Source organism: Microbacterium sp. K24 (assembly GCF_004794465.1).
Classification (GTDB): Bacteria; Actinomycetota; Actinomycetes; order Actinomycetales; family Microbacteriaceae; genus Microbacterium.
Window position 1 is genome coordinate 113,183 of the sequence record NZ_SSDJ01000138.1, and the last position, 56,927, is coordinate 170,109.

The 56,927-nt window shown below is 69.0% G+C and carries 54 protein-coding genes and 1 tRNA gene (2 of these 55 running past the window's edge); 12 read left to right on the forward strand and 43 right to left on the reverse strand.

The genetic code is table 11. The features are described 5' to 3' along the window. On the reverse strand, window positions 1-1,032 hold the 5' portion of the coding sequence (locus tag DW306_RS15155; RefSeq protein WP_136056421.1) for an MFS transporter. Its footprint begins 189 nt before the window's first position; 1,032 of the gene's 1,221 nt are visible here — the first part of the coding sequence; its start codon is at window positions 1,030-1,032; its stop codon lies off the left edge, out of view. Then, entirely contained in the window at window positions 1,029-2,402 is a 1,374-nt protein-coding gene (locus tag DW306_RS15160; RefSeq protein ID WP_136056422.1) for a GH1 family beta-glucosidase, read from the reverse strand. The genes DW306_RS15155 and DW306_RS15160 overlap by 4 nt, the downstream gene beginning before the upstream one ends. Window positions 2,403-2,623: 221 nt before the next feature. On the opposite strand from DW306_RS15160, the gene rpsT reads away from it, so the two are divergent. After that, entirely contained in the window at window positions 2,624-2,884 is a 261-nt protein-coding gene (gene rpsT / locus DW306_RS15165; RefSeq protein ID WP_136056423.1) for a 30S ribosomal protein S20, read from the forward strand. 79 nt (window positions 2,885-2,963) lie between these two features. Here rpsT and holA read toward each other — a convergent pair whose 3' ends face one another. The 5 genes from holA to DW306_RS15190 all read right to left on the reverse strand — a co-directional run bounded on the left by holA (window position 2,964) and on the right by DW306_RS15190 (window position 10,975). Then, a complete protein-coding gene (gene holA / locus DW306_RS15170) occupies window positions 2,964-4,001 on the reverse strand; it encodes a DNA polymerase III subunit delta (protein ID WP_136056424.1) in 1,038 nt (345 codons plus the stop codon). 37 nt (window positions 4,002-4,038) lie between these two features. After that, window positions 4,039-6,351 (reverse strand): ComEC/Rec2 family competence protein, encoded by a 2,313-nt coding sequence (locus DW306_RS15175; protein WP_136056425.1) that lies wholly within the window; start codon window positions 6,349-6,351, stop codon window positions 4,039-4,041. Beyond that, window positions 6,348-6,947, reverse strand: a complete 600-nt coding sequence (locus DW306_RS15180) for a ComEA family DNA-binding protein (RefSeq protein ID WP_136056426.1) — start codon at window positions 6,945-6,947, stop codon at window positions 6,348-6,350. The genes DW306_RS15175 and DW306_RS15180 overlap by 4 nt, the downstream gene beginning before the upstream one ends. 97 nt (window positions 6,948-7,044) lie before the next feature. Beyond that, window positions 7,045-9,621 (reverse strand): leucine--tRNA ligase, encoded by a 2,577-nt coding sequence (leuS, locus tag DW306_RS15185; RefSeq protein WP_136056427.1) that lies wholly within the window; start codon window positions 9,619-9,621, stop codon window positions 7,045-7,047. Between the two features lie 34 nt (window positions 9,622-9,655). Continuing rightward, window positions 9,656-10,975 carry an anthranilate synthase component I family protein gene (locus DW306_RS15190; protein WP_136056428.1) on the reverse strand — a complete coding sequence of 440 codons (1,320 nt, stop codon included), beginning with the start codon at window positions 10,973-10,975 and terminating at the stop codon, window positions 9,656-9,658. 42 nt (window positions 10,976-11,017) lie between these two features. On the opposite strand from DW306_RS15190, the gene DW306_RS15195 reads away from it, so the two are divergent. Genes DW306_RS15195 through DW306_RS15205 form a run of 3 tightly spaced genes read left to right on the forward strand, consistent with a single transcriptional unit; the run spans window position 11,018 to window position 13,584 of the window. Next, entirely contained in the window at window positions 11,018-11,689 is a 672-nt protein-coding gene (locus tag DW306_RS15195; protein WP_136056429.1) for a DedA family protein, read from the forward strand. A gap of 4 nt (window positions 11,690-11,693) precedes the next feature. Next, window positions 11,694-12,719 (forward strand): phosphatase domain-containing protein, encoded by a 1,026-nt coding sequence (locus tag DW306_RS15200; protein ID WP_136056430.1) that lies wholly within the window; start codon window positions 11,694-11,696, stop codon window positions 12,717-12,719. A gap of 1 nt (window position 12,720) precedes the next feature. After that, complete coding sequence (locus DW306_RS15205; protein WP_136056431.1) at window positions 12,721-13,584, forward strand: 3-methyladenine DNA glycosylase; 864 nt, start codon at window positions 12,721-12,723, stop codon at window positions 13,582-13,584. Window positions 13,585-13,603: 19 nt separating this feature from the next. On the opposite strand, the gene DW306_RS15210 is transcribed toward DW306_RS15205, so the two are convergent. The 5 genes from DW306_RS15210 to DW306_RS15230 all read right to left on the reverse strand — a co-directional run bounded on the left by DW306_RS15210 (window position 13,604) and on the right by DW306_RS15230 (window position 17,979). After that, window positions 13,604-14,806: a glycoside hydrolase family 3 N-terminal domain-containing protein gene (locus DW306_RS15210; protein WP_168429345.1), complete on the reverse strand. Its 1,203-nt coding sequence runs from the start codon at window positions 14,804-14,806 to the stop codon at window positions 13,604-13,606. A 38-nt stretch (window positions 14,807-14,844) separates the two neighbouring features. Further along, window positions 14,845-15,501, reverse strand: coding sequence for an SDR family oxidoreductase (locus tag DW306_RS15215; protein WP_136056432.1), 657 nt, complete (start codon window positions 15,499-15,501; stop codon window positions 14,845-14,847). Between the two features lie 29 nt (window positions 15,502-15,530). Next, window positions 15,531-16,058: a hypothetical protein gene (locus tag DW306_RS15220; RefSeq protein WP_136056433.1), complete on the reverse strand. Its 528-nt coding sequence runs from the start codon at window positions 16,056-16,058 to the stop codon at window positions 15,531-15,533. Then, complete coding sequence (locus DW306_RS15225; protein WP_136056434.1) at window positions 16,055-16,846, reverse strand: hypothetical protein; 792 nt, start codon at window positions 16,844-16,846, stop codon at window positions 16,055-16,057. The genes DW306_RS15220 and DW306_RS15225 overlap by 4 nt, the downstream gene beginning before the upstream one ends. A gap of 62 nt (window positions 16,847-16,908) precedes the next feature. Beyond that, on the reverse strand, window positions 16,909-17,979 hold the full coding sequence (locus DW306_RS15230; RefSeq protein WP_136056435.1) for an NAD(P)-binding domain-containing protein: 1,071 nt from the start codon (window positions 17,977-17,979) through the stop codon (window positions 16,909-16,911). A 137-nt stretch (window positions 17,980-18,116) separates the two neighbouring features. On the opposite strand from DW306_RS15230, the gene DW306_RS15235 reads away from it, so the two are divergent. Beyond that, a tRNA-Ala gene (locus DW306_RS15235) sits at window positions 18,117-18,189 on the forward strand. A 134-nt stretch (window positions 18,190-18,323) separates the two neighbouring features. After that, entirely contained in the window at window positions 18,324-18,503 is a 180-nt protein-coding gene (locus tag DW306_RS15240; RefSeq protein WP_136056436.1) for a hypothetical protein, read from the forward strand. Between the two features lie 77 nt (window positions 18,504-18,580). Here DW306_RS15240 and DW306_RS15245 read toward each other — a convergent pair whose 3' ends face one another. The 8 genes from DW306_RS15245 to DW306_RS15280 form a co-directional block, all read right to left on the reverse strand. Next, window positions 18,581-18,865 (reverse strand): hypothetical protein, encoded by a 285-nt coding sequence (locus tag DW306_RS15245; protein ID WP_136056437.1) that lies wholly within the window; start codon window positions 18,863-18,865, stop codon window positions 18,581-18,583. Between the two features lie 104 nt (window positions 18,866-18,969). After that, on the reverse strand, window positions 18,970-20,004 hold the full coding sequence (locus DW306_RS15250) for an AsnC family transcriptional regulator (protein ID WP_136056438.1): 1,035 nt from the start codon (window positions 20,002-20,004) through the stop codon (window positions 18,970-18,972). Beyond that, the gene (locus DW306_RS15255) at window positions 20,001-20,903 is read right to left on the reverse strand and encodes an alpha/beta hydrolase (protein ID WP_136056439.1); all 903 of its coding nucleotides are present in this window, start codon (window positions 20,901-20,903) and stop codon (window positions 20,001-20,003) included. Before DW306_RS15255 ends, DW306_RS15250 begins: the two co-directional genes overlap by 4 nt. 28 nt (window positions 20,904-20,931) lie before the next feature. Then, window positions 20,932-22,110, reverse strand: coding sequence for a Xaa-Pro peptidase family protein (locus tag DW306_RS15260; protein ID WP_136056440.1), 1,179 nt, complete (start codon window positions 22,108-22,110; stop codon window positions 20,932-20,934). 7 nt (window positions 22,111-22,117) lie between these two features. Beyond that, window positions 22,118-23,017: an ABC transporter permease gene (locus DW306_RS15265; protein WP_136056441.1), complete on the reverse strand. Its 900-nt coding sequence runs from the start codon at window positions 23,015-23,017 to the stop codon at window positions 22,118-22,120. Beyond that, the gene (locus DW306_RS15270; RefSeq protein WP_136056442.1) at window positions 23,014-23,976 is read right to left on the reverse strand and encodes an ABC transporter permease; all 963 of its coding nucleotides are present in this window, start codon (window positions 23,974-23,976) and stop codon (window positions 23,014-23,016) included. The genes DW306_RS15265 and DW306_RS15270 overlap by 4 nt, the downstream gene beginning before the upstream one ends. Window positions 23,977-24,007: 31 nt before the next feature. Beyond that, entirely contained in the window at window positions 24,008-25,627 is a 1,620-nt protein-coding gene (locus DW306_RS15275; protein ID WP_136056443.1) for an ABC transporter substrate-binding protein, read from the reverse strand. Next, window positions 25,627-26,835 (reverse strand): membrane dipeptidase, encoded by a 1,209-nt coding sequence (locus DW306_RS15280; protein WP_136056444.1) that lies wholly within the window; start codon window positions 26,833-26,835, stop codon window positions 25,627-25,629. The genes DW306_RS15275 and DW306_RS15280 overlap by 1 nt, the downstream gene beginning before the upstream one ends. A gap of 158 nt (window positions 26,836-26,993) precedes the next feature. Between DW306_RS15280 and DW306_RS15285 the strand changes: the two genes are divergently transcribed. Then, window positions 26,994-28,661 (forward strand): ABC transporter ATP-binding protein, encoded by a 1,668-nt coding sequence (locus DW306_RS15285; protein ID WP_240747217.1) that lies wholly within the window; start codon window positions 26,994-26,996, stop codon window positions 28,659-28,661. A 25-nt stretch (window positions 28,662-28,686) separates the two neighbouring features. On the opposite strand, the gene DW306_RS15290 is transcribed toward DW306_RS15285, so the two are convergent. The 10 genes from DW306_RS15290 to rplU all read right to left on the reverse strand — a co-directional run bounded on the left by DW306_RS15290 (window position 28,687) and on the right by rplU (window position 36,145). After that, window positions 28,687-29,376 (reverse strand): SDR family oxidoreductase, encoded by a 690-nt coding sequence (locus DW306_RS15290; RefSeq protein ID WP_136056445.1) that lies wholly within the window; start codon window positions 29,374-29,376, stop codon window positions 28,687-28,689. Between the two features lies 1 nt (window position 29,377). Continuing rightward, on the reverse strand, window positions 29,378-29,764 hold the full coding sequence (gene rsfS, locus DW306_RS15295) for a ribosome silencing factor (RefSeq protein WP_136056446.1): 387 nt from the start codon (window positions 29,762-29,764) through the stop codon (window positions 29,378-29,380). Continuing rightward, window positions 29,764-31,002, reverse strand: coding sequence for a hypothetical protein (locus DW306_RS15300; protein WP_136056447.1), 1,239 nt, complete (start codon window positions 31,000-31,002; stop codon window positions 29,764-29,766). The genes rsfS and DW306_RS15300 overlap by 1 nt, the downstream gene beginning before the upstream one ends. Beyond that, complete coding sequence (nadD, locus tag DW306_RS15305) at window positions 30,999-31,604, reverse strand: nicotinate-nucleotide adenylyltransferase (protein WP_136056448.1); 606 nt, start codon at window positions 31,602-31,604, stop codon at window positions 30,999-31,001. The genes DW306_RS15300 and nadD overlap by 4 nt, the downstream gene beginning before the upstream one ends. Window positions 31,605-31,611: 7 nt before the next feature. Next, on the reverse strand, window positions 31,612-31,836 hold the full coding sequence (locus DW306_RS15310) for a hypothetical protein (protein ID WP_136056449.1): 225 nt from the start codon (window positions 31,834-31,836) through the stop codon (window positions 31,612-31,614). A 65-nt stretch (window positions 31,837-31,901) separates the two neighbouring features. Next, window positions 31,902-33,155, reverse strand: coding sequence for a glutamate-5-semialdehyde dehydrogenase (locus DW306_RS15315; protein WP_136056450.1), 1,254 nt, complete (start codon window positions 33,153-33,155; stop codon window positions 31,902-31,904). A 9-nt stretch (window positions 33,156-33,164) separates the two neighbouring features. Continuing rightward, a complete protein-coding gene (proB, locus tag DW306_RS15320) occupies window positions 33,165-33,950 on the reverse strand; it encodes a glutamate 5-kinase (protein ID WP_136056451.1) in 786 nt (261 codons plus the stop codon). Then, a complete protein-coding gene (obgE, locus tag DW306_RS15325) occupies window positions 33,947-35,446 on the reverse strand; it encodes a GTPase ObgE (protein ID WP_136056452.1) in 1,500 nt (499 codons plus the stop codon). Before obgE ends, proB begins: the two co-directional genes overlap by 4 nt. Window positions 35,447-35,560: 114 nt before the next feature. Further along, entirely contained in the window at window positions 35,561-35,818 is a 258-nt protein-coding gene (gene rpmA, locus DW306_RS15330) for a 50S ribosomal protein L27 (protein ID WP_028501603.1), read from the reverse strand. 18 nt (window positions 35,819-35,836) lie between these two features. Beyond that, on the reverse strand, window positions 35,837-36,145 hold the full coding sequence (gene rplU, locus DW306_RS15335) for a 50S ribosomal protein L21 (protein ID WP_168429346.1): 309 nt from the start codon (window positions 36,143-36,145) through the stop codon (window positions 35,837-35,839). 214 nt (window positions 36,146-36,359) lie between these two features. On the opposite strand from rplU, the gene DW306_RS15340 reads away from it, so the two are divergent. Beyond that, window positions 36,360-36,629, forward strand: coding sequence for a DUF4031 domain-containing protein (locus tag DW306_RS15340; RefSeq protein WP_136056453.1), 270 nt, complete (start codon window positions 36,360-36,362; stop codon window positions 36,627-36,629). Here the strand turns inward: DW306_RS15340 and DW306_RS15345 are convergent. Then, on the reverse strand, window positions 36,591-39,221 hold the full coding sequence (locus DW306_RS15345; RefSeq protein ID WP_240747218.1) for an Rne/Rng family ribonuclease: 2,631 nt from the start codon (window positions 39,219-39,221) through the stop codon (window positions 36,591-36,593). The genes DW306_RS15340 and DW306_RS15345 overlap by 39 nt on opposite strands. Before the next feature lie 280 nt (window positions 39,222-39,501). Between DW306_RS15345 and DW306_RS15350 the strand changes: the two genes are divergently transcribed. Further along, window positions 39,502-40,113, forward strand: coding sequence for a vitamin K epoxide reductase family protein (locus DW306_RS15350; protein ID WP_136056454.1), 612 nt, complete (start codon window positions 39,502-39,504; stop codon window positions 40,111-40,113). Window positions 40,114-40,177: 64 nt separating this feature from the next. Here the strand turns inward: DW306_RS15350 and ndk are convergent, their stop codons facing one another. The 5 genes from ndk to DW306_RS15375 form a co-directional block, all read right to left on the reverse strand. After that, complete coding sequence (gene ndk / locus DW306_RS15355; protein ID WP_067120383.1) at window positions 40,178-40,594, reverse strand: nucleoside-diphosphate kinase; 417 nt, start codon at window positions 40,592-40,594, stop codon at window positions 40,178-40,180. Between the two features lies 1 nt (window position 40,595). Next, the gene (locus DW306_RS15360; protein WP_136056455.1) at window positions 40,596-41,018 is read right to left on the reverse strand and encodes a DUF4233 domain-containing protein; all 423 of its coding nucleotides are present in this window, start codon (window positions 41,016-41,018) and stop codon (window positions 40,596-40,598) included. Further along, the gene (locus tag DW306_RS15365; RefSeq protein WP_136056456.1) at window positions 41,006-42,358 is read right to left on the reverse strand and encodes a folylpolyglutamate synthase/dihydrofolate synthase family protein; all 1,353 of its coding nucleotides are present in this window, start codon (window positions 42,356-42,358) and stop codon (window positions 41,006-41,008) included. The genes DW306_RS15360 and DW306_RS15365 overlap by 13 nt, the downstream gene beginning before the upstream one ends. Then, entirely contained in the window at window positions 42,355-45,735 is a 3,381-nt protein-coding gene (gene ileS / locus DW306_RS15370; protein WP_136056457.1) for an isoleucine--tRNA ligase, read from the reverse strand. The genes DW306_RS15365 and ileS overlap by 4 nt, the downstream gene beginning before the upstream one ends. Before the next feature lie 330 nt (window positions 45,736-46,065). Continuing rightward, window positions 46,066-46,905 (reverse strand): DUF559 domain-containing protein, encoded by an 840-nt coding sequence (locus DW306_RS15375; RefSeq protein WP_136056458.1) that lies wholly within the window; start codon window positions 46,903-46,905, stop codon window positions 46,066-46,068. Window positions 46,906-47,158: 253 nt separating this feature from the next. Here DW306_RS15375 and DW306_RS15380 point away from each other — a divergent pair, with 253 nt between their 5' ends. Then, window positions 47,159-47,809: a pentapeptide repeat-containing protein gene (locus tag DW306_RS15380; RefSeq protein WP_136056459.1), complete on the forward strand. Its 651-nt coding sequence runs from the start codon at window positions 47,159-47,161 to the stop codon at window positions 47,807-47,809. Here the strand turns inward: DW306_RS15380 and DW306_RS15385 are convergent. The 4 genes from DW306_RS15385 to DW306_RS15400 form a co-directional block, all read right to left on the reverse strand. Then, the gene (locus tag DW306_RS15385; protein WP_136056460.1) at window positions 47,799-49,307 is read right to left on the reverse strand and encodes an ABC transporter ATP-binding protein; all 1,509 of its coding nucleotides are present in this window, start codon (window positions 49,305-49,307) and stop codon (window positions 47,799-47,801) included. The two genes, DW306_RS15380 and DW306_RS15385, sit on opposite strands and share 11 nt — an antisense overlap. Continuing rightward, window positions 49,304-50,116: an ABC transporter permease gene (locus tag DW306_RS15390; protein WP_136056461.1), complete on the reverse strand. Its 813-nt coding sequence runs from the start codon at window positions 50,114-50,116 to the stop codon at window positions 49,304-49,306. Before DW306_RS15390 ends, DW306_RS15385 begins: the two co-directional genes overlap by 4 nt. Next, on the reverse strand, window positions 50,113-51,057 hold the full coding sequence (locus DW306_RS15395) for an ABC transporter permease (RefSeq protein WP_205814190.1): 945 nt from the start codon (window positions 51,055-51,057) through the stop codon (window positions 50,113-50,115). The genes DW306_RS15390 and DW306_RS15395 overlap by 4 nt, the downstream gene beginning before the upstream one ends. 87 nt (window positions 51,058-51,144) lie before the next feature. Continuing rightward, complete coding sequence (locus DW306_RS15400) at window positions 51,145-52,761, reverse strand: ABC transporter substrate-binding protein (protein ID WP_136056463.1); 1,617 nt, start codon at window positions 52,759-52,761, stop codon at window positions 51,145-51,147. A 170-nt stretch (window positions 52,762-52,931) separates the two neighbouring features. On the opposite strand from DW306_RS15400, the gene valS reads away from it, so the two are divergent. Together valS and DW306_RS15410 are read left to right on the forward strand one after the other, a co-directional pair. Beyond that, the gene (gene valS / locus DW306_RS15405) at window positions 52,932-55,523 is read left to right on the forward strand and encodes a valine--tRNA ligase (RefSeq protein ID WP_136056464.1); all 2,592 of its coding nucleotides are present in this window, start codon (window positions 52,932-52,934) and stop codon (window positions 55,521-55,523) included. Further along, window positions 55,523-55,738 carry a hypothetical protein gene (locus DW306_RS15410; RefSeq protein WP_136056465.1) on the forward strand — a complete coding sequence of 72 codons (216 nt, stop codon included), beginning with the start codon at window positions 55,523-55,525 and terminating at the stop codon, window positions 55,736-55,738. The genes valS and DW306_RS15410 overlap by 1 nt, the downstream gene beginning before the upstream one ends. A 26-nt stretch (window positions 55,739-55,764) precedes the next feature. Here DW306_RS15410 and DW306_RS15415 read toward each other — a convergent pair whose 3' ends face one another. The 3 genes from DW306_RS15415 to DW306_RS15425 form a co-directional block, all read right to left on the reverse strand. Continuing rightward, complete coding sequence (locus DW306_RS15415) at window positions 55,765-55,983, reverse strand: hypothetical protein (RefSeq protein ID WP_136056466.1); 219 nt, start codon at window positions 55,981-55,983, stop codon at window positions 55,765-55,767. Then, entirely contained in the window at window positions 55,980-56,591 is a 612-nt protein-coding gene (locus DW306_RS15420) for a helix-turn-helix domain-containing protein (protein ID WP_136056467.1), read from the reverse strand. The genes DW306_RS15415 and DW306_RS15420 overlap by 4 nt, the downstream gene beginning before the upstream one ends. Before the next feature lie 84 nt (window positions 56,592-56,675). Next, window positions 56,676-56,927 carry the 3' end of a glycine C-acetyltransferase gene (locus DW306_RS15425; RefSeq protein WP_136056468.1) on the reverse strand. It continues 927 nt past the right edge of the window, so only the last 252 of its 1,179 coding nucleotides appear in the window; its start codon lies off the right edge, out of view — the gene reads right to left on this strand; its stop codon occupies window positions 56,676-56,678.

Below are 56,927 nucleotides of genomic sequence, written 5' to 3' on the forward strand. Positions count from 1 at the left end.
CTCATCCGGGAGCAGATCCGCCGCGAACGCGAGGCCCACGGTCGAGAAGGCCCCGTATCCGAGACCCATGAGAGCGGCGGCCACCATCGTCATCTCGAATGTCGGCACGAGGGCGATCGCCACTCCGGATGCCGCCTGCACGACGGTCGCGGCGACCGTGAGCGTACGCCGGTTCCCGGTGCGATCCGAGACGATGCCCGTGAACACGGAAGCGATCACCACGAACACCGTGTAGACGATGATGAGCAGCAGCAGGTTGTCCTGCGCGACCGCATTCTCCTGCCCGAGGCCATGCAGCAGGAAGAACAGCAACAGCGCGGTGCCGAGGGCGTTGCCGATGTTCGTGACCAGACGGCCGGACAGCATCCAGGCGAAGTCGCGATCGCGCAGCGAGGCGAGGGTCTTGCGTCCCTCCCCCTTCGGACGCATCTCTGCCGTTCCGGGCGGATCCGGCAGGAGCAGTGCAGCGGCGGTTCCGATCACGGCGATGATGCCGGCCAACAGCATGTATCCGTCCTGGATTCCGAGTCCCAGGAGCACGACGAGACCGACGCCGAAGACGATGCCCACGGCCTGACTCGAGCCGACGGCAGCGGCGGCGGCACCGCGTTGCGTCGTCGGCAGCTGATCCGCGATCAGTGCGGTGAACGCTGCCGACGAGACTGCCACGCCGATGGAGACGCCGACCCACCCGGCTCCGACCGCCCAGGGGCCGCTCGCGAAGCCGGTGAGGACGAGACAGATCGCGGTGAGCCAGACACCCCCGAGCGCCCAGGGACGTCGACGATGCCTTCCCGCCGCCGCGCGATCCGAGAGGGCTCCGGCCGCAGGCCCCGCGACGATCCCGGCGAGTCCGCCGATGCCGAGCACGAGGCCGGAAGAGACGACTCCGCGAATCCAGTCGTCCTCGGGGGTGTCGAGCTGCAGCGGCAGGAGCAGCTGCACGGGGGTGAGCTGCACGGTCCAGATGGCGAGCCACGCCAGCGTGAACAGCGACATCCATCGGGCACCGGCCCTGGTCACCGTGTTCATCGTGCACCCTCCTTCGGCCCGACAGCAGTTCGGGTGGTCGCGATGAGGTCGCGGTACCAGTCGTACGAGGCCTTGGGCGTGCGTTCACCCGTCTCGAAGTCGACGTGGACGAGTCCGAAGCGCTGCGTGTAGCCATCGGCCCACTCCCAGTTGTCGAGCAGCGACCACACCGTGTACTCCTCCACCGGAACACCCGCGGCGATTGCTTCTGCGACCGCGGCGATGTGGCCCGCGAGGTAGGCGATCCGGTCGGCGTCCTCGACGCGCCCCGCACGATCCGGCTCGGGGAAGGAAGCGCCGTTCTCGCCGATGATCACCGGCGGAAGGTGCGGATGCCGCGCGTGCAGGTCGATCAGGAGATCGCGGAGCGCCCCCGGCATGATCGGCCATTCCGGCCCGAACCCTGTCACGGGCGCGCCGGGCGTCGGCACGATGTCGAACGGAATCGGGCTCGCCGCATCCGCCGCGGTGACGGTGGTCGGATTGTAGAAGTTGACGCCGTAGAAGTCGATGGATGCGGCGATCGCGGCGAGGTCGCCGTCCTGCACCGGCATCGGCGGGAGCCCGAACGCCTCCAGGTCGGGATAGGCACCGGCGAGGAGGGGCTCGCTGAACACGCGGTTGTGGAGCGTGTCGTACACCGCCGCCGCCTGCCTGTCCTCCGCGGAGTCGTGGAGAGGCAGGACCCAGGTGTGGTTGTTCACGAGACCGACCTGGGCGGCGCCGCGGTCGCGCAGGACCTGCGAAGCCCGCGCGTGGGCGAGGAGCTGGTGGTGCACGGTGGGGAGCGCGTCGAAGAGGAGCTGTCTGCCCGGAGCGAGTGCCCCGACCGCATAGCCCTGCAGGGTCGTCATCGCGGGCTCGTTGAGGGTGTACCACTGCGCGACCCGGTCGCCCAGACGGTCGGCCACCATGCTGACGTAGTCGGCGAAACGCTCGGCGGTGTCACGGGTCAGCCAGCCGCCATCCGCCTCCACGGTGCTGGGCATCTCCCAGTGATAGAGCGTCGGGAACGGGGCCACGCCGGCGTCCAGAAGGAGGTCGACGAGGCGCGAGTAGTGATCGAGCGCAGCCGCGTTGCCCGCTCCCCCGCCTTCGGGCTGCACGCGCGCCCAGGGGATCGAGAAGCGGTAGCGATCGAGGCCGAGGCCGGCGGCGAGGGCGACGTCGGCTTCCGGATGCCGATAGCTGTCGCACGCGGGATCGGCCGTGGAGCCGTCGACGATCGCGTCGGGCGCTGCGAGGAAGTCATCCCAGATGGATCGACCGCGTCCGTCCGCGTCGCGAGACCCTTCGATCTGGAACGCGGAGGTCGCCGCGGACCAGCGGAATCCTGCGGGGAGAGTCGAGCGAGTGGGAACGGCGGTCATGTGACTCCTCGACGTCGGTGTCCGGATAAGGTTGATTCTGCACCCAGTGCCAGCAGATCCGCGACTCGGTGCCGCTCCTGCCGGTCGTTTCGCGCGATCGCGTCGTCTGCTGATAGACTCGACTCTTGGCTTGCGTGTGGGTTCTTCCCTCACGACCGCTGTGCAGCAGCCCTCTTCTGCTGCCGGCATCTCCCATCACTCCTGTACAGAAGGTTCCACACGTGGCAAACATCAAGTCGCAGATCAAGCGCAACAAGACCAACGAGAAGGCTCACGAGCGCAACAAGGCCGTGAAGAGCGAGCTCAAGACGCTCATCCGCTCGACCAAGACCGCTGTCGCCGCTGGCGACAAGGCCGCTGCCGAGGCCACGCTGAAGAAGGCCGCCGTCAAGCTCGACAAGGCCGTCAGCAAGGGCGTTCTGCACAAGAACCAGGCGTCGAACCGCAAGTCGGCTCTCGCCAAGCAGGTCTCCGCTCTCTGAGCGACAGCATCAGCTGCTGAGAAAAGCCCGCCTCTTCGGAGGCGGGCTTTTTCGTGCCTTGTTGCGCCGCTCTGGGGTTCTACGCCCCGAACGGCTCTCGGGTGGCGATGACGGTGATCATGCGCTCGAGAGCGAAGATGGGGTCGCGTGCTGCGCCCTTGACCTCGGCGTCGGCCCGGGCGGTCGCCTGGATCGCCATGCCGAGCGAACGCTCATTCCAGCCGGCGAGGTCGCGGCGGGCACGGTCGACCTGCCAATCCTTCATGCCCAGACGCTGTGCCAGCTGCCTGCTGGGCTCGCGGTTGCCCGCCACACGCGCCATGGTGCGCAGCTTCATGGCGAACGCGGCGACCATTGGCACCGGATCGGCGCCGGACGAGAGCGCATGACGCAGGGCGATCAGCGCCTCGCCGTAGCGGCCCGCGATGGCGGTGTCGGCGACGACGAACGCCGACACTTCGACACGGCCGCCGTAGTACCGGGTGACGACGTCTTCGGTGATGTCGCCCTCGACGTCGCCGATCAGCTGCTGGCATGCCGCCGCGAGCTCGGTGAGGTCATCGGCGAAGGCCGAGACCAAGGCTCGGAGCGCCGGCGGCGCGATGCGCTTCTTCGCCGAGCGGAACTCCCCCGCGGCGAAGTCGACGCGGTCGCTGTCGCGCTTGATCGCGGGCACGGCGATCTCGATGCCGCCTCCGGTGCCGGCACGGAGGGCGTCGAGGAGCTTCTTGCCTCGCACGCTGGCGCCCGTGTGGCGCAGCACGACGGTCGCGCCCTCCTGCGGGTGGTCGAGGTACGACACCGCCTCTTGGATGAAGGCGTCGGTGCACTTCTCCACCCCGGACACGCGGACGAGGCGGGGCTCGCCGAACAGCGACGGCGAGGTCAGCGAGAGCAGCGTGCCGGGCTCGTAATCGTCAGCTCGTACGTCGCTGACCTCGAGAGAGGGGTCTTCCGCACGCAGATAGTCGCGCACCCCGGCGATCGCACGTTCCGCGCAGATCTCCTCGGGGCCGGATACCAGCACGAGCGGGGCCGGATGCGGCTCGCGCCACGACACCTGCGGGATCTTGCCCGCCTTCGCGCCGCCACGGGAAGGGGGACGCGAAGCTGCCATGGATCAAGACTACCGGGGGCGTCCGACGCCGCGTCGGTCACGGCGCCTTCTCCGTCCAGACCTGCAGCTCCTCCTCACGGATCCCGACCAGGATGCGTCCCTGGGTGTCGGTCCGCAGGACGTGCGCCCCGGTCGCCGTCAGCAGATCGAGCGTCTTGTCGCGCGGATGGCCGTAGTCGTTGTCGATACCCGCGCTGAAGATCGCGACCGTGGGGTCGACCGTCTCGTACAGTCCCTGATCCTGATCGGCGCTCCCGTGGTGAGCGACCTTGACCACCGCATAAGCGCCGAGCCGCACGGTGCGCATCAGCGTGCGCTGCGGCTCGGCGGAGAGGTCGCCGAGGAACAACGAGCGCGGCACCCCGCCCCCGGCGAAGTCGATCACGACGCTCGCGTCATTTCCCGCGGGGAAGGCGGAGGAGCTGCGCGCCGGCCACAGCACCCTCCAGTCGCTGGACCCCAGCACTCCCCGGTCACCCGCCGCCGTGCGGCTCAGGCGGGCACCGCCCGCTGCCAGATCCTGGAGGAGACGCTCATCCGTCGGCTCGGCAGGAGGACCGTGCAGCACCGCGTCGACCCGGCCGATCACGGCTGCCGTGCCACCCACGTGGTCGAGGTCGAAATGGGAGAGGACGAGCACGTCGATGCGTTCGATGCCGAGCGACCGCAAGCACGTCGACAGGACCTCCGGATCCGGCCCGGTGTCGATCAGGGCAACCTCGTCGTCGGAGCGCACCAGCACCGCGTCGCCCTGCCCGACGTCGCACGCGGCGATCGCCCAGCCGTCGGGTGCCGTCGCAGTGGCGAGCGGGCCCGTCAGGAGCACGCGTGCGCCACCGAGAGAGAGGACCACGATCATGACGCCAGCGGCCAGCCGACGCGCAGGCGACAGCCACCGAGGCGGAGCGTGTCCTGGGGGCACGCGTGCTCGGACCACCACGAGGGCAACCGATGCACTCACCACCAGCACCAGCAGTGCGCTTCCGATCCCTGCGGGAAGCAGCAGCTCCGCCACCGGCAGCCGTGCGGTCGTGGTGGCCGTCGTCGCGATCCATGCGGCCGGGAGCCAGGCGGAGGCCGTCAGAACATCGGCGAGCAGCGGCAGGGGTGCCGCGAGACACGCCAGCAGTCCGATCACGGTGGCGACAGGAGCCGCCGGTGCGGCGATCAGGTTCGCCGCGATCCCGATCAGAGACTGCTGCTCGGCGAACAGCGCGATGATCGGACCGCACGCGAGTTGCGCGGCGAGCGGCACGGCGACGGCGAGGGCGACGGGCGCCGGCATCCACCGCGCCAGTCCTCTGCTGAGCGGCGGCGCCAGCAGGATCAGCGCTCCGGAGGCCACGACGGAGAGCGCGAATCCCGGCGTCGCGGCCAGCCAGGGGTCCGCCAGCAGGATCATCACCGCGCACAGTGCCAGCATCCCGGCTCCGGCGCTCGGCCGACCCAGCAGGACCGTGAGCATGGCGACACCCGCCATCACCGAGGCGCGGATCACGCTCGGCTCCGGCGTCACGAGCACCACGAACCCGGCCAGAGCCGTCGCTGCCAGCACGACGCGCAGCATCCGTCCGCCTCCGAAGAGCGCCGTCAGCCAGAACACGGCTCCGACGACGATCGCGCAGTTGGCGCCGCTGACGGCCGTGAGGTGACCGAGTCCGCTGGTGCGCATGTCGTCGTTCAGCGCGTCGGTGACGGCGCGCGTGTCGCCCACCGCGAGACCGGGCAGCAGTCCGGCGCCGGGCTCCGGCAGGCGGGTCGATCTCTCGATGAACGCCTGGCGGGCGCCTGCCGCGATGTCGAACACCCCGGCGGCGGGACGGACCACCTCCGCCTCCGTCGAGAAGACGATCAGCGCTGCGCGCTCCCCCGCATCCGTCGCCTGCACCTGACCGACGACGCGTGCATCCGCGCCGAGGTCGAATCCCTCACCCGGTTCGACACCGATGCGCACGGGCACAGACAGTGGGTTCGACTCACCTCGGATGCCGACGCCGGTGGTCTGCGCATCGAACCACAGCTTTCCGTCCTGACCGATCGACGCCGATGAGGTCACGGTCGCCGTCACCTCCACCACGCGCCCCGACCACTCCGCCGCCCTCTCCCGCGCCGGGGCAGACAGCGCGGCCGAGACAGCGACCGCCGCGATCGCCGCGAGCAGCAGCACGACGAGGCCACCTCCCCCGCGCGACCGCTGCATGGACCACCGCTGGAGCGCCACGAAGGAGATGGCCGCGGCCGCGGCCCCTCCCGCCACCCCCCACGACCACCCGGTGACGAACGCACAGAGCAGCGCCGCCGCCCAGACTCCGGCAGCTACCGGCAGAAGTCGGAAATCTCGAGGGTTCACACCCGAACCCCCTCGCGGATGCCGGCGAGCAGCTTCTCGCCGATCCCGGGCACGGCGAGCAGATCATCGACCGACTGGAAGCGGCCATTCTCCTCCCGCCAGGCGATGATCCGCTCGGCCAGCGCCGGTCCGATGCGCGGCAGCGTCTCCAGGGCCGCCTGGTCCGCCGTGTTGAGATCGACCCGATCGTCTCCGGGAGGCGCCGCTCCCGTCGCATCGGAAGCTGCTCCCATCGTCGGCACGACGATCTGCTCGCCGTCGGCGAGGACGCGCGCCAGGTTCACTGCCGTCAGATCGGCGTCATCCGTCGTTCCGCCCGCGGCGGCCACGGCATCCACGAGCCGCGCATCGAGATCGAGAACATAGAGCCCGGGGCGCTCCACCGCGCCGAGCACATGCACGTAGAGGTCACCGGAGTCCTCTGATGAGCTGCCTTCGTCGGTCAGAGGCAACGACGCTGCCGGGCTCGCCTGGCCGCGCATGATGCCGAGTCCGACGGCCGCCGACAGCACGACGAGGGCGAGCACGACTCCCGCACCGATGCTGAGGCGCAGTCGACGTCGCGGCGGCGCGGGAGGAAGCGTCTCTGCGGGCATTCCGCAACGCTAGGCGTCGCCGACCCGCCCCACGTGCCACGAGACCACCACCCGGGGACAACCCGTGAGGATCGCCCCCGGTGGAGGAATCCTCGACTCAGCCCTTGACGACGAAGCTGACGATCTTCGGAGCGCGCACGACGACCTTGACGATCTCGCGGTCGCCGATCGACCGGATCACACGCTCGTCCGCACGCGCCAGAGCCTCGAGCTCGGCCTCGCCGATGCGCGCCGACACCTCGAGCTGCGCGCGCACCTTGCCGCCCACCTGCACGACCGCGGTGATCGTGTCTTCCACGAGCAGCGCGGGATCCGCAGAACGCCAGGTCACCAGGCCGACCGACGGCTCGTGCCCGAGCATCTCCCACATCTCCTCCGCGGTGTGCGGGGCGATGAGGTCGAGCATCACGGCGATCGTCTCGGCGGCCTCGCGCACGGCCGGGTCGGTGGCACCGGTCGGACCGTCGATGGTCTTGCGCGTGATGTTGACGAGCTCCATCAGACGCGCGACGAGCACGTTGAACTTCGTCTGCTCGACCAGGGCCGGAGCCTCGGCGAGCAGCTTGTGCGTCGCGCGGCGCAGGGCTGCGTCACCCGTGGCGAAGACCACGTCCACCGGGCTGTCCACCTCGCCGGCGATGCGGAGGGCGCGGGCCAGGAACTTCTGCGCGCCGGTCGTCGAGACGTCTGCCCAGTCCTTGTCGTCCTCCACGGGACCGGCGAATGCGAGGCCCACGCGCAGGGCGTCGGCGCCATAGGCGTCGAGCTCCTCTTCGAAGAGCACGAGGTTGCCCTTGCTCTTCGACATCTTCGCGCCGTCGAGCAGCACCATGCCCTGATTGATCAGGTTGGAGAACGGCTCGGTGAAGTCGATCAGCCCCATGTCGAACAGCACCTTGGTGATGAAGCGCGCATAGAGCAGGTGCAGGATGGCGTGCTCGACACCGCCGATGTACGAGTCGACCGGAGCCCAGCGCGCTGCCTGAGCGGGGTCGAACGCGACCGTGTCGCTGTTCGGCGACAGGAAGCGCAGGAAGTACCACGAGCTGTCGACGAAGGTGTCCATCGTGTCGGGGTCGCGCAGCACCGGGTCACCGGTCTCGGGGTCGACCGTCTGCACCCAGCTCTCGGCCGCGCCGAGCGGCGACGAGCCCTTCGGCTTCAGGTCGAGACCTTCGATGCTCGGCAGCTTCACCGGGAGCTGTTCCTCGGGCACGGGGATGATCCGGCCGTCCTCCGCGTGCAGCATCGGGATCGGCGTGCCCCAGAAGCGCTGACGCGAGATCAGCCAGTCGCGCAGCCGATAGTTCTTGGCGGCGCGTCCGGTGCCGGTCGATTCCAGCTGCTCGATCGCGCGGGCGATCGCGTTGCGCTTGGACAGGCCGTTCAGCGCGCCGGAGTTGATCATCCGCCCCTCGCCGGTCAGAGCGATGCCCGTGGAAGCCGGGTTCTGCTCGTCGAGCGCGGCACCGGTGTCGATCGGCACGCCCTCCTCGTCGACCTCGATCACGGGCATGGCACCCGTGACAGGGGCCGTGGTGTCGACGACGACCTTGACCGGCAGGTCGAACGCGCGGGCGAAGTCCAGGTCGCGCTGGTCGTGCGCGGGCACGGCCATGACCGCGCCGTGGCCGTAGTCGGCCAGCACGTAGTCCGCCGCCCAGACGGGCAGCTTCTCGCCGTTGACGGGATTGACCGCGTAGCGCTCCAGGAACACACCGGTCTTCGGGCGGTCCGTGGACTGCCGATCGATGTCGGTCTCCTTCTGCACCTGCTCCAGGTAGGTGCGGAAGCGGTCCTGCACCTCGGCGGGTGCGCCCGCGACGAGTTCGGAGGCCAGGTCGGAGTCGGGAGCGACGACGAAGAACGTGGCGCCGTGCAGCGTGTCGGGACGCGTCGAGAACACGGTCACCGGCTCGTCGCGACCCTCGATGCGGAAGTCGACATCGGCACCGACCGAGCGGCCGATCCAGTTGCGCTGCATCTGCAGCACCTTGTGCGGCCAGAAGCCCTCGAGCTGGTTCAGATCGTCGAGCAGCCGGTCGGCGTAGTCGGTGATCTTGAAGTACCACTGGGTCAGCTTCTTCTTCACGACCTCGTAGCCGCAGCGCTCGCAGCGGCCGTCGACGACCTGCTCGTTCGCCAGCACGGTCTGGTCGTTCGGGCACCAGTTCACGGCGCTCTTCTTGCGGTAGGCCAGCCCGCGCTCGTGCAGCTTCAGGAACAGCCACTGGTTCCAGCGGTAGTACTCCGGGTCGGAGGTGTGCAGCACGCGCGACCAGTCGAACGAGACCCCGTACGACTGGAATGCGGCCTTCTGCTGGGCGATGTTCGTGTAGGTCCACTCGCGAGGATCGGCGCCCTGGCGGATGGCGGCGTTCTCGGCGGGCAGCCCGAACGAGTCCCAGCCGATCGGGTTGAGCACGTTGTGCCCGCGGTGGCGCCAGAAACGGGCCACGATGTCGGAGTACAGGTAGTTCTCGGCGTGCCCCATGTGCAGGTCGCCGGAGGGGTACGGGAACATCGCCAGCACGTACCGCCGCGGGCGTGTGTCGTCATCGCCCCCCGTGAGGAAGGTCTCGTTCTCCGCCCAGTACTTCTGCCACTTGCTCTGAATGGCGTGCGCCGACGGGGTCCCCTCGTCAGCGGGACCGAAGGACAGGTTCTCAGACAACGAACGCACGACCAATCTGCAGGGAAAAACGGGATCAGTTCAGGATATCGGAACGCCAGAGCGCGGGCATTTCGGCGCCGAGCGCCGCCAGCGGGGCACGGGCCTTCGTGGCGACCTCGGCGACCTCGTCGGCCGCGACCGATCCCCACGTGATCCCGCCTCCGGCGCCGACCACCGCGGCGTCGTCGTCGATCACGATGCTGCGGATGACCATCGCCAGATCCACCGCGCCGTCGACACCGACGTACCCGAAGCATCCCGCGTAGACGCCCCGCGGGCCGCCCTCCAGCTGATGCAGCTGTGTCATGGCGGACAGTTTCGGCGCACCGGTCATGCTCCCCGCGGGGAACGTCGCCTCGAGCAGAGCACCGACCGTGGTGCCCTCCGCCGCTCTGCCGCTGACGGTACTGACGAGCTGGTGCACGGCCGGGTAGCTCTCCACGACCCAGAGGCCGTCGACGCGGATCGACCCGGGGACGCACACCCGCGACAGGTCGTTGCGCATCAGGTCGACGATCATCACGTTCTCGGCGCGCTCCTTGATGTTCTCCGCGAGTTCTCGGGCGAGAGCGGCATCCCTCTGCGGATCCGCGCTGCGCGGCCTCGTCCCCTTGATCGGTCGCGAGCGGACGACACCTCCCCCGGCGTGCAGGAACTGCTCGGGACTCGCGCTCAGGAGCGCCCGGCCGCCGATGCGGACGAATCCGCCGTGATGCGCGGGCGTGGCCGCCCGGAGGCGCTCGTAGACGGCGACGGCGTCGTGCGCGCCCGGCACGGTGAACCGCGTCGTGAGGCAGAGCTGATAGGCGATGCCGGCGCGGATCAGCTCCCGGCAGCGCTCGATGAGCGCGGCGTATTCGGCGGGCTCGTGCCGCGCGTCCGCGATCAGGACGTCGTCGTCCGTCCCGCGCGCGGACACGGTCTGCACAGAAGCGGATGCCGACTCGACGGCGACCGCCCACGGCTCGGCGTCCTCGTCCGCGCTGAGCGTCCATGCACGCCCGGCGGCGTGGTCGAATGCGACGGCGCGAGTGGCCCACAGCCATGAAGGCGCAGCGCGCTCGGTGCGATCCGACACCGGGGCACCTGCCACCGCTGCCCCGCTCTCGTAGTCGCGCCATCCGACCCAACCACCCACGAACGGCGACAGCGTGCCATCGCCCGGAGCGACATCCAGTCGGACATCCTCGCCGAGTTCGGCAGGCACGCCGACGCCGACGAAGCTCCACCCTTCGGTCGCCGCGGCTCCCGCATCGAGCCAGAAGACGTCGGCGGATCCCTGCTCCAGCATCCGGAACACGCTCGCCGGCTCCACCCAGCGAGACAGCTCTCGGGGACTCAGGCGTTCGCGCACCTTTCCAGCCTAGGACCGGGGGTGCTCCCGTATCCTCAAGGAGTGGAGGACTTCGTACCGTGGCTGATCGATTTCATGCGGTCGATCGATCCGGTCGCGCGCACCCTCATCGCGGGCCTCGCCGTGCTGCTCGAGACGAGCGTCCTCATCGGTCTCGTCGTCCCGGGTGACACGGTCGTCCTCGTCGCATCCATCGGCATCACCAGCCCGGCGCAGGCCGTCGCGATGATCGTCGCCGTGCTGGTCGGCGCACTGATCGGCGAGAGCATCGGCTTCGTGCTCGGGCGCTGGATCGGTCCGTACATCCGAGCGTCCTGGGTAGGACGCCGGGTCGGCGAGGCGAACTGGGTGCGAGCGGAGCGCTACCTCGCCCGTCGCGGGGGCATCGCCATCTTCCTGTCGCGCTTCCTCCCCGTGCTGCACTCGCTCGTCCCCCTCACCGTGGGGATGAGCAACTTCTCGTACCGCCGATTCCTCGCCTGGACGGCGCCCGCCTGCCTGCTGTGGGCGACGGCCTATGTGAGCATCACGTCTCTCGCGGCCGGAAGCTTCGACGAGCTCGCCGACCAGGTGCACTACGCCGGGTACATCTTCGTGGGGATCATCGCCCTCTTCCTCGTCCTGGTCTTCGTCGGCAAGAAGGTGCTGCACCGGCTCGAATCCCGTCACCTGGAGGCCGGGGACGCGGAGACGGACGCCGACGTGAAAGACTGAGCCAATGGCTTCCGCACCCTCGGCGCCCCGGATCCACTGGTTCGCGCGCCTCGAGCACCGCATCCACGTCTGGCGTGAGGGGCGTGCGCGGCGCCGCGGACGCATCGCGACGATCCTCCCGTTCCCCGGATACGGCGGGCCCGGCTGGGTGCGAGTGGTCGGCCGTGTGCTGATCGTCCCCCCGCTGCGGAAGACGCGAGACGGGGAACCTGCGAGCGTGCGCGGCTGGCGCAGCTTCGTCGGCATCCCGGTGAGCTTCGCCGCCGTGACCGTGCACTTCGGGGACTCCACCCACCAGGTGGTCGCCGACCGCGGCGGCGTGGTCGACACGGTCATCCACGCCGATCTCGAACCCGGGTGGCAGACGTTCACGATCTCCGTCGAGGGGCAGGAGCCCGTCGAGGCGCGCGCGTTCATCGTCGCGAAGGACACCACGTTCGGTGTGGTGTCGGATGTCGACGACACCGTCATGGTGACCGCCCTCCCCCGCCCGTTCATCGCCTTCTGGAACTCCTTCGTTCTCGACGAGCACGCGCGCCTTCCCGTACCGGGGATGGCCGTGCTCCTCGATCAGCTGCTGCGGCAGCACCCGGGCGCCCCGATGGTGTACCTGTCGACCGGTGCGTGGAACGTCGCCCCGACGCTCTGGCGCTTCCTCAGCCGTCACCTGTTCCCGGCGGGTTCCATGCTGCTCACGGACTGGGGCCCCACGCATGACCGCTGGTTCCGCAGCGGGCGCGAGCACAAGCTCACGAACCTGCGCCGTCTCGCTACCGAATTCCCGCACGTGACGTGGCTTCTGATCGGTGATGACGGTCAGCACGACGAGTCGATCTACACGCAGTTCATGGAGGAGCACCCTGAATCCGTCGCGGGCGTCGCGATCCGTCGCCTGCTCCCCGCCGAGGCCGTGCTGGCCGGCGGTCGCGCCGAGTCGGAGCCGCACGCCGCGGACTCCGCTCCCTGGGTCAGTGCCGAAGACGGCGCCGGGCTCCGCGACCAGCTCGGCGAGGCCGGCATCCTGAACTGAGATGACTCTCGCACGCGAGGGCTGGCTGGGGCGGGAGGCCGCGCATCAGCAGCGGGCAGACGCGCTGACGGCCGAGCACCGCGCCCGGTCGGCGCGCGGCGAGAAGCATCCGGTCTGGGACTTCCTCTTCACCTATTACGGCTACAAGCCGGCCCAGCTGCGGCGCTGGCATCCGGGAGCGGGCGTCGAACTCGCCGATGCCGCGGAACGCGCTTCCTGGCGCTGGTACTCCCCGGGCGCGTCCGACGACGCCGTGGTCCCCGACGCCGCGGCCTTCGCCCGGGAGAAGCCCGAGCTCGCCGGTCTCGTCGAGCGGATGCTGCGCCGCACGGCTTCGCGACCCGGTCAGTTCGGCTGCTTCGGACTGCACGAGTGGGCGATGGTGTACCGCGCCGAGGAGCATCGGCATCCGGTTCCCCTGCGACTCGGACAGGCGGGCACCGACGCGGTCGTCGAGAGCCACGACCTGCGCTGCACCCATTTCGACGCCTTCCGCTTCTTCACCCCCGAGGCTGTGCCGCGCAACCGCACGGCGTTGTCGCGCGACGAGCAGCCCCTGTTCGAGCAGCCGGGCTGCCTGCACGCCGGGATGGACCTGTACAAGTGGGCGATGAAGCTCGGGCCGCTCATCCCCGGCGAGCTGCTGCTCGACGCATTCGAACTCGCGCGCGACATCCGCCTGCTCGACATGCAGGCGGCACCCTACGACCTCTCCGCCTGGGATGTCGTTCCCGTGCCGATCGAGACCGCCGACGGCAAGAGCGAGTACGTGCGACGCCAGCGCGGATTCGCGGAGCGGGGAACGGCACTGCGCTCGGCCCTGCTGACGGCGTGGTTCGGCGACGGCGCGCGCGCAGCCGCCTGAGCCTCGATCCGGCTGGCGCTCAGCCGACCGGTTCGCAGTCCGGACACACGGCCCACTGCGCGGTGGCCGACGACGATGCCAGCCGCAGGGCCATCACGCGCGTGGCGGCTTCCGCCAGACGTTCGGCGGGAAGGGTGCCCGCATCGACCGAGGCGGCGATGCCCGCAGCCATCTGTCCGGCCGTGCCGGCGTCGGATCCGGCGATCATCAGCACGAGGTCGTTGCCCGCGGCCACCGCGGCGACGCCGTTCGCCACGGGATCGGCATGCGCCGGGTCTCCCGACGACAGCAGCATGCCCAGGTCGTCGGTCACGGCGACGCCGTGGAATCCGAGCTCGTCGCGTGCGATCTGGTGCCACGCCGCGGACAGCGAGGCCGGAGCCGGATCGACAGCCGTGTAGGACAGGTGACCGAACATCAGCAGGGAGGCTCCGGCGTCGATGCCGGCGGCGAACGGGACGGCCTCGGTCGCGCGCCACTCCTCCATGCCCATCCCTGTGCTCGGGATGGCGCTGTGCGAGTCGCCGGGCGCCGCTCCATGACCCGGGAAGTGCTTCAGCGTGGAGCCGAGGAACTGCTCCTGCGCCGCCGTCGCGGCGGTCACACGTTCTGCGGCGCTCGTCGGATCGGTGCCGAGCGCGCGCCCGTAGATGAAGGAGCGCGAGTCCGCGGTGAAGTCGGCGACGGTTCCGAAGTTGACCGTGATGCCGGCGCGGGCTGTCAGCGAACCCCGGGCGGCGAAGGCCGCTGAGACGTCATCGACCGGTCGGTCCTTGAGCGAGGTCGACGCCGCGAAGTCATCCCCGTTCAGGCGCGAGACGATGCCGCCCTCCTGGTCGACGGCGATCAGCGGCGGAAGCGCGGGATCGACGGTGAGCGCGGAGGTCAGGGCCTGCAGCTCACCCTCGGTCGCGGGGATGTTGGCACCCATCAGGATGAAACCGCCGAGCCCGGACTCCATGTAGGAGCGGAGAGCTGCGGCATCCGTCCCGGCGACGTGGCCCATCACGATGCTCGCGGCCTGCTGCGCCACCGTCATCTGCGCGACGAGCTCCGCTGCGCGGTCTTCGGCGACGGGTTCCACGACGGCGGGGGGTTCCACGACGGCGGGGGCGGGCGTCGCGCTCGCCGTCGAGACCGCAGCCGCTGCGGGCCCAGCGCACAAGGTCGCGATCGCGACCACGGCGATCGCACCGGCCGACCGAGCGCGGTATCGACGCATTCCGGACTCCTTCCCGCCGCCTCGTCTCGGCGGAGCGCTCAGCAGGCGAGCGCTTCCGCGATGGGAAGCGCGCCCTGCTCGGTGCCGTTGCCGAAGCGGAGCGTGCGCCCGATCGTGCACGGCTCCGCGAGCGACGCGGCGATCACGGCGGCGACGTCGGCACGCGACACCTCACCGCGACCGTCGGGGTCGAGCTGGATCCGACCGGTCGGATCGTCGAGGGTGAGGGTTCCGGGCGCGAGGATCGTGCCCTCCAGGCCGGTGCCGCGCAGGTGCTCGTCGGCCGACCACTTCGCGTCGGCATAGGCGAAGAACGGGTCGTCCTGCGGCACGCCGTGATCGGCGGTCGAACCGATCCACGAGACCATCACATAGCGGCGAACACCGGCACGTTCGGCGGCATCCATCGACCGCTCGGCAGCGTCGCGATCGACCGCGTAGGTGCGCTGCGGGTCTCCTCCGCCGGCGCCGGCTGACCAGACCACGGCGTCGTGACCGCGGATGATCTCGGCGAGGGCTTCGACGTCGAGCGTCTCGATGTCGGCCACCAGGGCGCGGGCACCGGCGGACTCGACGTCGGCGGCGTGGTCGGGATTGCGGATGACCCCGGTGACCTCGTCACCCCTCTCGGCGAGCAGCGGGGCGAGGAGCAGAGCGATGCGGCCGTGGCCGCCGAACACGATGATGCGTGACATGTTCCTCACCCTACGCGCCGTCGCCGACGTCAGCGAGGCGTCTGCGAACTGTCGATCACGAACGCCTGCGGATGCGACGCGAGGTAGCGCACGACCACCGGCTCGCCGCTCGGGAGGTAGGTGTCGCGATCCGGGTAGAGCGCGGGCGTGAAGAAATTACTCTCGAGCGTGTACTCCACGCCCTCAGCCGTCGTGAACGTCACCCAGTCGCCGTCCATCGTGGCCGTGGTCGGGCGGCCGTTGTCGTAGATGTAGGCACGGGTCACCGGCACCCCCGTCAGGCTGAGGATCCCGATGACGAGCGAGCCCAGCATGACGAAGGCGAGCACGCGGAACACGATCCGGAGGATGCGGCCGCCGACCTGCCCGCGCGGGCGCTCGTCCGGACGGAGGAGCCCCTCCCGCTCGCGGATCGTGCGGAGCGCCCCACCCGGTGCGGCGCCGCGGACCGACATCGCGAAGAGGCCGAGGATCGAGAATCCGGCGATGAAGACCATCGCGTAGCCGTGCGACGCAGGGAAGTTCAGCAGCCAGATGAGGGTGTCCATGGGGTTCATCGCCCGGCCTCCTTCTCGATCGTCACCGCGACCGTCTGGGGATCCTCTCGCCGGTAGAACGCCCAGATGGGCGCACCGACCTGCAGATGCGAGATCGCCTGCGGGTACACGAAGACCGTGGTGTCGGCCTCCCAGCTCGCGGCATCCTCCGGAGCCATCAGCACGCGCAGCGCGAGCTCGCTCTGCCCCTCTCTGCGGCGACCGGTGGGCCGGACTTCGAGCACGGATGCCGGGACCTGCGTGCCGGTGGTTCGGGCCCGCACCTGACTCGGGTCGATGAGGCCGCGATCGATGCGCCACTGCAGCAGCGCATCGCGCACGGCCGGATCGTGGGGGTCGGCCAGCTCCACCGTGTCGTGATCGGTCGCGCTGTAGCGCACGGCGAGCGGCTGACCGATCTGGAGCGCGGAGAAGTCGCTCGCGTCCACCAGCATGCGCAGCTGCCCGATGAATTCGTCTCCGGCCGTCGGTGTGACGCGGATGAACAGGTCGTACTGCGGCACGTCGTTCACCGTGAGCCCGGTGCGCGAGATCTCGACGACGACGCCGACGCCGATCTGCACGTCGCCCCGGGGCTTGCGGCGCCGCCCGAGTCCGAGGAACATCCCCCCGAAGGTGAGCAGCAGGCCCCAGGCGACGCCGATGAAGATCGGCCCGCCGAGCGTGTCCTCGCCCGAGAACGGCAGGATCGACTGGCGCTGGTTCACGCCGAAGAGCCCCTCGCCCACCCAGATGACGAGCCAGGCCGAGAGCAGCAGCCAGACGACCGCGAACACGATGCGAAGCATGCCCTCAGCGTAGCGATGGGGTGCGGCCCCGCCGAACACGGGTCACCCACGTTCCGGGCGGGTCAGCCAGCGCTGGCCGGAGCCTCAGCGTGGTGCAGCATCCGCTGCACGCCCTTCGCTGCCGAGCGCCCGGCGCGGTTCGCGCCGATCGTGCTCGCCGACGGGCCGTAGCCGACCATCTGGACGCGCGGATCCGCCACGGCCGTCGTTCCTCGGCCGTTGCGGTCGAGCTGGATGCCGCCGGCCGCACTGCGGAGATGGAGAGGAGCGAGGTGGGCGATCGCGGGACGAAAGCCCGTCGCCCAGAGGATCACATCGACGCGCTCAAAGCTGCCGTCCGCCCAGCGGACCCCGTCGGGTTCGATGCGCGCGAACATCGGTCGCCGGTCGGCATAGGCGCCGAGTCGCTCGGCCTCTCGCTCCTGCGGCCGCAGCATCAGGCCCGTGACGCTGACGACGCTCTGCGGAGGGAGTCCGGCGGCGACCCGCTGCTCGACGAGCGCGACGGCTGCGGCCCCCGCCTCCGGTGAGAAGTCATCGGTGCGCCAGACGGGCTCACGCCGCGTGACCCAGAGGGTGTCGGTGATCGGGGCGAGGGCGCCGAGGAACTGCACGGCGGACGCTCCTCCCCCGACGACGAGCACGCGCTTGCCGATGAAGTGCGCGGGGCCCGGGTAGTCCACGGTGTGCAGCTGCTCGCCGACGAACGTCTCCATGCCCGGCACGTGCGGCAGGAACGGATGCGTCCATGTGCCGGTCGCGTTGACCAGGGTGCGCGTCGTCCACTCCCGCTCTCCCGCATGGACCACGAGCAGTCCATCGTCGTCTTCGACGCGATCGACCTTCACCGGGCGGATGACCGGCAGCGCGTGCTTCTGCTCGTAGGCGGTGAAGTAGGCGGGCACGGCGACGTTCGCCCGTTCCTCGTCGCGCGGAGGAGGCGTGTCTGCCGGAAGCTCGGCGACCCCGTGCACGTCGCGCATCGTCAGCGCGTCCCAGCGGTGCTGCCACGCGCCGCCGGGGCGTTCGCCGGAGTCCAGGACGACGTGCGAGATCCCCAGGCGGGTCAGGTGGAAGGACGTCGACAGACCCGCCTGCCCAGCGCCGATCACGAGGCTCTCGAGGATGTTCACGCTGAATCCAACATCGCCGCGCATGCCGTTGTTCCGCGGTCCCGACGACGCGCCCGGGAGCTGCGCTCCGATTGGTGCTCGCCCGGATTCGTGTAGTACTCTTTTCGAGTTGCCCCAAGGTTCACGGAGCAGCGTCTGGGCCTGTGGCGCAGCTGGTAGCGCACCTGCATGGCATGCAGGGGGTCAGGGGTTCGAGTCCCCTCAGGTCCACAACGAAGCCCCCGGGTCACCGGGGGCTTTCTCCGTCCTAGCGCGCTGTCCGATCCCGGTCAACCCGCTCACTCGCGTGACCGCACCGCCGTACGGTGGCGGCATCCAGATCCACTGAGCGAAAGGATGCGATCATGTCCAACCCGATTCCTCCTGTCGTCCCCTTCCCGGACGACGGCGAGCCCGACGGCGTCCCGACGAAGGTCGTCGACGGCGAGCACGTTCCCGACACCGACGTCGACGACGCGCTCGTCGACAGTGCCGAGGCCGACCGTGTCGCCGCCGAGGCGGACGTCGACGACGACGACGCCTGAGCAGGACGACGAAGCGCACCCCCACGGGATCCGTGAGGGTGCGCTTCTGTCATGGGCGCCCTTGCCCATGGCTCTCTCTACGTCGTGAGAAGAGTCGGTGCCGGTGCCACGGCGATCGGTCCGGTGGACCGTGCCGATCGGTGCAATCGGTCGATGTCCTCGAGCACTTCGAAGGCCGATGCATACCGGAGGGCGAGCGGGAGTTCGCGGAGCCAGTTCACCTCGACCTCGGTCTCGGCCACCTCGTACACGCAGGCGACCAGGTGGCGGGTGTCGTTCGGCGGATACCGCAGGTCGTTGATGACCCATTCCGATGACGTGAGGCGATTCAACACATAGCGGGGATCTGGCACGTCTGACATCGGCTGGGCCCTCCAATGGACTCTCTCTGGAGGAGATTCTGGTCGGGAACGCACCCTGCGGGGAGCCCCTTGACAGGTCGCGCCCCTCGTGACGCGCACGGGGATCAGGCGTCGACGTCGATCGCCCCCGCGGATGCCACCTGGGCACGCCACCACGGCGTCTCGATGAAGCCGCGCTTCATGAACACCAGCTCCATCGATGCGTTCCAGCCACGGACGCCCTTCAGATGCGCGATCGTGCCGGTGAGGAAGTCGTGCAGGGTCTCGGTGCTGGGGAGGATGATCTCGCAGTACAGCGAGTTCTCCTCAAGAGCCGCGGCGAGGAAGCGGACCGACACATGCTGCGACAGCGTCTGCGCGACCGACGCGATCCTCGAGGGCTCGACCCGCAGGATGAGCAGCGTCTCCGCGCTCATCCCCAGAGCGGATGCCGGAACCATCGTCACCGTGGTGAGACAGCCGCCGTTGCGCATGCGCTCGTAGCGCCGGCGGACGCTGCTCTCGTTCATGTCGAGCTTCGCGCCGATGGAGAGGAACGACGCGCGCCCGTTGTGCCGCAGCTCGGCGACGATCGCGCGGTCGGCATCGTCGAAGTGCGACGGATCGCAGGTGTTCGGTGCGGGCATGTACGACTTCGGGTCGCTCGTCGCCTCGGCGTGCGCGTCGTACAGTTGACGGCCCCAGTCGAAGCTGACCTTGTAGGTGTGCACGACCAGGTCGCTGCGCCATCGCTCGACGCCCGGGATCCCCTGGAGATCGGTGAGCACGTGCGCGTACGTGGCCGAATCGCCGGGGATCACGACCTCCGCGAAGACGTCGAACTTGCCGGTCACGAGGGTGACGAACCGCACGTAGGGCGATCCGATGAGCTCCTGCGCGACGGCCAGCTGCGCCCCGGGCGTGCAGTTGATCCGCACGAAGAAGGTCTCCACATGCCCTTCGCTCCCGAGCGTCGGCACGATCCCCACCTGCACCACGCCTTCGGCGAGCAGCTGCTGGCCGCGACGGGTGACGGTCGAGACGGATGCTCCGGCGAAATCGGCTATCGACGTCCAGCTCGCGCGGCCGTCCTGCTGCAGGGCGACGACGATGCGACGGTCGAGATCGCTGAACTCGCGGCCGATGTGGGTGCTGCTCATCGCGTCAGCGGCGGGTACACCCGATGCAGGAACGTGCGCACGGTATCGGTCCACGCCTCTGCCTCCTCGATCTGCGGGGAATGACCCGACTTCTCGAACACCACCATCTCGGAGTCCGGAATGAGATCGGCGATCACCTGGCTACACGATACTGGCGTGATCCAGTCCGTCCGGCCCACGGTGATGAGTGTCGGCACCGCGATCTCGTGCAGACGCGGCTTCAGGTCGTAGTTCGGCAGGTTCACCGAGAACGCGTAGTTGTGGGCGCGGTAGCGGTACGGCGTCGCCTGCACCTTGCGCTCGGTCGCCTCGGGATCGTAGACGAAGTCGTACAGCGGAAGGATCTCCCGCCAGCAGTCCTTCAGATCCTCGTCGTCGCGGACCCGGCCCTCGTCGATGCGGTCGAACTTCTCCATGTCGATGGTCACGCGGTCGGACGCCAGAGCGTTCTCCCGCGCCAGGTGCGCATTGGAGTTGTCGGCCGAGGTGTCGCGCAGTATGACCGCGGCGACCCGGTCCGGGTAGCGCAGCGCGTACTCCATCGTCATGAACCCGCCGTACGATCCTCCGGCCATCACGATCTTCTCGGCGCCGATCCACTCGCGCAGGCCGTCGATGTCGGCCGCCCACTGCTCGTGGCTGTACGTGCCCTCGCCCTCGCTCTGTCCGCTGCCGCGCGCGTCGAACACGACGACGCGGTACTCGTCGACGAGGCGCCCGAAGCTCGCGCGGGGCTCCGCGCGCGAGCCGAGACCGGGCGCGCCGTGGTGGGTGATGATGACCGGGGCGCCCTCGGGACCGAGCACCTCGACCGCCAGGTGGTTGCCGTTGATCTCGACCCACTGGTGGTCGCTCGTCGCGGCGGCGAACTCCGGGGAAACTGGCGGGGTGGATGTCATGTCGTCCTCTTTCTCGAGATCGGATGCGTCAGAGCGCGATGGTGCAGTCGTCGAGACCGCGCGGGAAGGTGGTCAGCGCCTCGGCGCCGTGGTCGGTCACGAGCATGCTGTCGCTGATGCGGTAGCCGGCATGCCCCGGCACGTAGATCCCCGGTTCGTTCGAGACGACCATGCCCGCCTCGAGCAGCGTCGCATCCCCGTCTTCCAGCCAGGGCGCCTCGTGCATGCCGAGTCCGATGCCGTGGCCCTGGCGATGGCGGATGAACTCGCCGAGGCCGGCCTCGCGGATCACGTCGAGGCAGAGGCGGTTCGCCTCACGGCACTCGAGCCCCGCCCGGATCGTCTCGCGTCCGAGCTGCTGCGCCGCGTGGATCGTGTCGTGGTAGCGCCGCTGATCGGCCGTCGGCTCGCCGAGCACGAAGGTGCGCTCCCCCTCGATGAAGCGCCCGCCGACCGCGCAGCCGAGCGAGAGCATGAAGGTGTCCCCCGCCTTGAGCCGGTTCACCGACGGCAGACCGTGCGGGAACGCGGAGTTCGCACCGGAGTACACCAGACCACCCGCGAGCAGCGAGGCGACGACGACGTTGCGGTGCTGGGCATACATCAGCGATGTGCCGGCCGCCGTCACGTGACGCTCGAGCTCGGTCTCGGTCGGCAGGTCACCTCCCGCCGACACGGCATCCGTCACCAGCTGCACGCCGGCTTCCAGCATCCGATCCGTGATGCGCGCGGCCTCGCGGTGCAGGGCGACCTCTTCGGGGAACTTGACGTACCGTGCGCGGGTGAGGAGGTCGGATCCGACGAGCTCGGCGCCGCTCATCGCGGCACGTGCCGCGGTGAGGCGCTGATACGGCATCGTCGAGGCGAACCCCACACGGCCGCGCGGCGATACGGTCGACGCGAGCACCTCGAACGGCGCGACGACACCCGGGTACTCGAAGAACGCGACCAGTTCGGCGCGGGAGGACTGCGACAGCGCATACTCCCGCTCGAGTTCCGGCAGGAGCATCACGACGCGGCCGTCGGCCTCGAGCCAGACCGCCACCGGACGCTCGGACGGGTGGTGGAAGAATCCGGTGAGGTACGCGATGTCCTCGGGGTGATCGGTGAGGAAGGCGTCGAACCCCTCCTCCGCCATGCGCTCGCGCACCCGTGCCTGCACACGGTCGAAGAACGCAGGGTCGAGACGCTGATCGAACTCGGTCATGTGGCTCCTAGCGGGCGAGATGGCGCGGGTTGCGCGCGTCGTTGTAGGCGATCGAGAGCAGGGTCGCGGAGAGCACGAGGATCAGGATCGCGATCGACGGGAAGAGCGTCAGCCACCACGCGCTCACCATCGCCCCGGCCTGCTGCGCCTCGTAGAGCACGCGACCCCAGGACCAGCTCGTCGGATCTCCCAGTCCGAGGAACGCGAGTCCTGCCGCGGAGAGCACGGCGCGCGACGCCGTCACCACGACCGAGACGACGACCACGGGGGTGACCGCCGGCAGCACGTGCCGCGAGATGATCCACAGCGGCGACGTCGTCATGAGGCGCGAGACGTCGACGTAGGGCAGACCGACCACCGTCAGCGCCTGCGAGCGCACGAGACGGGTCACCTCGGGCCACGAGAACGCCGCGACGACGAAGATGATCGTCGATGTGCTCGGACCGACCAGAGCCGCGATGAGGATCATCAGGGGCAGCACCGGCAGCGAGAGCGTCATGTCGACGATCACGCTGATGATGCTGTCGAGCTTGCGGAAGTAGGCGCCGAGCACCGCGATGATCGTGCCGAACACGATCGCGATCACCGAGGCCGCCACCGCGACGAGCACGCTCTGCTGCGTGCCCCAGATGACCTCGGCGAACACGTCGCGCCCGAGGGCGTCGGTGCCGAACCAGTGGTCGCCGCTCGGCGGACGCAGCACATCGGGGCCGTAGCTCGCCGGGTATGGAGCGATCAGGGGCGCTGCGAGGGCGACGATCACGAGCAGGATCAGGAGTCCGAGCGAGATCATGCCGAGCGGGTCGCGGCGGAAGGCACGCCAGGTGTGGGCGCTGGCGCGCTCGCTGCCCACCGCGGCGGGCTCGCTGGGCACCAGCGGGACGGAGGAAGGAAGCGGCGCGGTCATGAGGTCTTCACTCTCGGGTCGAGGTAGCCGTAGACGATGTCGGTGAGCGTGTTGGCGACCACGACGGTCGCGGCGAGCATGAGGAACGCGCCCTGCAGCACCGGGAAGTCGAGCTGCGTGACCGCCTCGTAGATGCCGCGTCCGATGCCCGGGTAGGCGAACACCGTCTCGGTCAGTACGGCGCCGCCGACGAGGAAGCCGAGCTGCAGGCCGATCAGGGTGGTCGTCGGCAGCAGGGCGTTGCGCAGCGCGTGCTTCCAGAGGATCCGACGGCCACGGAGCCCATTGGCCTTCGCCAGCAGGATGTAGTCCTCGCCGAGCGTCTCGATGAGCGTCGAGCGCATCGTCAGCACGTAGGACCCGACCTGGATGAGCATGAGCGACACGGCAGGGAGCACGAGGTGCTGCGCCACGCTGAGATACCACTCGAGGCCGTAGGTGTTGTTCGTGTACGCGCCGCCGATCGGGAACCAGCCGAGGTTCAGCCCGAAGACGAACAGCAGCAGGATCGCGACGCTCGGCACGAACAGGGACTGCCCGGTGACGCCGACGATCTGCACCGCACGATCGATGAAGCGGCCCTTGTGCGAGGCTGCGGCCACTCCGAGCGGGATGCCGATGACGATCGTCAGCACCAGAGCGGTCATGGTCAGCAGGAGCGTCCACGGCAGCCGCTGCAGCAGAACATCCAGCACGGGAATCGACTGGGTGAACGAGATGCCCAGGTTCCCCTGGACGAGCTGCCACATGTACAGCCCGTACTGCACGATCAGGGGCTGGTCCAGCCCGTACTGCTCGAGGATGGTCGCCCGGATGGCCTCCGTCATGTTCGGGCTCGCCAGCGCCAGGGCCGGGTCACCGGGAAGCAGCCGCAGGAGCAGGAACGTCACGGTCACGGCGAACCAGATCGTGAGCAGACCTCGACCTGCGCGACGGAGAATGAACGATGCTCGGGACACCCGGGCGACCTTCCTCGAGATTTCAGTGGTGTTATTCGACCGGGTGCGCGCTCGCGAGCGAGAGCGGGTTCACGATCGACAGCAGTTCGCTCGGCTTCGAGATGAATCCGTCCCATTCGTCGCTGGCGGCGAAGAACAGGTTCTGCGTGTACATGATGTTGTCGTAGACCTGCTCGTGCACGATCTTGTTGGCGTCGCGCATGATCGAGATCTTCTCGTCCTCATCGAAGGTGACCATGCCCTCTTCGATCAGAGCGTTCAGCTCGGGGTCGTCGACGTGGGTGTAGTTGATCGCACCGCCCGGCAGGTACGACAGGGCGAAGTTCGTCACCGGGTCGTCCATGATGGCGAAGTTGCCCGCGTAGATGTCGTAGTCGCCCGCGTTGGTCATCGAGAGGTAGGTGTTCCGCTCGGTGCCCTGGAGCTCGATCGTGATGCCGGCCTCGGCCGCGGTGTCCTTCACGAGCTGAGCCCACTGACTGGTGACGCTGTCCTGGAGCGAGTAGATCAAGCGGAACGACACCGGGAAGTTGCCGTTCGCGTCTGCCGTGTACCCGGCGTCCTCCATGAGCGAGCGCGCCTTCTCGGGGTCGAACTCGTACTCCTTGATCGAGTCGTCGTAGTACTTCGCGAGCACCGGCATCAGCGCGCTGGAACCGGTCGACACGGCCTGGTCCTGCAGGACCACGGTGCGGATCGCGTCGTAGTCCACCGCGTGGGCGAGCGCCTGACGCACCTCGGTCTTCGCGAGGTCCGGCTTCTCCATGTTGTACACGAGGTGCGCGTAGCCGAGACCCGCCGCCTCGATGACCTGCAGCCCGTCGGTGTTGCTGAGCTGCTCGACCTGCGCCGGCGGGAGGGCGTTGGCGATCACGTCGATCTCGCCGCTCTGCAGAGCCAGGATCTCGGTGTTCACGTCCGGGTACACGCGGTAGACGACCTCGGCGGGACCGGGGACTCCGCCGTCGATGAGCGGATAGTCCTCGACGCGCTTCAGGGTGTAGTGCTGGCCGACCTGGAAGTCGTCCAGCACGAACGGCCCCATGCCGACCCAGCCGCCGTCGCTGCCGTCGTTCGGGAACTCCGCGATCGAGCCCTTCGGCTCGAAGACGTGCTGCGGCACGACGACGCCCCAGAACCCGATCTCGTCGATGATCGACGAATCCGGCTGCGTGAGCGTGAGCTCGACGCGGGTGTCGGAGACGGCTGTCGCCGTGTCGAGGTTGCCGAGCTGCCCGAAGAACGTGCCCGGCGCCTGGTCGCGCTTGACCGCGTTCAGGGTCCAGGCGACATCCTCCGCCGTCAGCGGCTCGCCGTCGCTCCAGGTGAGGTCGTCGCGGATCTCGTAGAAGCCGGTGGTGTCGTCCACGTAGCCCCAGTCGGTGGCGACATGGGCCTCCTTGGTGCCGTCCTCACTGATGCTCAAGAGGTGCGGATACATCAGGTTCGTGATCCACGAGTCGGTCCGGCTGTTGCCGAGCACCGGGTTGAAGTTCACGACGTCGGTCGTCGTGCCGATGCTGAGCGTCTCGTCGCTCGGCCCGGTACTGCCGGATGTCTCCCCCGGCTCCGGGGCCGTGGGCGCGCAGGCGGCGAGACCGACGGCGAGAGCCGCGGCCGCGCCGAGCGCGAGGTACTTGCTGTGCTTCATCAGACCCAAACCTCCTCGAGTACGCGCATGGTGTTCCCACCGACGACGGCGCGGATCTCGTCGTCGGAGTAGTCGTGCTTCACAAGCCAGCCGATGATGTTGTAGAACGCCTCGGCCGGGTTCTCGATGCCGTCGACGTACGGCTGCTTCTCGTACTCGACGTTGGCGTGCGCCTGGCCGAGCGAGAGGTTCGACGAGAAGGCGTCGTGCAGTCCGACGTGGTCGCCGAACAGGGTGTCGGGGCCGAAGCTGACGTGCTCCAGACCCACCAGGTCGACACAGTACTGGAAGTGATCCATCACGGATTCCAGCGAGTGCTTCGGATGCTGGGGCGAGATGGTCGTGTGCGGAGCGGCCTCGATGCCGATCACGCCGCCGCGCTTCGCGCACTGGATGATCGTCTCGTCGGTCTTCATGCGGTTGGTCGGCCACAGCCCGCGCGCGCCGGCGTGGGTGATGAACACCGGCTTCTTCGAGTGTGCGATCACGTCGAGGCATGTCTGGTCGCCCGAGTGCGAGATGTCGATCGCGATGCCGAGCTTGTTCATGCGCTCGACCGCGCGCTCGCCGAAGTAGGTGAGCCCGCCGTCGCCGCGCTCCTTGAGCCCGCCGCCGAGCATGTTCGCCTCGGAGTAGGCGATGCCCATCTGGCGCACGCCGAAGCCGTACAGGACGTCGAGGCGGTCGACCTCGTTCTCGATCATCGTCGACGCCTCGAGCGCGAAGATGTGGGCCACGCGACCGGTCTCCGCCGCGTAGCGGATGTCCTTGATCGACTCGGCCTTGATCACGAAGTCCTGGTGCGCGAGGTCGGCCATGCGTACCCCGAGATCGAACAGCACGTCCTGGTACTTCCAGCCGGCATCGCTGGAGATGCAGCAGGTGCCGTCCATGCCGTTGTCGAAGACAGCGGTGAGACCGGAGCGCGCCAGCCCCTGGTAGCCGGTGGGTTCGCGGCCCTGGCGGATGTGGTCGCGGAGCTCGCCCATGTCCTCGGGGAACACCTGCACGTGCTCGTGCAGGGAGATGACGGTCTCCTCCCGCAGCAGGCGCTCGGTGCGCTCCTTCTGCGCGTCGCTGAGGTCGAGACCCTCGTAGGCCGGCACGCGGCCGATCTGCTTGGCGTAGCGGAACTCGCGATAGTCCTTGCCAGCTTCGAGGTAGTCGTAGGCGGTGTAGCCGGTGTACCGGTCTGCTTCTTCGAGCACGAATGCGCTCCTTCGGTTCGGTGATGCGGATGCCTCTCCCGATCGACGAGTGGGAGATTTCCTCGAATCTCGTTGATTTCGGCGCACATGTCAACCTTGCTGAACAATTTCGGCTGAGATGTTTCCTGTTCGAAACAATTCAGAGGTATTCTCCTGACATGATGGCAAGCATGGAGAACACGTCACCGCCGGAGAACGGCGTCGTCCTCGACGTCCGCGGGCTCACCGTCACCCTGTCGACTGACGGGCGGTCGAATCGCGTCGTCGACGGCATCGACGTCACGGTCCGCCGCGGCGAGGTGTTCGCCCTCCTCGGTGAATCCGGGTCGGGCAAGTCGATGACCGCTCGCGCCATCATGGGCCTGATCGACAACGGCGACGTCGAGGCGACGAGCATGACGCTCGGCACGACCGACCTCCTCTCCCTCTCCCCCGAGCAGCACCGCCGTCTGCGCGGCGTGAAGGTCAGTCTCGTCATGCAGGACGCCCTCTCCGCGCTGAACCCGGTGCTCAGCATCGGCGATCAGATCGTCGACCTCATCCGCGCCCACCGCACGGTCAGCCGTCGTGCGGCGTTGGCGCGCGCCGTCGAGCTGCTGACTCTGGTGGGCATCCCCACCCCGGAGAAGCGGGTGCACGACTACGCGCACCAGTTCTCGGGCGGCCAGCGGCAGCGCATCCTGATCGCCATGGCGATCGCGCTCGAACCGGATCTCATCATCGCCGACGAGCCGACGACCGCGCTCGACGTCACCGTGCAGGCGCAGATCCTCGACCTGCTGCTGTCGCTGCGGGATCGCCTGGGCATCGGCATCCTGCTCATCACCCACGACCTCGGCGTCGTGATGGAGGTGGCCGACCACGTCGCGGTGATGCGCACCGGGCGGATCGTCGAAGCCGGGCGGGCGGACGACGTCCTCACCGCGCCCCAGCACCCGTACACCCTGCAGCTCCTGAATGCGGTGCCTCGGGATGTGACCGCCGCCGCGGAGACCGACGGCTCGACGCCGATCCTCGACGGACGCGGCCTGGAGCGCACGTTCCGCTCGGGAAGCGGGCGCCGGGCGCACCGCGTCGCCGCCGTCGCCGGCGTCGACATCCAGCTGCACAGCGGAGAGATCCTCGCGATCGTCGGCGAATCCGGCAGCGGCAAGTCCACTCTGGCGCGGATGCTGGTGGGCCTCGACTCCCCCGACGCCGGCACCCTGCGCTACCGCGATGAAGACGTCACGCGGGGCAGGTTGCGCGACCGTCGGATCCTGCGCCGCGGCGTGCAGATGGTCTTCCAGGACCCGTACATGTCGCTCAATCCGCGGATGACGGTCCAGCAGATCATCGCCGAGCCGCTGGCCGCCACCCGCACCGGGACCGCCTCCAGCCGCCGTGAGCGCGTCGCCGAGCTGCTCGAGCTCGTCGGGCTCACCCCCGAGATGGGATCGCGCTTCCCGCATCAGTTCTCCGGCGGTCAGCGCCAGCGCATCGGAATCGCCCGTGCTCTCGCCCTCGACCCCGATGTGCTGGTGTGCGACGAGCCGGTGTCGGCGCTGGATGTGTCGATCCGGGCGCAGATCATCGACCTGCTCTGCGATCTGCGCGAACGGCTGGGCATGTCGATCGTCTTCATCGCTCACGACCTCTCGCTCGTGCGCCACATCGCCGACCGCGTCGCCGTGATGTACCTCGGCGACATGGTCGAGATCGGCGACACCGAAGAGGTCTACTCGAACCCGACCCACCCCTACACGCAGTCGCTGCTGTCGGCCATCCCGCCGCAGACGCGCGCCGAGCGCGGCATGCTGGCTCGAAGGACCCGGCTGACGGCCTGACGCACGCCTCCGCCGGAGGCAGAGCTCAGCGGCCGGGACGGACCGTCAGGTCGGTGATCTCGGCGTCGCGAGGGAGATCGAGAGCCGTGAGGATCGTCGTCGCGACGGCATCCGCGCTGATGAACCGCTCGGGGTCGTACTCGCTGCCCTCCTGCTGGTGCACGCGCTCCTGCATGGGGGTGGCCGTACGGCCCGGATAGATCGAGGTCACGCGCACACCGTGCTCGGACTCCTCGGCGCGCAGCGCGTCCGCCAGCGCCTTGAGCCCGTGCTTCGAGGCCGCGTAGGCGCCCCACCCGGCGTTGGCGCGCAACCCGGCACCCGAGTTCACGAACACGACCTGGCCCCGCGACACGCGCAGCACCGGCAGCAGAAGTCGCGTGAGCTCGGCGGGGGCGACGAGGTTCACCGCCAGCTGCTGATCCCACAGCGTCGGCGCGAGATCCGCGACGGTTCCGAGATCGACGATGCCGGCCACGTGCAGCAGCGAGTCGATGCGCTCCGGAAGGTGCTGCTTCGAGAGCGCCCACGAGATGCGGCCCGGCTGAGAGAGATCGGCGACGAGCGTCGATGCACCGGGGAGCTGCGCCGCGATCTCTCGGGCGCGCCCCGCGTCTCGTGCCACGGCGATGACCTGATCGCCGCGGTCGAGCAGTCGGCGGGCGACGGCGTCGCCGATGCCGGAGCCTGCACCGGTGATCAGGTGCACAGCCACGTCAGGAACGATCTGCGGCGGGCTCGGACTCGGCGACCTCGATCGGAACGACCGGGCAGTCCTTCCAGAGGCGCTCGAGGCCGTAGTAGACGCGCTCCTCCTGGTGGAAGACGTGCACGATCAGGTCGCCGAAGTCGAGCAGCACCCAGCGGGCCTCCGCACGGCCTTCACGACGCACGCGCTTGTGACCCGACTCGATCAGTCGATCCTCGATCTCGTCGGCGATCGCGGCGACGTTGCGCTCGCTGTTGCCGGTGACGAGCAGGAAGATGTCGACGAGCGGCAGAGGCTCCGACACGTTGAGCGCGACGAGGTCCTCTCCGCCCTTGTCGACGGCGGCTTGTGCTGCGAGACGCAGCATCTCTTCGGCGGTTTCAGGTGATTGCATCAGAACACATTCGTAGATATGGCGACGACCAGAGCGACCGCCAGAGCGAGAGCCAGACCCCCGACGATGATGGTGAGGACGAGAGTGAGCCGGTTGCCCTTCTCGGGCGCCGGCGGGCGGATGATCTCGCCGGCGGGCTTGATCGTGCTGACCGCTGCACTGGCGGCGATCGGGGTGGGCGAGGATGCCGGGGCGAGCTCGCCGTCGATGAGGACGGCGTCGACGTCCTTGCCGTCGGTGGTGCCGTGCGCGTGACCCTGCGAGCCGAGCCCTCGGGGCAGCTCGTACGAGCCGGTCACGAGGATCTCGCCCGTGGAGGCGACGGGACCCGACAGGGATCCCTCACCCGGCGAGGGGGTGAAGATGAGAGCGTTCGGCGCGGAGTGCTGCGAGCCGGTCGAGTCGCCGACCGTGAGCAGCTCGTCGAAGGACGGGCGGAACGGCGCGTGCGGCTCCGGCGAGTCGGTCAGCAGACCTTCCCCGAACGCGGAGTTGACCGTCGGGCGAGGATCCGCCACGACGTCGTCGTCATCCGCGTCTTCGACATCCGCCAGCACGTCGTCGTCATCGGCGACCACAGGATCGCTCTCGCCGGAGAACCCGAACACGGCGGCGACGTCATCCGACGTCTCCGCAGGCTCCTCGGTGACCTCGAGCGGGACGACACCCACGCTGTCGGCGGCCTCCGCAGCACGGACCGGTTCGACGACGATCTCGTCGTCGACGTCATCGTCGTCGCCCGCGGTGTCGGACGGCGCGGGAGCGGCGGGAGCAGGAGCCGCGAAGTCCGGGACCCCGGAGACGATCGCGGACGACTGCTCGGGCACGGAATCGACGGGAGTCTCGGTGACGGGCTCCTCGGCGACGGGAGTCTCGGCGACAGGCTCTTCCACGGGGGCCACATCGACAGCCTCTTCCGCGACGGGAGCGTCGACCGGCTCCTCGACGCGGGACTCGTCCTCGCCGACCACGGCGACCGACGCGGTCTTGATCCGCTCCTGCTCGCGCACCTGGCGGCGGGTCAGCGGTGCGCCGGAGTCGGATGCCTCATCGGCGACCGGTGCGGGCGGGACCTCGACCGGCTCGGCGGGGCGGGGAAGCGGTGGCGCCGGCGGAGCAGCCTCGGCCGCGGCGGCGGCCTCTTCGGGGGTGATGACGGGAGTGGATCCCGTCAGGCGGATCTCCCGCAGCTGCTTGCGCGTCAGCGGACCGTGTTCTTGCTGATCCGATGTACTCATGCCTTGCTCCGATACAGATGATGCTTCGCGATGTACTGAACGACTCCGTCGGGGACCAGGTACCAGACCGGCTGATCGTCGCGAACGCGTTCACGGCAGACCGTCGACGAGATCGACAGCGCCGGCACCTCCAGCTGGCTCACGTTGTCGCTCGGGAGGCCGTCCGTGCTCAGAACGTGTCCTGGGCGGGAGACCGCGACGAAATGAGCCAATTCCCACAACTCATCATGGTCCCTCCAACTGAGAATTTGCGCTACGGCATCGGCTCCGGTGATGAAGAAGAGCTCGGCGTCCGGTCGATCTCGCTTCAGATCGCGGAGCGTGTCGATCGTGTAGGTCGGTCCCTCACGATTGATGTCGACCCTGCTGACCGTGAACTGCGGGTTGGATGCCGTGGCGATGACGGTCATCAGATAGCGGTGCTCGCTGGGGGTGACGTCCGACTTCTGCCACGGGTGTCCCGTGGGGACGAAGACGACCTCGTCGAGATCGAAGGAGTGCGCGACCTCGCTCGCGGCGACCAGGTGACCGTGATGGATGGGGTCGAACGTACCGCCCATCACGCCGATGCGCGGGGTGCGCGTGGTCGCAGCAGTGTTCATGAAGGGCCTAGTGGCCGTGTCCTGCCTCGTGTCCGTCCTTGCCGTGCTTCGCCGCCCAGGCCTCGGCCTTCGCCGAGTGACGGTTGGCGACGTTCTTGTACGACAGCGTCACCAGAGCCAGGAACGCGAAGACGATGATGGCGATGACTCCGAAGATCAGCGTCTCGAGCTGGACGTTGCCGTGGTGCTCGGTTTCGGCGGCGGCCATCGCGATCTGTGCGACGAGGTTCATCGTGACTCCGTTTCGTGGCGTGCTCTTCGGGTTCCTGAGCGGGACAGCGTCCCCCAGTCTAGCCCTCAGCCGCGGGTCTGACCCGATCCACGCGCGAGCCACTTCGTGCTGGTCAGCTCGGCGAGCCCCATCGGACCACGGGCGTGCAGCTTCTGCGTGGAGATGCCGACCTCCGCACCGAAACCGAATTCGCCGCCGTCGGTGAAGCGGGTCGAGGTGTTCACCATGACCACGGCCGAATCGACCTCGGCGAGGAAGCGCTCCGCGTTGCGCGAATCGGTCGTGATGATCGACTCGGTGTGGCCGGTGCTGTATCTGCGGATGTGTTCGAGAGCCTCGTCGAGGGAGTCGACGACCTTGATGGCGATGTCCAGGCTCAGGTACTCGGTCTCCCAGTCCTCCTCGGTGGCCGGGATCACGTTCGAGACCAGGCCGGCGACCATGTCGTCACCGTGGATCGCCACGCCCTCGCTCTGCAGCGCGCTGGCCACGAGCGGGATGAGCCGCGGTGCGGCCTGCCGGTGCACGAGCACGGTCTCCACCGCGTTGCACACGCTGGGACGCTGCACCTTGGCGTTCACGACGATGTCGCGCGCCCAATCATCGGGCGCGGTCTCGTCGAGCAGGATGTGCACGTTGCCCGCCCCGGTCTCGATCACCGGCACGGTCGACTCGGTGACGACGGTCTCGATGAGGCCGGCGCTTCCGCGAGGCACGAGCACGTCGATGAAGCCGCGGCCGTGCATGAGCGCCTTCGCGCCGTCGCGTCCGAAGTCGTCGACGGTCTGGATCGCCTCTCCGGTCACCCCTGCCGCCTCGAGGGCATCCCGCATGATCTCGACCAGGACGGTGTTCGAGTCGCGTGCCGCGCTTCCGCCGCGGAGGACCACGGCGTTGCCCGACCGCAGCGCCAGGGCGGCGATGTCCACCGTGACGTTCGGGCGAGCCTCGTAGATCGCCCCGACCACGCCGAACGGCACCCGCACCTGCTCCAGGGTGACGCCGTTCGGCATCCGGTGCCCGCCGACGACGCGACCGACCGGGTCGGCGAGGGCCGCCACCTGGCGCACGGCGGACGCCAGCGCGGCCACACGCTTCTCATCGAGCCGCAGACGGTCGATGAGAGACTCGCCGATCCCCTCGTCGTTCCCGCGAGCGACGTCGCGGGCGTTCGCCGCGATGATGCGCGCTGCGTTCTGCTCGAGCGCCACGGCGATCGCTTCGAGGGCGCGTTCCTTGTCGTCGCTGGTGAGAGCGGCGGTGGCGCGAGACGCCTCCTTGGCGCGCTCCAGGCGCACCTGCGGGGTCTGGTCGGTCATCCGCCCAGTTTAGGAGATCGCGGGTTCGAACCAGGTTCCGATGTCGGCGCCGGCGAGGGCCTTGTCGACGAGGTCGGCGCTCGTCACGAGCACGCCGATGCCGGATGCCGCGGCCAGGCGTGCGGCCGAGACCTTGGTCGCCGCTCCCCCGGTGCCGACGCTGTTCACGACGGTCGCACCGAACTCGAGTCCGCTGAGGTCGGCGTCGGGCGCGACGGTGTCGATGGGCTCCGCCCCGGGGTCGGACGGCGGCTTCGTGTAGAGGGATTCGATGTCGCTGAGCAGGATGAGCGCGTCGGCCTCGATGAGCTGCGCGACGAGAGCGCCGAGTCGGTCGTTGTCGCCGAACCGGATCTCCTGCGTCGCCACCGTGTCGTTCTCGTTGACGATCGGGAGGATGCGCAGGCCCAGCAGGCGCTCCATGGCCCGGCGGGCGTTGGAGCGCGACGTGGGGTTCTCGAGGTCGCCCGTCGTGAGCAGCACCTGCCCGGCGACGATGTCGAAGGGGCGCAGCGACTCCTGATACCGGTAGACGAGGATGTTCTGGCCGACCGCTGCCGCCGCCTGCTGGGTGGCGAGGTCGGTCGGGCGTGCGTCGAGCCGCAGGAACGGGATGCCGGTCGCGATGGCGCCCGAGGACACCAGGACGACCTCCGCACCACGCCCGTGCGCCGCGGCGAGGGCTTCGACCAGCACCGGGATGCGCCAGGAGGATTCGCCGCTGATCGACGAGGATCCCACCTTCACCACGATGCGGGATGCCGTCGCGAGGTCGGCACGGATGCGAGCGGTCACTCGCCTTCCTCGCGGTAAGCCGCGAGGCGCTGAGCCTCCACCTCCGCACGAGCAGCGGCCTTGGCATCCATGCGCTCGTAGTACGTGGCGCGACGCTCCGACGTCGTACGACGATCGTTCGGCGCGAGACGCGGGTCGGTTCCTCGCGGAGCGGCCATCAGTTCGGCGGCGGACTGCATCGTCGGCTCCCAGTCGAACACGATGCTGTCGCCCTCGCCGATCACGACGGTCGATCCCTGCACGGCGCCGACGCGGAACAGCTCGTCCTCGACGCCCAGCTTGTCGAGGCGGTCCGCCAGGTATCCGACGGCCTCCTCGTTCTGGAAGTCGGTCTGCTGCACCCAGCGCACCGGCTTGTCGCCGAGGACGCGGTAGATGTTGCCGTAGGTGCCGCCTTCGACGCGGATCGAGAAGTCCTTCTTGGCACCGCGAGGACGGATGACGACCCGCTCCTTCGGAGCGGCGACGACCGCTTCGGCCCGGTGCTTCTCGACGAGTTCGCCGAGGGCCAGGGTGAGCGGACGGAGGCCCTCGTGGGAGACGGTGGAGATCTCGAAGACGCGGAACCCGCGGGCTTCGAGGTCGGGGCGCACCATCTCGGCGAGGTCGCGCGCCTCCGGCACATCGATCTTGTTCAGCGCGATGATCTGCGGACGCTCGAGCAGGGGCGTCTGCCCCTCGGGCACCTCGTACGCGCCGAGCTCGGCGAGGATGACGTCGAGGTCGGAGATCGGGTCGCGGCCCGGCTCGAGCGTGGCGCAGTCGAGCACGTGCAGCAGTGCGGTGCAGCGCTCGACGTGGCGGAGGAACTCCAGGCCGAGGCCCCGTCCCTCGCTCGCGCCCTCGATGAGGCCCGGCACGTCGGCGACCGTGTACCGGAAGTTCTCCGACTGCACCACCCCGAGGTTCGGGTGCAGCGTGGTGAACGGGTAGTCGGCGATCTTCGGCCGAGCGGCGGAGATCGCACCGATCAGGCTGGACTTGCCGGCGGACGGGTAGCCCACCAGCGCGATGTCGGCGACGGTCTTGAGCTCGAGGACGACATCGCCCTCGTACCCCGGCGTGCCGAGGAGAGCGAACCCGGGCGCCTTGCGCTTCGTCGTCGCGAGCGCCGCGTTCCCGAGACCGCCCTGACCACCGGCGGCGACGACGAAGCGCTCCCCCGGCTCGATCATGTCGACCAGCACCTCGCCGGCCGTGTTCTTCACGACGGTGCCCACGGGAACCGGAAGCTCCAGCGTCTCACCGAGGAAGCCAGAGCGGTGGTCGCCCATTCCGGGACCGCCGTTCCCGGAGCTGCGGTGGGGCGAGTGGTGGTACGACAGGAGGGTGCCGGTCTGCGAGTCGGCGACGAGCACGATGTCTCCGCCGTCGCCGCCGTTGCCGCCGTCCGGGCCGCCGAGAGGCTTGAACTTCTCGCGGTGCACCGAGACACAGCCGTTGCCGCCCTTGCCTGCACGCAGGTGCAGGGTCACGGTGTCGACGAACGTGACCATGTCCGGATCTCCTCCTGTTTGATACTTCGAGCCCGGCCGAGCATTCGGCGGGCAGATACACGGACGGGGCGAGCCGAAGCCCGCCCCGTCCGGATGATTACTCTCGCGCTGTGATCACTCAGCAGCGGCGACGATGTTGACGACCTTGCGGCCGCCCTTCGCGCCGAACTGCACCGCACCGGCGGCCAGGGCGAACAGCGTGTCGTCGCCACCACGGCCGACGTTCACGCCGGGGTGGAAGTGCGTGCCGCGCTGGCGGACGATGATCTCGCCGGCGAGGACCTGCTGGCCGCCGAAGCGCTTCACGCCGAGACGCTGAGCGTTGGAATCACGACCGTTACGGGTGGAGCTTGCGCCCTTTTTGTGTGCCATGTCCTGGTCTCCTCGGTCTTACTTGATGCCGGTGATCTTGACGCGCGTGAGCTCCTGACGGTGGCCCTGACGCTTCTTGTAACCGGTCTTGTTCTTGTACTTCTGGATGACGATCTTCGGGCCGCGCAGGTTGCCGATGACCTCGGCCGTGACCTTGACCTTCGCCAGCTTGTCAGCGTCGGTGGTCACCGTAGCGCCGTCGACGAGCAGCACAGCGGCGAGCTCGATCTTCTCGCCCTGGGCAGCCTTGACACGGTCGAGCTGAACGATCGTGCCGACCTCGACCTTCTCCTGCCGCCCACCGGCGCGCACTACTGCGTAAACCACTTCATACCTGTTTCGTTGGGGAGCACGTGGGCTCCGAGAATCTCACGGGAAGACTGTTGCTTGCATGCGTCGCAGGACGACGAGTGCGAAGGCAAGGCTCTCCGCTCCGACCGACGAGGACGGGACGGCATACGCACCAAGGGACTACTTTACCGGATGCGGGCTGGTGTCGCAAAGCGAGCCGGGTGGCGTGTCCGAGCCATAGGCTGGCGGGATGACCGTACTCATCGACGATCCGCTGTGGCCCGCGCACGGGCGCCTCTGGGCGCACCTGGTCAGCGATGCGGATCTCGACGAGCTGCACGCCTTCGCGAAGGCGCACGACGTCCCGGCCAGGGCCTTCGACCTGGACCACTACGACGTGCCCGCAGAACTCGTCCCCCGGCTCATCGCCGGGGGCGCCGAGCACGTCGAGGGCAGAGAGCTCGTGCGTCGCCTGATCGCGTCAGGACTCCGAGTCCGCGGTCGCGACCGGCGCCGCTGACGCGTCGTTGTTCACCGACACCGGGGTGCCCGTGAGCGCGGCAGTGGTCACGCGACGGCGTCCTCGTCCCTGACCGGGGGCCTTCGGCTCCGGCAGGGCGTCGAGCACCGAATCGAGCAGCGCTTCGGCCGGCGACTTGGGTCCCTTGCGGTCGGAGCCGCGCTTCTTGCGCGGCTTCTTCGCGCGCTCGGGAGCGGCGGTCTGCACGGACTCGGCCGAACCCGCATCCGCGGCGACCTCGACCGGCTCGAGGCTCGGCGCGAGAGTGGAGGCGGCGATCTGCGCGAGAGCGGACTTCGCCCCCTCAGGGATGCTGTGGGTCACGTTCGGGGCGGGCGGGGCGCTCTGGCTCTGCCCGTTGCCGCCGCGCTGGCGGCGGTTGCCCTGGCTCCCGCCATTGCCGTTGCCGTTGCCGCCGTTGCCGTTGCTGCTGGAGCGGTGCTTGACGACAGGATCGTGGTGCACGATGACGCCGCGGCCGGCGCACACCTCGCACGCCTCGCTGAAGGTCTCGAGCAGGCCGAGACCGAGCTTCTTGCGGGTCATCTGCACCAGACCGAGCGACGTGACCTCGGCGACCTGGTGCTTCGTCCGGTCGCGGCTGAGGCACTCGATGAGGCGGCGCAGCACGAGATCGCGGTTGGACTCGAGCACCATGTCGATGAAGTCCACGACGATGATGCCGCCGATGTCGCGCAGACGCAGCTGGCGGACGATCTCCTCCGCGGCCTCGAGGTTGTTCTTGGTGACCGTCTCCTCGAGGTTGCCGCCCGAGCCGACGAACTTGCCGGTGTTGACGTCGACGACCGTCATGGCCTCGGTGCGGTCGATCACGAGCGAACCGCCGGAGGGCAGCCACACCTTGCGGTCCAGCGCCTTCTCGATCTGCTCGGTGATGCGGAACGCGTCGAACGGGTCGGTCTCGTCCTCGTAGGCCTCGGTGCGCTCGAGCAGGTCGGGGGCGACGCTCTCGAGGTACGCGCGGATGGTGCGCTGCGACTCCTCGCCCTGGATGAGCATCTTCGTGAAGTCCTCGTTGAAGACGTCACGGACGATCTTGACGAGCAGGTCCGGCTCGGCGTGCAGCAGTGCGGGAGCCTGCTGGTTCTCGACCTGCTTCTGGATGTGCTCCCACTGCGCGGTGAGACGCTGCACGTCGCGGGTCAGCTGGTCCTCGGTGGCGCCTTCGGCCGCGGTGCGCACGATCACGCCCGACGACTCCGGGAGCACCTCCTTGAGGATGCGCTTGAGACGGGCGCGCTCGTTGTCGGGAAGCTTGCGGCTGATGCCGTTCATCGATCCGCCGGGCACGTACACGAGGTAGCGTCCCGGGAGCGAGATCTGGCTGGTCAGACGGGCGCCCTTGTGGCCGATGGGGTCCTTCGTGACCTGCACGAGCACACGATCGCCCGGCTTGAGGGCGAGCTCGATGCGGCGGGGCTGGTTGCCGGTCTCGACGCCGTCCCAGTCGACCTCGCCGGAGTACAGCACGGCGTTGCGGCCGCGGCCGATGTCGACGAACGCGGCCTCCATGCTGGGCAGCACGTTCTGCACACGACCGAGGTACACGTTGCCGATGAGCGACGCGTCCTGGTTGCGGGCGACGTAGTGCTCGACGAGGACGCCGTCTTCGAGGACGCCGATCTGCGTGCGGCCGTTCTTCGCACGGACGACCATCTTGCGGTCGACGGACTCACGGCGCGCGAGGAACTCCGCCTCGGTCACGACCGGGCGGCGGCGCCCTGCGTCACGGCCGTCGCGACGACGCTGCTTCTTCGCCTCGAGACGCGTGGAGCCCTTGATGGCCTTCGGCTCGGTGATGTACTCGACGACGCGCTGACGCTGACGCGGCTCGTCGCGCTGGTCGCGCTGGTCGTCTCCGTCGGAACCGCCACGGCGACGACGGCCGCGACGTGCGGATGCCGGCTCGTCCTGGTCGCGCTCGGCGATGCGGTCGAAGATGCGCTCGTTGCGCTCGGGGCGCGCCGGGAGCGGAACGATCTCCGGGGCGTAGAAGTGCAGCTGCGTGGAGACCTGCGAGACGAACACCTCGGGCAGCAGGCCCAGTGAGACCGCGGTCACGGGTGCGTCAGCTGCCGGCTTCTCTTCCGCGGGCTTCTCTTCCGCGGGCTTCTCTTCCGCGGGGATCTCTTCGGCGGGCTCCGAATCCGGCCCGAGCTCGACACTCGCTGCGACGATGGCCTCGGCCACCACCTCGGCGTCGGCATCCGAGTCGGCAGCGGCATCCGTCTCGTCGGCGGGCGACGCGTCGTCCGCCGCGATCGTCTCATCCGCATTCAGAGCCTCGGCTGCGGCGACAGCTTCCTCGACGTCTGAGGCGGGTGATCCGCCGTCCGTCTCATCCGCCGCGATCTCGGCCTCGGCTGCGGCGACGACCGCGTCGTCGGACGCGATCACCCCGTCGGCGGACGACGCGGAGTCCTCGACCGGCGCCTCGTCGGATGCGGCCTCTTCGGCCTCACCCTCCGGCGTCGCGTCGGCGTCGGGAGCGTCGGACTCCGTCAGCGGCTCCGCGGCGTCAGCCGGGATGTCGAGGGTAGGGGCGTTGTTGTCATTGTTCTCATCGGCCATCTCTGGCTTACTCCCTGCGCGGTGCACTGGTGCTCCGCGAAATCTCGTGCGACACCCGCGGGTGCCGCGAACTCAATCGGCGTGCGACCGGCTCATGGCTCTGATCGCGTGGGGCATGGGGCCCCCAAGTCTGCGTCGATGCGTGTCGCGGCGGCGCCGTTCATCGCATCACAGGCCATTATCGCACCAAGTCGCTCCGATTACGGCATCACGCCGTCGAGCGGTGTTTTCTCCGGCCTGTTCTCGCCACATCCATAGCCGTCACTGAGATACTCCACATATGAGCGAGCAGCGAACCCGCCCCGTCGTCTACGCCGTCTGGCTGATCATCGCGAGCATCATCGGCTGGTTCGCCGCCTTCCAGCTCACCGTCGAGAAGTTCGCGCTGCTGGAGAACCCGCAGGAGGCGTTGGCCTGCGACGTGAGCCCGTTCATCCAATGCAGCAAGAACCTGCAGTCGTGGCAGGGCGAGGTCTTCGGCTTCCCGAATCCGCTTCTGGGCCTGACCGGCTGGATGGCGCCGCTCGTCGTCGCCGTCGCCCTCCTCGCCGGCGCTCGTTTCCCTCGGTGGTTCTGGGCTGCCTTCGGTGCAGGCGTCACCTTCGCCTTCGGCCTCGTCTGCTGGCTGATCGGCCAGAGCCTCTACGACCTGTTCGTCCTGTGCCCCTGGTGCATGGTCACCTGGGCGGTCACGATCCCGACCTTCTTCGCCACGATGCTCCATCTGACCCGCAACGGGACCTTCACGAGCAAGGAGAGAGTACGGGAGCGCGCGGACAAGCTCATGGCCTGGGTACCGCTGGCGACGATCGTGGCGTACGCCGTGATCATCCTGCTCGCGCAGCTGCAGGGCCTCGACTTCCTCGGAGAGATGGCGAACCTCATCTTCTGAGCCCCTGCCCCTCGACGACGAAAGCCCGTCCCCCGCGAAGGAGGACGGGCTTTCGCGTGTGGTCTCAGTCGAACCAGATGCCGAGCTCGCGGGCGGCCGACTCGGGGCTGTCCGAGCCGTGCACGAGGTTCTGCTGCACCTTCAGGCCCCAGTCGCGACCGAAGTCGCCGCGGATCGTGCCCGGCGCGGCGGTGGTCGGGTCGGTGGTGCCGGCGAGCGAGCGGAAGCCCTCGATCACGCGGTTGCCCGCGAGGCGGATGGCGACCGACGGGCCCGAGAGCATGAACTCGAGCAGGGGCTCGTAGAACGGCTTTCCCTCGTGCTCGGCGTAGTGCGCGGCGAGCAGGTCGCGGTCGGGCTCCACGAGGCGGATGTCGACGAGCGCGTAGCCCTTCGCCTCGATGCGGGCGAGGATCGCGCCGGTGAGGCCGCGGGCGACGCCGTCCGGCTTGACGAGGACGAGTGTTTCTTCGGTGGCCATGTCATTCACTCTCTGTCTGAGTCTCGGTCGAGGGCTCGGCGGGACGTCGTGCGTCCAGGCGGGCCCCCATGATCGTCGCATACGCCCACATGCCGCCGAAAATCAGCACGGCGATGAGAACGGCCGGAACGAGGAATGCCGCCAGCGCGATGAGCACCTGGATCACCCAGCCCGCGGTGATCGCCCACGGCCGGGTGATCATGCCGGCCACCGCGATGCAGGCGAGTCCGACCACCGCTCCCGCGACGATCCCCCACCACGGCTCGATTCCGGCGGGGAGCGCCTTGAGTCCGAAGATCGTCAGCCCGATGAGGAACACGACGATCGCCTCGAACCCGAGCACGATCGGGGCGAGCTTCTGCACCAGCGTGCGCGGCGGGCGCGGACGGCGACGCGGAGCGGCATCCGCACTCACGCGCGCCACCCCGACTTCCAGTCCTCTTCCTCCGCGAGGGCGATCGCCTCACCGGCGAGCACCACCGATCCGGCGATGACGACCGCGCGGCGATCGGAGGATGCCGCCCACTCGCGCGCCGCGTCGGCCGCGTCGGCCAGTGAATCGTGCACGGTGGCGCGGTGGCCCGTCTGCTCGACGAGGTCGGCGATGGCATCCGCATCGCTGGCGCGATCGGAGTCCGGAGCCGTGGCGAACACGTGCGCCGCCGCCGGGGCGAGCTGCGCGATGATGCCGGCGGCATCCTTGTCGGACAGGATGCCGAGCACGACGCCCCACTCGTCGAAGTCGAAGCTGTCGTCGAGCGCCTGCACCAGCGCCTTCGCACCGTGCGGGTTGTGCGCGGCGTCGACCACCACGGTCGGAGCGATGCCGAGCAGCTGCAGGCGACCGGGCGAGGTCGCGCCCTGCAGGCCGTCGGTGATGATGTCGGCCGCGATGGGACGGGAGCCGCCGCCGATGAGCGATTCGACGGCCGCGACCGCGAGCGCGGCGTTGTGGCCCTGGTGTGCGCCGTAGATGGGGAGGTACTCCTCGACGTACTCCCCCGCGAGACCGCGGATCGTGAGCAGCTGACCGCCGACCGCGAGCTTCTGGTCGACGAGGCCGAACTCCTCGCCCTCGAAGGCGATCGTCGCGTTGCGCTCCGCAGCGACCCGCCGCAGCACCTCGGCGGCCTCGGCCGGCTGCTGCGCCGACACGACCGCGGCGCCCTCCTTGATGATGCCGGCCTTGACCTCGGCGATCTCCGCGATCGTGTTGCCGAGCCGGTCCGCGTGGTCGATGTCGATCGGAGCGAAGACGGCGACGTCGCCGTCGGCCGTGTTGGTGGAGTCCCACTCGCCGCCCATGCCCACTTCGAGCACGAGCACGTCGATCGGCGCATCCGCAGCGGCCACGAAGGCCAGCACCGTCAGCAGCTCGAAGAACGTCAGCGGCGCATCGCCCGCGGCGTCGAGCTCGGCGTCGACGATGTCGACGAAGGGCTCGATCTCGTCCCAGGCGTCGGCCACGGCCTCGTCGGCGATCGGCTCGCCGTCGATCATGATCCGCTCGGTGAATCGCTCCAGATGCGGGCTCGTGAAGAGTCCGGTGCGCAGCTCGTGCGCCCGGAGAAGGCTCTCGATCATCCGGGCCGTCGAGGTCTTGCCGTTCGTCCCCGTGATGTGCACGACCCGATACGTGCGCTGCGGGTCGTCGAGGAACGCCAGGATGCGGGCGGTGCGCTCCTTGCGCGGCTGCACCCAGCGCTCGCCCGCACGGCTCAGCAGAGCCTCGTAGACCGCGTCGGCCCGGTCGCGAGCGCTCATGATGCTGCTCCGATCCTGCTGACGGCGATGGTGAAGTCGCCGCGGTTGGCATAGGTCTCGGCGGGAATCGTTGCCGAGTGCTCAGGTGTCGACGGCACCTCGCCGTCTCCCAGCAGGACCTCGTCCTTCGCTCCGAGCTCGTAGGCGAGCGCGAGCGTCTCGCCGGCGATGTCGGCGACATCGAAAGCGGTCCGCACGGCCAGCAGGTCGTCTCCGGACGTGAACCACAGGCGAAGCGCGATGCGGTCGCTCACGTCGAACTCGGCGTTCTTGCGGGTCTCCTGAACCGCGCGGATCACGTCTCGGGCGAGACCTTCTGCCTCCAACTCCCCCGTGGTGCGGGTGTCGAGCAGCATGAACCCTCCACTCGGCACGAGGGCGAGCGCTTCGCCCTCCGGCCGCCCGGCGGTCTCGAGCGCCAGGTCGTATTCGGACGGCTCCAGCGCGATGCCACCGGCGGTCACCACCCCGTCGACCTCGGACCAGTCGCCGGCCTTGGCCGCCTTGATCACCGTCTGCACGTTCTTACCCAGACGGGGACCGGCCGCGCGGGCGTTCACGCTGAGACGGTGGGTGATGCCGTAGTCGGCAGCAGTTCCCTCCGCGAGCGGCACCAGCTCGACCGCCTTGACGTTGAGCTCTTCGCGCAGGATGTCCTCGAACTGTCCGAGCGAGGCGGCCAGCGGAGAGACGACCGTCAGACGGGCCAGCGGCAGGCGCACGCGCAGCTTCTCCTTCTTGCGGAGCGCATTGCCCACGCTGGAGAGCTCGCGAACGGCATCCATCGCGTCGCGGATGTCATCGGCGGCCGGGAACGCCTCGGCATCCGGCCAGTCCTGGAGATGCACGCTCCGACCGCCCGTGAGTCCCTGCCACACGCGCTCGCTGATCAGCGGCACGAGGGGCGCGGCGACGCGGGTGAGCGTCTCCAGCACCGTGTAGAGCGTGTCGAAGGCCTCTCGGCTCTTCGGATCGGCGGTCACGCCGACCCAGAAGCGGTCGCGCGACCGCCGGATGTACCAGTTGGTCAGCACCTCGCCGAAGTCGCGCAGACGAGCGGATGCCGTCGTCGAATCGAGCCCCTCCAGATCAGCCCGCACCTCGCGCACGAGGTCGCCGAGCCGCGCCAGGATGTAGCGGTCGAGCACGTCGGTGGAATCCGTGCGCCACGACGCCTCGTACCCGTCCGGGCCCGACGCATTGGCGTAGGTCGCGAAGAAGTACCACGAGTTCCACAGCGGCAGCAGGAACTCGCGCACGCCGGCGCGGATCCCCTCCTCCGTCACGGCGAGGTTGCCACCGCGGAGCACCGAGCTCGACATCAGGAACCAGCGCATCGCGTCGGAGCCGTCGCGGTCGAGCACCTCGCTGACGTCCGGATAGTTCCGCAGCGACTTCGACATCTTGTAGCCGTCGCTGCCGAGCACGATGCCGTGGCAGCTGACGCCGGTGAAGGCCGGGCGATCGAACAGCGCGGTGGAGAGCACGTGCATGACGTAGAACCAGCCACGGGTCTGTCCGATGTACTCGACGATGAAGTCCGCCGGTGCATGCGTGTCGAACCACTCCTGGTTCTCGAACGGGTAGTGCACCTGCGCGTAGGGCATCGACCCGGAGTCGAACCACACGTCGAAGACGTCTTCGATGCGGCGCATCGTGCTCTTGCCCGTGGGGTCGTCCGGGTTCGGCCGCGTGAGGTCGTCGATGTACGGGCGGTGCAGGTCGACCTCGCCCTCGGGGTTGCGCGGAAGCGTGCCGAAGTCGCGCTCGAGGTCTTCCAGCGAGCCGTAGGCGTCGACGCGCGGGTACTCCGGGTCGTCGCTCTTCCAGATCGGGATCGGCGAACCCCAGTAGCGGTTGCGGCTGATCGACCAGTCGCGCGCGCCCTCGAGCCACTTGCCGAACTGGCCGTGCTTCACGTTCTCGGGCACCCAGGTGATCTGCTCGTTGTTCGCGAGCATGTCGTCCTTGATGTCGGTGACCCGGATGAACCAGCTCGACACCGCCTTGTAGATCAGGGGATTCCGGCAGCGCCAGCAGTGCGGGTAGGAGTGCTCGTAGCTCTGCAGGCGCACGAGGCGCCCGTTGTCGCGGATGATGCGCACGAGCGGGGTGTTCGCCTCCATCCACAGCTCACCGGCGACATCGGTCACGTTCGGGAGGAAGCGGCCGCCGTCGTCGAGCGAGATGATCGTGGGGATGCCGGCGGCACCCGCCACCCGCTGGTCGTCCTCACCGTAGGCCGGGGCCTGGTGGACGATGCCGGTGCCGTCGCTCACCGTGACGTAGTCGTCGACGAGGATGCGCCAGGCGTTCTCCGTGCCGTAGGTCTCCTCGTCGGCGTAGTAGTCGAAGAGCCGGTCGTAGGTGACGTCCTCCAGATCGGCGCCGCGGAGAGTCGCGTCGACCGCGGCGAGCGCGTCCTCGCCACTCTCGTAGCCGAGGTCCTTCGCGTATCCGCTCAGCAGCTCGCGGGCGAGCAGGTAGCGGTGTGCGGACGCCTCGACGGCGGCATCCGTCGTTCCGGGCGTCTGATGCACGTCGGCCGCACCGGCGGGACCCGCGGGCAGCACGACGTACTCGATGGCGGGCCCCACGGCGAGCGCGAGGTTCGTCGGGAGCGTCCAGGGCGTGGTCGTCCACGCGAGGGCGCGCACGCCGGTCAGGCCGAGCGACTCGGCCTTCGCACCGGTCAGTGGGAACGTGACGGTGACCGAGGGATCCTGGCGCATCTGGTACACGTCGTCGTCCATGCGCAGCTCGTGCGCCGACAGCGGCGTCTCGTCGCGCCAGCAGTACGGGAGCACGCGGTAGCCCTCGTAGGCGAGGCCCTTGTCGTACAGGGTCTTGAACGCCCAGAGCACGCTCTCCATGTAGCCGAGGTCGAGGGTCTTGTAACCACGGTCGAAGTCGACCCAGCGGGCCTGGCGCGTGACGTAGTCCTGCCACTCGTGCGTGTACTTCAGCACCGAGGAGCGCGCCTTCTCGTTGAAGACGTCGATGCCCATGGCCTCGATCTCGGCCTTCTCGGTGATGCCGAGCTGCTTCATCGCCTCGAGCTCGGCGGGGAGACCGTGCGTGTCCCACCCGAAGACCCGGTCGACCTTGTGTCCGGTCATGGTCTGGAAGCGGGGGAACACGTCCTTCGCATACCCGGTGAGCAGGTGCCCGTAGTGCGGAAGACCGTTGGCAAACGGGGGTCCGTCGTAGAACACCCACTCGGGCGATCCTTCGCGCTGCGCGATCGAGGCGCGGAAGGTGTCGTCCTTCTCCCAGAAGTCGAGCACCTCCTCCTCGATCTGCGGGAAGCGAGGGCTCGGCGCGACAGAGGCGGCCTGGTCGGCGGCGGGTCCGAAGGAGGAACGGGGGTAGGTCATCGTGTCTCGCAGTGGTCGTCGTGGCGGATGAGCGAGGACGATCCTCGCGGACCGCGGTACCACCTCGCGTGCGCGCCTCACGGCGGGCCACTCTCACTGCGGCTGTGACGGGCCTGCCCCGCTCGGTTCTACTGGGCCCGCTCTCTCGCGAGGGAGGGCTGTTCTTCCGAGAGCTCCCCGGTGATGCCGGATCGATGCTCGTGCGTCCATTGTACGCGCGCTGCAGGCCGGGGTCAGCGCCCGTACATCTCGGAAGGGGATGTGCACCTGAGAAGGACGATCACGGCCGATCCGTCCTCGCGAGGCGCACATCCCCTCGTGCGGCGCTGATCACCGAGCGAGGTGGTGCCCCTGGGCGACCGCGCGCATGATCAGATCCTGCACCGAAGCCCAATCGAACATGACCTGGTGATAGGACACACGGATCACCCGGTATCCCCTCAGCATCAGCTGAGCATCGTGCCTGATGTCCGCCGATCGCTGAGACCCCACGTGGTGAGAACCGTCGATCTGCACCACCAGACGATCGCCGATCAACGTGTCGACTCGATGGCCTCCGATCCAGATCTGGACTCGGATGCGGAGCTTCAACCACCGGAGCCGCTCGCGCATGTACGTCTCGAGTCCGGCGTCGGAGAAGGGAATCGCACGCTCCAGCACCCGTCGCGCTTCGGTCTTCCAATGGAGTCCCCGCAATGATTCGACCGTCACCAGGTTCTTGTTGAGCGCGGATTCCCAGGTCGCGAGCGCCTGCTCGAACGGCTCGCATTGCGCGATGTGCGCCAGGACGTTCTCGATCGGATCGACGAGTGCATCCGGATGACGTGGCACAGGGCAACGACCCCGATGGAGCTTCGCTTCGAACGGAAGCTTCCGCGCGCTGTGCGGCGGTATCGCGAAATGCGGCCGGCCCCGGTGGTCGTGCACCCACAGCCCGAGTCGACTCGCCTGCGTGCGGCACGTGAGCACGACGCCGAGTCGTGCGGCCGCCACCAGCATTCTGTCGGCGTCCTTCGCCGCCAGCCATCCGCGTCTCGGTCTCGTGATGGCGCCGCTGGCGACGCCCGCTTCCGCCGTCCGTCTCCCGAATCCGTGCTCGGTGACGATCCCGGTCCGGGAAACGCCGCCGAGTCCCGCCAGAAGTGCTGTCAACTCATCCAGTCGTTTCATCCGGAGTAGCGTGCCCGGACCGACATCCGATTTCACGTCGACGAGCGCAGGATCGCCCCGGGATGTGCACAACTCGACGCTTCAGGATGCCGTGCAGCAACGGCGAAATGCCTCGCGGCCCGAGTACGCCTCGGCAGGAGAAGTGCGCGCGACAAGGTTGTTCTCGACCGACGCATCCTTTCGGAGCGCGCATGTCCTTCTCTGGCGTACACGCGTCCGCGCGGCTGTCGGCCACTCGGCATACTCTCGAACCATGGCCCGCACGACCGAATCCCCCGCCGCTCCTCGCGTCTCTCCCCCTGATCTGCCCGACCGTCTCGATCCGGCGATACCCCGTCGCAGCGCGGACCTCCTCGCTGCGAGCCTCGACCTCGCGGGCGACGCAGACCTCGCCTACGCGTCCCTCGAGCAGTGCACGATCACGGCGGATGCCGATGCCGTCGATCTGACCGGCGCGACGCTCCTCGACGTCGCGCTGACGGGTGTGCGCATCGCGTCGCTGAAGATGCGGGATGCCGGGATCCGGCGGATGCAGATCATCGGGGGCCGGATCGGCACGCTCGACCTGAGCGGGGCCCGCATCGACGAGCTCGAGCTGCGTGATCTGCGCATCGACTACCTGAACCTCGGCGCGGCGCGCGCGACCGACGTCGAGATCGCCGACTGCCGCATCCGCACCATCGACATCCCGCAGGCCGAGCTCACCCGCGTGCGCTTCAGCGCGACCTCCGGCGACGAGGTCGACCCCCGCGGCATGCGCGCGACCGACGTCGATCTCCGCGGGCTCGACGCCCTGTCCTACCTCGATGCGAACAGCCTCCGCGGCACGACGCTCACCGGCTTCCAGGTGCAGCAGCTCGCTCCGGTCATCGCTGCCGGCCTGGGGATCCAGATCAAGGAGTGACGGAGGCGCTCGCGTCGAGCAGCTCCCTGGTGAACGGATGCTGCGGCGTCGAGAACACCTCGCCCGTCGCACCCTGCTCGACGATGCTTCCGTCCTGCATCACCAGGATGTCGTCGGCGACCGCGCCGACCACGTCGAGGTCGTGCGACACGAGGATCATCGTGAGTCCCCGCTCCTGCTGCAGCCGGGTGAGAAGGCGGAGGATGCGCTCGCGCACCGACGGGTCGAGCGCCGAGACGGGCTCGTCCAACACGAGCACCTCGGGGTCGGCGGCGAGCGCGCGGGCGATCGCCGCCCGTTGACGCTGTCCGCCGGACAAGGCAGCCGGACGCCGGGCGGCAAGGGCAGGATCGAGATCGACTTCGGCGAGGAGGGCGGCGACCCTGGCCGTCCGCTGAGCGCGCGGCACCCCACCCGCTTCGAGGGCCTCGCGCAGGGACCGGCCGACCGTCCAGCGCGGATCGAACGCCCCGAGCGGGTTCTGGTGCACCAGCTGCACTCTCCTGTCTCCGGTCCAGCGCAGCCCACCCGTGTCGGGCTTCTCGACGCCGACGATCATCCGCGCGAGGGTCGTCTTGCCGGAGCCCGACTCCCCCACGATCCCCAGCGTCCGCCCCTCGGCGACGGAGAACGAGGCATCGACCACCGCGGCCGTCTCGCCGAAGCTCTTCGATGCCTCGACGACGGTGAGCACCGGTGAGGCCGCGAACGACGACGACAAGCGCGGTTCGTGCATGGTCGCGGCGATGAGCTGCCGGGTGTACTCGTGCTGCGGATTCTCCAGGACGTCGGCGACCGGCCCGGTCTCGACGACCTCCCCGTGACGCATCACCAGCACCCGGTCGGCGAGCCGGCGGACGGCGGCGAAGTCGTGGCTGATGAACAGGACCCCCGTACCCGAGTCGGCGATCTCACGCAGCAGCCCGAGGATGCGCGCCTGCACCGTCGCGTCGAGCGCCGTCGTGGGCTCATCCGCGACCAGAATGACCGGGTCCGCGGCGATGGCAGACGCGATCAGCGCGCGCTGCCGCAGCCCACCGGACAGCTCGTGCGGGTACTGCCGGACCCGCCGCTCCCCATCCGGCATCCACACCCGCGTCAGAAGGTCCCGCACCCGCGCCGCGAGTGCCGCGCGACCGCGGACGCGGCCGTGCAGGCGCAGAGGCTCGGCGATCTCCGCCCCGATGCGGCGCAGCGGGTCGAGCGACACCAGGGCATCCTGCGAGACGAGTGCGATCCGCGCCCCGCGCAGCGACCGCCACTCCCGTTCGCCGAAGGCCGCGGCATCCGTTCCGTCGATCACGAGCCCGTCGACGGTGACGTCGGCGCCGGACGGTGTCAGACCGATAACGGCACGGGCTGTGAGCGACTTCCCGGCGCCGGACTCGCCCACGATCGCGACGCACTCGCCCGGTGCCACCGAGAAGGAGACGCCGTCCACGACCGTCGCTCCGTCGAACGCGATCTGCAGTCCCTGCACCTCGAGCAGCGTGGTCATGACACCCGTCCCTCTCCCCGTGCGCGCAGGATCCGCCCGACGACGGTCGCCGAGACCACCGTGAGCGTGATCGCGATGCCGGGGAAGACCGAGATCCACCACGCCTGACCGAGCACGTTGCGGCCGCCGGCGAGCATGAGCCCCCACTCCGGTGTCGGCTCGGACGGCCCGAGCCCGAGGAAGCTCAGGCCCGCGGCGGCGAGAATGCTCGACCCGATGCCGATCGTCGCGAGCACGCTCAGAGAACCCAGCACTCCCGGGGCGACATGCCGCACGAAGGCGCGCGCCGGCGCCACCCCGAGGATGCGCGCGGCCTCGACATGCTCCGCGACTCTCAGCGTGCGCGTCTGCACCCGGGCGAGGCGGATGTACACGGGGCCGGCGGCGAGCGTCACGGCGATCGCGATGTTGACCGGTCCTGGCCCGAGCACGGCGACGACGACGAGTGCCACCAGGAACTCCGGGAACGCCATGAGCACGTCATTGATCCGCATCATCGCGGCATCGATGCCGCGCGGGGCGAGACCGGCGAGAGAGCCGAGCACCAGACCGCCGACGAGGGCGATGCCGGTGGCGAGCAGCCCGATGCCGAGCGAGCGGCCGGCTCCGTACACGACCCGCGAATAGACGTCGCGTCCGCTCTGATCGGTGCCGAAGAGGTGCTCGCCCCCCGGCGACAGGAGCGCCGAGCGCACATCGGTCTGCAGCGGATCGTGGGTCGCCAGCACCGAGGGCCAGAGGGCCGCGAACACGATCAGTGCCAGCACGCCGACCGCGACGCCCAGCAGCACCCGCTGCGCGAGCCTCATCGGATGCCGCCAGGACGAGAGACCGTCACCCGGGGGTCGATCAGCGGATGCAGCAGCTCCACGACGAGGTTCACGGCGACGAACACCACGGCACTCAGCAGGATGATCCCCGTGATGACGGGCAGGTCGCGGTCGCTGATCGCGGCGAGCGTGACACGGCCGAGTCCGGGGCGCGCGAACACGGTCTCGACGAGCACCGCCCCGCCCAGCACTGAGCCGGTCAGGTAGGCGGCGAGGGTGATCGCGTTGGCGGCCCCGTGCCGCAGGCCGTGCCGCAACGTGAACCAGGTGGGACCGGCACCGCGCGCACGCACGGTCTCGGCGAACGGCATCCGCTCCGCCTGCACGAGCCCGTCCCGGAGCACCTGGCTGAGGAGAGCCGCGACCGGGAGCGCCAGCGTGATCGCCGGGAGCACGATGGTGGCGGGGTTACGCGCCCCCGACACAGGGAACCAGCCCAACCCGAACGCGAAGACGCTCAGCAGGATCAGTCCGATCCAGAACACCGGAGACGACAGCACCACGAGCTCGATGCCGGCCGCCACGGCTCGACCCGCCTGACCCCGCACGAACACCGCCACGGCCAGAGCCAGCACCACCGCGAGCAGGAGCGCGAGCGCCGAGAGCTGCAAGGTCGCGCCGAGCTGCCGGCCGATGACCTCGGTCACCGGCATCCGCAGCTGGTACGACTCCCCGAGGTCGCCGCGAGCCAGCTGGCCGATGTACGTCAGGTACTGCTCGAACGGCGGGCGATCGAGACCCAGGTCGCTCCGGATGCCGTCCTTCACCGCCTCGCTCACCTGCGCCTGCGGTCCGAGCATCACGGACACGGGGTCTCCCGGGATCACCCGGAAGGCGAGGAACGCGACCGTCGCCGCGCCCCAGAGGACGATGACGACGGATGCCACGAGGCCGGCGACACGGAGCAGCGCAGCCTTCACCGCTATCCCTTTCCGGTTCCTGAGCGAGGAGCCCTTCGTCTCGCTTCGCTCGCTCAGGAACCGCGGAGCGACGAGACGAAGGGTCGATCAGCCGACGCTCACATCGTAGAACAGCGGCCGACCGTACAGGTCGTAGTCGAGTCCCTTCACGCGCTCGCCGACCGCGGTGATCGCGGACGGGCTGTAGAGCGGCACGATCGCGGTGTAGGTGGCGTTCCACTCCTGCAGCTGCGTGTAGATCGCATCGCGCGCGCTCTGATCGCTCGAAGCGACGGCCTCATCGAGGAGCGTGTCGATCTCGGGATCGGACACCTGAGCGGCGTTCTGGAAGCCGTCGGTGTGCAGGTGGCTGCGCAGCAGGTCGGGATCGACGCCCGAGAAGCCCCAGTCGGTGAGGTCGAACGTCTTCGGACCGTACTGCTCGTTGTACGCACCCGGTTCGAGGACCTCGCGCTTCACATCGAACCCGATCTCCTTGAGGTCGGACTGGATGGCGTTGGCCAGCGCCGCGCGGTCGTCGGGCACGGGCGTGTAGGCGATCCAGCGCACCGAGAGCGGCTGACCGTCCTTGGTGCGGATGCCGTCGGCGTTCCGCTCCGTCCAGCCGGCCTCGTCGAGAAGGGTGTTGGCCGCGTCCTGATCGAACGGCCAGCTCTTCTCGAGCGACGCGTCGTATCCCGGGGTGGTCGATCCCAGGATGCTCCATGCACGCGGGAACTGGCCGAAGAAGATCTCCTTGACGGCCGGGTCGATGTCGATGCCGCGGGCGAACGCCTGCCGCACCTTCTCGTCGGCGAAGACGCCGTACTTCTGGTTGAGGTACAGCGAGTAGGGCAGACCGGGGTATTCGACCGAGTCGACCGTGATGCCGTCGCCGAGGTCCTTCGCGAGGTTCGGCGGGATGTTGCTGGCGAGATCGGCCTCGCCGCTCTCGACGACGCCCGCGCGGACGGATGCCTCGGGCTGGATCTCGACCCGGAGCGTCTCGAACTTCGGCGCCTTCTCGTCGTGCGGCCCCCAGGCGTAGTCGTCGTTGCGCGTGTAGACGATCTCCTGGTCGGGGGTGTACTCGGTCAGCACGAACGGTCCGGTGCCGACGGTGATGTCCGGGCCGCCCGCCTTCAGCTGATCGCCCGACTCCTCCAGCACCGCCGGCGAGTAGAAGCCGAGCTGCGGGGTGCTCGCGGCCTGCAGGAAGGGCGCGTACGGCTGGGTGAAGCTGACCTTGACGGTGTGGTCGTCCACGACCTCGGTGCCCGCGTAGAAGTCGGCGCCCAGCATGCTCGCCGCCTGCGCGGACGCGGTCTCCGGATCGACGATGCGGTCGAAGTTCGCCTTGACCGCGGCCGCGTCGAACGGCTCGCCGTCGGTGAAGGTCACGTCGTCGCGCAGCGTGAAGGTGTACTCGGTGCTGTCGGCCGACACCTCCCAGTCCTTCGCGAGCCACGGCGAGAACGATCCGTCGTCCTCCTGGAAGACGAGGGAGTCGAGGACGGCGCGCTGCACCATGCCCGAGACGTCGAGCTGGCTGATCTGCGGGTCCATGTGGCCTGCCGAGAGGTTGGCGCCCTCGATGGACCAGACGAGCTCGCCGCCGTCTCCGTCGTCCTGGCCGGCGGGCCCGGCGCAGGCGCTGAGCACGAGGGCGGTGGCGGCAGCGAGTGCGGCGAAGGGCAGAACACGGCGCGCGGGATGTGCGGGCATGACGATTCCTCAGGACGAACGGGTCGGGATGCCTCAAGTCTATGGCCGATTGTTGGACCGGGTCGATCTGCTCCGACATCCACGGTCATCGCCGCTCGGTAGACTGTCGTGCACAACCCACACTCAGGCACGCTCACACAGTGCCGCATACATCGCGCAAGGAGACCGTCATGTCTATTCCCGACAAGCCCGCACTCGAAGGTCTCGAAGCGAAGTGGGACGCCGCGTGGGCGGAACAGGGCACGTACCTGTTCGACCGCCTCCGCGCGGCTGAGGCCGGACGCGAGGGTGTCTACTCGATCGACACCCCGCCGCCCACGGCATCCGGAAGCCTGCACATCGGCCACGTGTTCTCGTACACGCACACCGACGTCAAGGCGCGCTACGAGCGCATGCGCGGCAAGACGGTGTTCTACCCGATGGGCTGGGACGACAACGGCCTCCCGACCGAGCGTCGCGTGCAGAACTACTACGGCGTGCGCTGCGACCCGTCGCTCCCCTACACCGCCGACTTCACGCCGCCGTTCGAGGGCGGCGACAACAAGTCGAGCCGCGCCGCCGACCAGCAGCCGATCAGCCGCCGCAACTTCATCGAGCTGTGCGAGCGCCTCACCATCGAGGACGAGAAGCAGTTCGAAGCGCTGTTCCGCCAGCTCGGCCTCAGCGTCGACTGGACCCAGACCTACCGCACCATCTCCGACGACACGATCCGCCAGAGCCAGCTCGCATTCCTGCGCAACATCGAACGCGGCGAGGCCTACCAGGCTCTGGCCCCCACGCTCTGGGACGTCGACTTCCGCTCCGCCATCGCACAGGCCGAGCTCGAGGACCGCGACCAGCCGGCGGCCTACCACACGATCGAGTTCCCCTTCGCGGACGGGTCCGGCTCCATCGCGGTCGACACCACGCGTCCTGAGCTGCTCCCCGCGTGCATCGCGATCGTGACGCACCCGGAGGGCCCGCACAAGCACCTCATCGGCACGAAGGTGCGCACACCCTTCTTCGGCGCCGAGATAGAGATCCACGGCCACCACCTCGCCCAGCCCGACAAGGGCACGGGAGCGGCGATGGTCTGCACCTTCGGCGACGTGACCGACATCATCTGGTGGCGCGAGCTGCGCACCACCACCGGCGAGTCCCTGCCGAACATGACCACGATCGGCCTCGACGGCCGCTTCCTGCCCGAGGCGCCGGCATCCGTCGCCGACGCGGACGCCACCGCCTGGTACGCCGAGAACATGGGCGGGAAGACGGTCTTCAGCGCCCGCAAGGCACTCGTCGAGAAGCTGCAGGAGACCGGCGACATGACCGCCGTCGGCAAGCCGTTCACTCACGCGGTGAAGTTCTTCGAGAAGGGCGATCGCCCGCTCGAGATCGTGTCGACGCGCCAGTGGTACATCCGCAACGGCGCGCGCGACGGCGAGCTTCGCGACCAGCTCATCGCCCATGGAAACGAACTGGCCTGGCACCCCGACTTCATGCGCGTGCGCTACGAGAACTGGGTGGGCGGGCTCACGGGCGACTGGCTCGTGTCGCGTCAGCGCTTCTTCGGTGTGCCGATCCCGCTCTGGTACGCGCTCGACGAGAACGGGGAGCGCGATTACGATCGCGTGCTGGCACCGGATGCCGCGTCGCTCCCGATCGATCCGACCACCGACGTGCCCGCGGGTTACACCGAGGAGCAGCGCGGCGTGGCCGGCGGATTCGACGCCGAGGCCGACATCCTCGACACCTGGGCGACCTCGTCGCTCACCCCGCAGCTGGCCGGCGGCTGGCAGCGCGACGAAGAGCTGTGGCAGCTCACGGCGCCGTTCGACCTGCGCCCGCAGGGTCAGGACATCATCCGCACCTGGCTGTTCTCGACCATGCTGCGCTCCACGCTCGAGGATTCCCGCGCCCCGTGGCGCAACGCCGCCATCTCCGGCTTCATCGTCGATCCCGACCGCAAGAAGATGTCGAAGTCGAAGGGCAACGTCGTCACGCCCGCCGATGTGCTCGACAACCACGGATCGGATGCCGTGCGCTACTGGGCCGCATCGAGCCGTCTCGGCATGGACGCCGCCTTCGACCCGCAGAACCCGACGCAGGTGAAGATCGGTCGTCGCCTGGCGATCAAGGTGCTCAACGCGGCGAAGTTCGTCCTGCCGTTCCCGGTGCCCGAGGGCGCACAGGTCACGCACGCCCTGGACGCGTCGATGCTCGCGGCGCTCGACGGCGTGGTCGTCGAAGCCACGAAGGCCTTCGACCGGTATGACGCCGCCCGCGCGCTCGAGCTCACCGAGGGGTTCTTCTGGACCTTCTGCGACGACTACCTGGAGCTCGTCAAGGAGCGCGCCTACGACCAGACCGACGTGGGTCAGGCATCTGCCGCCCTGTCGCTGCGTCTGGCGCTGTCCACGCTGCTGCGGCTGCTCGCCCCGGTGATCTCCTTCGCCACGGAGGAGGTCTGGTCCTGGTTCGAAGAGGGCTCCGTGCACACGGCCTCCTGGCCCGAGCCGCTCGGATTCGAGGGTGACCCGGCGGTGCTCTCCGTGGCCAGCGAGGCCCTCATCGGCATCCGCCGGGCGAAGACCGAGGCGAAGGCCTCCCAGAAGACTCCGGTCTCGCGCGCGGTGATCGCTGCTCCTGCTGCGAAGCTCGACGCGCTGCGTGCCGCTGCCGACGATCTCCGGGCCGTCGGCCGGATCGCCGAGCTCGAGTTCACCGAGGCGGAGGAGTTCGCGGTCGTCGCGATCGAGCTCGCCCCGGTCGAGGAGGCCTGATGCAGCTGGGCACGCGCTGGGCGACCGGCTCCGAACCGCCCGCCTCCGTCCCGGCGGCGTTGCGTCCTGCCATCGCTGAGGTCGAGGCTCGCGACCTGACCGGCCACTGGACCCTGACCTGGCTCGAGGGCCGTGCGGTCGCCGAGCTCGATGCGGGCTGGGAAGTCGTCCAGACGGCATCCGGCGACGTGGTCGCCCGCCCGTTCCAGGACTGAGCGCCGCTGCCTGACCCCCGGGCGCTTCAGCGCCGCGGGAGCCCCATCTGCGCCAGCGCGTGGTCGAGGGCCCGGGGGTCCTGCTTCCGCGCCTGCTGCTCGCGGAGCATGTCGAGCGCGATGTCTCGGCGCTCTGCCCGGGCGGCGATCCGACGGTCGACATGTCGGGAGAGTCCGAGAGCTGCGCGCTGGAGGATCCGCTCGAAGGCCGTGGGCGTCGCGAGTCGAAGCGTTGCGGTGGTCATGATCCCTCCTCGGGACTGGTCTGGCGGGAGTCGATCTTCGGCAGATCGAAGATGTCGGTGCGGAGAGACACCCGGCGCACGTCGGGGCCGGTCTGTCCGCGGAAGCGCGCGATGGCGCTCTCGAGAAATGCCTCGACCTCTTCCCTGAGCTCCATCACCTGCGCCGCCGTCATGTCGAGGTGGGTCGTCGCGGTCATGCCGACGTCGCGCCACTCCTCCGGCTCCTGGGACTGCGGGCGGTTGAGGTAGGCCATCAGCGTCTCGTGGCGCAGGCGGAAGAACTCCGACGTGACGATCTGCGCGGCCGCGCGGTTGGCAGGAGACATCGTGTCATCCGGCCCCGGCATGTCGATCCGCCCCTTGGGCCGCTCCCACCATCGCTCGCGGGCGGTGCCGCGGCCCTCGACTTCGCGGATGAGATCGTGTGCGGCGAGGGCGCGCAGGTGGTAGCTCGTCGAACCCGACGTCTCACCGACCAGTGCAGCGAGCGAGCTGGCCGTCTGCGGCCCCTGCGATGCGAGCAGATCGAAGATCCGCACCCGCAGCGGATGCGCGAGTGCCTTGAGCGCCCCCGAGTCGAGGGTCCGGATCTGCGTGTTCTCCGTCATGCATGCAAAGATACTCTTGCAAAGAATTCTTTGCAAGTTTTTCTTTGCAAGGTTTCCTTTGTATCTCTGTGGGCCTTCCGGACCTCAGCCGACCGTGCCCCGCGCTGCGACGAATGCGGCGACGCAACGCTCGATCTGCTCCGCCGTATGCGCTGCCGACAGCTGCACGCGGATGCGGGCCAGCCCGCGCGGAACCACCGGGAAGCTGAACGCGGTCACGTAGATCCCCTGGGCCTGCATCTCGTTCGCGATCTTCGCCGTCTTCGCGGCATCGCCGAACATCACCGGAACGATCGGGTGCTCCCCCGGCAGCAGGTCGAAGCCCTCCGCCGTCAT

Coding starts and splice junctions, on each gene's coding strand:
- DW306_RS15200 (WP_136056430.1), top strand. CDS start 11,694: ATGGCTTCCGCACCCTCGGCGCCCCGGATCCACTGGTTCGCGCGCCTC.
- valS (WP_136056464.1), top strand. CDS start 52,932: ATGTCTATTCCCGACAAGCCCGCACTCGAAGGTCTCGAAGCGAAGTGG.
- obgE (WP_136056452.1), bottom strand. CDS start 35,446: ATGGTCACGTTCGTCGACACCGTGACCCTGCACCTGCGTGCAGGCAAG.
- DW306_RS15350 (WP_136056454.1), top strand. CDS start 39,502: ATGAGCGAGCAGCGAACCCGCCCCGTCGTCTACGCCGTCTGGCTGATC.
- DW306_RS15255 (WP_136056439.1), bottom strand. CDS start 20,903: ATGACATCCACCCCGCCAGTTTCCCCGGAGTTCGCCGCCGCGACGAGC.
- DW306_RS15390 (WP_136056461.1), bottom strand. CDS start 50,116: ATGAGGCTCGCGCAGCGGGTGCTGCTGGGCGTCGCGGTCGGCGTGCTG.
- nadD (WP_136056448.1), bottom strand. CDS start 31,604: ATGAACACTGCTGCGACCACGCGCACCCCGCGCATCGGCGTGATGGGC.
- DW306_RS15250 (WP_136056438.1), bottom strand. CDS start 20,004: ATGAGCAGCACCCACATCGGCCGCGAGTTCAGCGATCTCGACCGTCGC.
- ileS (WP_136056457.1), bottom strand. CDS start 45,735: ATGACCTACCCCCGTTCCTCCTTCGGACCCGCCGCCGACCAGGCCGCC.
- ndk (WP_067120383.1), bottom strand. CDS start 40,594: ATGGCCACCGAAGAAACACTCGTCCTCGTCAAGCCGGACGGCGTCGCC.
- DW306_RS15340 (WP_136056453.1), top strand. CDS start 36,360: ATGACCGTACTCATCGACGATCCGCTGTGGCCCGCGCACGGGCGCCTC.
- DW306_RS15380 (WP_136056459.1), top strand. CDS start 47,159: ATGGCCCGCACGACCGAATCCCCCGCCGCTCCTCGCGTCTCTCCCCCT.
- DW306_RS15345 (WP_240747218.1), bottom strand. CDS start 39,221: ATGGCCGATGAGAACAATGACAACAACGCCCCTACCCTCGACATCCCG.
- holA (WP_136056424.1), bottom strand. CDS start 4,001: ATGGCAGCTTCGCGTCCCCCTTCCCGTGGCGGCGCGAAGGCGGGCAAG.
- DW306_RS15410 (WP_136056465.1), top strand. CDS start 55,523: ATGCAGCTGGGCACGCGCTGGGCGACCGGCTCCGAACCGCCCGCCTCC.
- DW306_RS15310 (WP_136056449.1), bottom strand. CDS start 31,836: ATGAACCTCGTCGCACAGATCGCGATGGCCGCCGCCGAAACCGAGCAC.
- rpmA (WP_028501603.1), bottom strand. CDS start 35,818: ATGGCACACAAAAAGGGCGCAAGCTCCACCCGTAACGGTCGTGATTCC.
- DW306_RS15205 (WP_136056431.1), top strand. CDS start 12,721: ATGACTCTCGCACGCGAGGGCTGGCTGGGGCGGGAGGCCGCGCATCAG.
- DW306_RS15400 (WP_136056463.1), bottom strand. CDS start 52,761: ATGCCCGCACATCCCGCGCGCCGTGTTCTGCCCTTCGCCGCACTCGCT.
- DW306_RS15180 (WP_136056426.1), bottom strand. CDS start 6,947: ATGCCCGCAGAGACGCTTCCTCCCGCGCCGCCGCGACGTCGACTGCGC.
- DW306_RS15245 (WP_136056437.1), bottom strand. CDS start 18,865: ATGTCAGACGTGCCAGATCCCCGCTATGTGTTGAATCGCCTCACGTCA.
- DW306_RS15265 (WP_136056441.1), bottom strand. CDS start 23,017: ATGACCGCGCCGCTTCCTTCCTCCGTCCCGCTGGTGCCCAGCGAGCCC.
- DW306_RS15375 (WP_136056458.1), bottom strand. CDS start 46,905: ATGAAACGACTGGATGAGTTGACAGCACTTCTGGCGGGACTCGGCGGC.
- DW306_RS15420 (WP_136056467.1), bottom strand. CDS start 56,591: ATGACGGAGAACACGCAGATCCGGACCCTCGACTCGGGGGCGCTCAAG.
- DW306_RS15160 (WP_136056422.1), bottom strand. CDS start 2,402: ATGACCGCCGTTCCCACTCGCTCGACTCTCCCCGCAGGATTCCGCTGG.
- DW306_RS15210 (WP_168429345.1), bottom strand. CDS start 14,806: ATGCGTCGATACCGCGCTCGGTCGGCCGGTGCGATCGCCGTGGTCGCG.
- DW306_RS15300 (WP_136056447.1), bottom strand. CDS start 31,002: ATGAGTACATCGGATCAGCAAGAACACGGTCCGCTGACGCGCAAGCAG.
- DW306_RS15315 (WP_136056450.1), bottom strand. CDS start 33,155: ATGACCGACCAGACCCCGCAGGTGCGCCTGGAGCGCGCCAAGGAGGCG.
- rsfS (WP_136056446.1), bottom strand. CDS start 29,764: ATGCAATCACCTGAAACCGCCGAAGAGATGCTGCGTCTCGCAGCACAA.
- DW306_RS15385 (WP_136056460.1), bottom strand. CDS start 49,307: ATGACCACGCTGCTCGAGGTGCAGGGACTGCAGATCGCGTTCGACGGA.
- DW306_RS15365 (WP_136056456.1), bottom strand. CDS start 42,358: ATGAGCGCTCGCGACCGGGCCGACGCGGTCTACGAGGCTCTGCTGAGC.
- DW306_RS15415 (WP_136056466.1), bottom strand. CDS start 55,983: ATGACCACCGCAACGCTTCGACTCGCGACGCCCACGGCCTTCGAGCGG.
- DW306_RS15260 (WP_136056440.1), bottom strand. CDS start 22,110: ATGACCGAGTTCGATCAGCGTCTCGACCCTGCGTTCTTCGACCGTGTG.
- DW306_RS15225 (WP_136056434.1), bottom strand. CDS start 16,846: ATGCTTCGCATCGTGTTCGCGGTCGTCTGGCTGCTGCTCTCGGCCTGG.
- DW306_RS15285 (WP_240747217.1), top strand. CDS start 26,994: ATGATGGCAAGCATGGAGAACACGTCACCGCCGGAGAACGGCGTCGTC.
- DW306_RS15275 (WP_136056443.1), bottom strand. CDS start 25,627: ATGAAGCACAGCAAGTACCTCGCGCTCGGCGCGGCCGCGGCTCTCGCC.
- DW306_RS15215 (WP_136056432.1), bottom strand. CDS start 15,501: ATGTCACGCATCATCGTGTTCGGCGGCCACGGCCGCATCGCTCTGCTC.
- DW306_RS15220 (WP_136056433.1), bottom strand. CDS start 16,058: ATGAACCCCATGGACACCCTCATCTGGCTGCTGAACTTCCCTGCGTCG.
- DW306_RS15240 (WP_136056436.1), top strand. CDS start 18,324: ATGTCCAACCCGATTCCTCCTGTCGTCCCCTTCCCGGACGACGGCGAG.